Below are 43426 nucleotides of genomic sequence, written 5' to 3' on the forward strand. Positions count from 1 at the left end.
TTTCCTGCTCATTTCCTATAATCCGCACAGACATCCACTTCCTTTGCTATCATCATACCCCAAAATCCATTTTCTATCATCCATAATTTCTTTTTTTGTATTATTTTAGTAAATTACGGTTATATTACGGAATAATCACTATATTTCAAATATATCTCTATTCTATTCCGTAATTTGCTGTAAGTAAATAGTTTAAAATGTGGAAGAGAGGTGTAAATGTATGGATAAAAACTTTATTGGAGAACGCATCAGCGAACTGCGTTTAAAGAAAAATGTATCTGAATATCAGATGAGTCTGGATCTTGGCAAAAATAAAAGCTACATCCAGTCCCTCACTTCCGGACGTTCTCTGCCTACCATGCAGAGCTTTCTGGATATCTGTGACTATCTGGAAGTCACTCCTCAACAGTTCTTCGATTCAGAGCTGCACAATCTTCCTCTGATTGACAAAGCAACTGATCTGATGAAACAACTCGATGACGAGGATATGCTTGCGCTCATTTCCATGCTGAATCGTCTGGCTCTAAAACGCAAATAGATTTCCGTGGCTGCCAAATCAAGGCAGCTTTTATTTTTATCATTTTTTCTTAAAATTTTTCAATCTTAAAGGAAAAGCCCCTATTACTCAATTGAATGGGTAATATATCCATTCGCCGTACCTTGAAAACAAAAGAAATCTTTCGGGAGATTGATATAGGTGACTGCAGATAGTTTGCATCTTCGCACGCCTGCAGCTTAATAGTTACAAAGTAACACCGTTTTACGTGGCCGGAGCGGGCATAGGAACTGGCTTCTGAAAGAATAACATAGACTTTTGGGATTTTAGCTTATAGCGCTTTTATTAGAGAGCTTTTACTCAAAATTTGATATAATAATAGACAGGTATCAAGTTGATTCCCTGTCTGTGGAAAGGAGATTCATGATAACTGTAACAAAAAGGGATTTGATTGAATTAGGCTATGGTCCTTCCTTTGCTGCTGATATTATTAAAAAAGCAAAGGAACTTATGGTAGAAAAGGGGCATACCTATTATCAATCCAGGAAATTAGACAGGGTTCCAAAAGAAGCCGTTGAAGAATTATTAGGGATTACTTTGCCCGATAAGCAAGAATGATCGTGCTTTTTGCATTTTAGTAAGGAGTGAAATCATGGCAAAAGATCCAATTAAAAAAGCAGAAAACGGCACTTATTATTTTCGAGCCAACCTCGGATATCATCCTGTAACCGGAAAACAGATTCAAAAATACCGCAGCGGATTCTCAACAAAAAAAGAAGCCCGTGCCGAGTATTCCAAATTGATTCTTGCATCAACGGAAGAATTAGCTGATAAGAAGGAAGACATTACCTTCAAAAAGTTTATTGAAGAAATCTATCTTCCGTGGTACAAAACTCAGGTGAAAGAAAGTACCTACAAGAATCGTTACTCGACCATTCAAAAACACTTTGCCTATTTCTACAAGAAGAAAGTGTCCGAAATAGAAGCGATAAATGTACAGACCTGGCAGCTCAAGTTGGCAAAACAATTCAGTCCAAACTATGTACGCATTGTTCAGGGAATGTTATGTTTAGCTTTTGACCGGGCGATTATCCTCGGACTTGCAAAGAAGAATCCTGCCCGCATGATCGGCAATATCAAATCTAAAAAAGTAAAGATCGACTTCTGGACTTTGGAGGAGTTTCAGAAGGTAATATCCCTGCTGTACAAAGGTGACTACTACGAGCACTATCTCTTCATCTCGTTCTGGCTTTTATTTATGACTGGAATGCGTATTGGAGAGGCTGCCGCCTTACAGTGGGATGATATTGATTTTGAAACAGGTATGCTGATTATTAGTAAAACACTGTACTATAAAACAATGAATGACTACAAATTCGTTGAACCTAAGACGCAGGCAAGCAACCGTACCATTTATATTGATGCTGATACCATCAAGGAATTACAAGAATGGAAGGCGGTCCAGGCAAAGGTTTTACCAAATTGTGGATTCGTCCTGAGTTATAACAGTACACCCACCAGCAAAACAACGCTTCCAAGAGCATTAGAGAAATTGGCAAATTTAGCTGGTGTCCACAGAATCAAAATTCATGCCCTGAGACATTCGCATGCTTCCCTGCTTATCAGCATGGGCGAAAATCCACTGCTGATTAAAGAGCGTCTTGGACATGAAAAAATACAGACGACACTAGGAACTTATGGTCATCTGTATCCAAACACCAATATTGAGATTGCAAAGAAGCTGACCGGGGTTCTCAGCTACCAGTCAGCTTCTCAAAGTATTGCTAATTATACCAGTAATCAGCATACTGCAATGTATCACAAAGAAATATAAAAATGCAATGATAATGCAATTTCAAACACCCAAAGCCGCAAAGCCCCGTGGTTACGGGCTTTGTAGCCCAGCGTCAACTATTCAAACTCAATCGTTCCAGGTGGCTTACTGGTCAGATCATAGAATACTCTGTTCACTCCACGTACTTCATTAATAATTCTGCTCATGACCCCCTGTAATACTGCAAATGGAATCTCTGCTGCTTCTGCGGTCATGAAGTCAATGGTATTGACTGCGCGCAGTGCCACTGCATAGTCATAGGTTCTCTCGTCACCCATAACGCCTACGGAACGCATATTGGTCAGAGCTGCAAAATACTGATTCGGCAGCCATTTCGGGTTCTCGCCATGCTCTTCCTTATAAGCTGCGGCAGCCTTATCTACTTCATCACGATAAATATAGTCTGCATCCTGTACGATCCGTACTTTCTCCGCTGTTACTTCGCCGATAATACGAATACCAAGTCCCGGTCCCGGGAATGGCTGACGGAATACCAGCTTCTCCGGAATGCCAAGCTCCAGTCCGGCTCTGCGGACTTCATCCTTGAACAGATCGCGGAGTGGCTCGATGATCTCCTTAAAGTCTACGAAATCCGGAAGACCGCCTACATTATGATGAGATTTGATCACCGCGGATTCTCCGCCAAGACCACTCTCTACCACGTCCGGATAAATAGTTCCCTGTGCCAGGAAGTCAACGGCACCAATCTTCTTTGCTTCTTCCTCAAAGATACGAATGAACTCTTCGCCGATGATCTTACGTTTTGCTTCCGGCTCGGTAACACCTGCCAGCTTCTTGTAATATCTCTCCTGTGCATTGACACGGATAAAGTTCAGGTCGAACTGACCATTCGGTCCGAATACGTTCTCTACCTCATCACCTTCATCTTTACGAAGAAGACCATGATCTACAAATACACAGGTCAGCTGTTTTCCAATTGCTCTGGAAAGAAGACCTGCTGCTACGGAAGAATCCACACCACCGGATAAAGCCAACAGTACGCGGCCATCGCCGACTTTCTCACGAATCTCTTTTACCGTATGTTCTACGAATGCATCCATCTTCCAGTCTCCGGCACATCCGCAGACATTTTTCACGAAGTTATTGATCATCTTCGTGCCTTCTGCTGTATGGAGTACTTCCGGGTGAAACTGAATTGCATACAGTTTTTCAGCCTCATTTTCAGCAGCCGCTACCGGACAGTCTGCCGTATGAGCAGAAATCTCAAATCCCGGAGCAATTTTTGAAATATAATCAAAATGACTCATCCAGCAGATCGTCTTCGGGGATACTCCCTCAAACACCTTGGAGTCCTTTTTGTCAATGATTACTTCTGTCTTACCGTATTCTCTTACCTCTGCACGCTCTACTTTTCCGCCAAGTACATGAGACATAAGCTGTGCACCATAGCAGAGACCAAGTACCGGAACTCCCAGTTTAAACAGCTCCTCTGTATAAGTCGGTGAATCCGGCTCATAACAACTGTTCGGTCCTCCTGTCAGGATAATTCCCTTCGGATTCATTGCCTTGATTTTCTCAATATCAGTTCTGTAAGAATAAATCTCACAGTATACATTACACTCTCTGACACGTCTTGCCACAAGCTGGTTGTACTGTCCACCGAAATCGAGAACGATCACCATTTCTCTGTTCAATCCGCTTTTCCTCCTAATTTCTCTCAATTGTCCTTATTATAGATTATGGGATATTTTCTGACAACCCCAAAACCGAATTTTATCCAATGATTGAAGAAATAAAAATGTCGGATCCCAACGCTTCACAGTGCCATTTAAAAATGGATTTCTTTTCCTTCTTTTCTCCACTGTCTAAACTCTGCAGATGCAGATAACAGCAGGTCAGATGAGGAATTCAGTGCGGTTTCCACAGAGTCCTGAATGACTCCGATGATAAATCCGACACCAACTACCTGCATGGCAATATCATTCGGAATACCGAACAGTGAGCATGCCATCGGAATCAGAAGCAGGGAACCGCCTGCCACACCAGATGCTCCGCAGGCAGCCAGGGTTGCCAGCACACTCAAAATAACTGCACTCGGAATATCCACCGCAATTCCCAGCGTATGTGCAGTTGCCAGTGCCATAACGGTAATCGTAATAGCTGCACCATCCATATTGATGGTTGCTCCCAGCGGGATTGTTACGGAATAAGTATCTTTATCAAGTCCCATCTCTTCGCATGCTTCCATATTAATCGGAATATTTGCTGCAGAGCTTCTGGTAAAGAATGCCGTGATTGCACTCTTCTTCAGGCATCTGAAAATAAGCGGAAACGGATTCTGACGGATACACCAGAATACCAGAATCGGATTGCTGACAAAATAAATAAACAGCATGGAGCCTACCAGTACCAGCAACAGTTTTCCATATTCGGTAAAAATGGAAAGTCCGTTGGTAGATACCGTGTTAAATACCAGTCCCATAATACCAAGCGGTGCAAAGCTGACGATCCAGGTAACAACTTTTGAAAGGCCATTGGAAATGTCATCGAACATTTTCTTGGTCTCTTCTTTTGCTCCTCTTAAGCCGATTCCAAACAAAACAGCCCATGCAAGGATACCAATATAATTTGCATTGATAATAGAAGCTACTGGATTACTGACAATGTTCATCAGCAGGGATTTCATCACTTCTGCGATTCCCTGCGGTGCAGACAGGTCCGTTGCTGCATCTGCCAGAGTCAGGGTTACCGGAAATGCAAAGGATGCAATCACCGCAACCAGCGCTGCCAGAAATGTGCTGAACATATACAGAATAATAACGGTTTTAATGACACCTCCGTGGCTTTTTCCGGAGTGGCATAAGGAACTGATAATCAGGAAAAATACAAGGAGCGGCGCAACCGCTTTCAATGCTCCAACAAATACATCTCCAAACAATGCGATTCCAGTTGCGGATGGGCATGCCATCCCAAGGACAGCGCCAAGAACCAGGCCTGCCACGATTCGTTTTACCAGGCTTACACTGGTCCATGCTTCATAAATCTTCTTCATAACGACTCTTCTTTCTCTCTTGTATTCCGCTATTTGTTCACGCGGATATTTCAAGTATACACAATAGCGTTTAAAAGTACAAATGTTTTTTTCTCGCGGACACTTCTGTATGAAATGTCTTTCTGTAATACTCCTTATTCCCTCTGCATAAATTGTAAAAACAGTTAAATCCGGGGGTTTTCTTTGAAAGAATATATTGAAGAGCGAGCTGTGGCCATCGCCAATTATATTATTGCCAACAATGCCACTGTACGGCAGACTGCCCAGAATTTCGGAGTGAGCAAATCCACGGTTCACAAAGACTGCGTGGAACGTATGAACGAAATCAATGCCTCGCTGGCCGCTGAAGTCCGTAAAGTGCTGGACATCAACAAATCAGAACGCCATATTCGGGGCGGACTTGCTACAAGGAAAAAATATCTTCAAAAAAAGTATTGACATTTTTATAGAAATAGCTATATAATATACAAGCAGTCTTGATTGAGCACATTGAGATTGCTTGCATGGGGTCTTAGCTCAGCTGGGAGAGCATCTGCCTTACAAGCAGAGGGTCATAGGTTCGAGCCCTATAGGCCCCATCATTTATGCAATTTCATATGGCGAGATAGCTCAGTTGGCTAGAGCACACGGTTCATACCCGTGGTGTCGAGGGTTCGAATCCCCCTCTCGCTACTAAGAAGACCGAAAGCAGTTTGCTTCCGGTCTTTTTCGTTTCTCTAAGTATTTAAAGGTCACTGCATTCCAGCACTTCTTTTTTCCTTATAAATTCACTGTACTGAAGTCCCCTGCCATCAAGCTCCATCTCTCCCACCTGATTGTCATAAGGATCTGCCCTCCAGCCATCCTTAGATACATCAAAATCTGCCTGAAATTCCGTGTTGGCCGTCATCCGGTAAGGATCCAGATTTCCAAAATAATGAACTCTGCGTTTTTCATCTCCGCGCTGTGCTGCGTCTCCTCCATAGGAAACATCTGCATAAAGCCAGCCGTAAGGTTCCACATAAAATCTTGCCCAGTCATGGGCACCGCAAAAGCCCGGCTCGGCTGCCCAGCCGCTCTCCCATTTTGCCGGAATGCCGGCACACCGGCACAGGGTAATAAATAACAGCGTCTGTACGCCACAGTCTCCAGTCAGATTTCTGGCACAGTTTTCCGCAATGGATTCCTGGCTGAAATAGGCTGGCATAAAGGAATACCGAACTTTCATTGTCACAAAATCATAAAACCGTCTTGCTTTTTCAAGAGGCGTCTCTGTACCATCTCCAAGCGTCCGCATCAATTCACGAATATAGGGCGTAAACAGAATATGTGGTGCCTGTTCCCGAAGCCATTGTTTTTCTGACTCCGGTACGAAAACAGACGTTTTTTCCGGATTTGCGAACAATTCTTTATAAACTGCTGTTCTTATATAGGAAAATTCTACTTCAAAGGGGTGATTTTTCTCCATAGTTTCTTCCCAGAATACCACTCTTTGCGGTGCATTTTCAGGAGAAATATACATGGGAACCGGTGTCACTTTTTCAATACGAATTTCCGTCTGGGAATCGCAGGCACAGGGAATGGGAAGATAAGCCCGCACTACCGCTCCTTTTCGAAAACCCTCATCCTTTAACTGCACTGAGGATCTGCAGTAAAAACGTTTTTCTGCTTTTCCATCCCGGTGCATAGCCTCTATCGCTTCCTGAAAATACCGTCCATTTCGAGGAGCGGTCTCTTTTCCGGCCCGTCCGGCCATCTCCGGATCGGTCCTGCATAGATTTTCAAAGAACCGGTCAAAATACCGCTTTTCTCCATTCTGATAGATCCAGCGGATCCGAAACTTCCGTTCCAGCTGATCAAATTCTTCCTCCGAAAAATCAGGAACTTCTTTCCTGGCAACGGCAAGGGCTTCCTCTCTGGTATATGGAAAATCAGAAGGAAGACGCCGGAGCATCTCCGCTTCTGTCGTAAGACAATGTCTCATGGCATCCGGGAGGTCCGGCGTTAAAAGATAACTTTCCATATCCTGCAGGGCGCCCTCAAAATCACCGAATAATTTCTTCCGATTAATTCTTTCCGGCAGCCCCATCTGCAGATACTGAAATGTATGATTAATATTCATTCGTCTTCCTCACATATCTTATACAAAGAGATGTAAAATAGCTCCCATTCCAAGTCCGAAGAAGTTTCCGAGAGCAGCTCCCAGCACTCCCATCAGAACTCCGATACCTGCATAAGACTCATGATATGCACACGCAATGATCGGTGCAGATGCAGATCCACCAATGTTTGCAACAGATGCGGTGGAGCACATGCAGAGATCCCAGTGGAATACTTTAGAGAGCAGGAACATAAGCACTACATGAACGATCAGTACAAAGATACCAAATACCACCCACATCGGAGCGGATACCAGATCGGTAAGTGTTGCAACAGATGCCAGCAGGGATACGACTGCATACAGGTAAACGTTGGAAAGTTCCTCCACTGCCGGAAGTTTTCCAAGCGGTGTCATAGCACAGATCAGACCAAGTACGGTTACAAATACAGTTGTACAGGTTCCTTTATCAAACATCGCAAGTCCTGCACCGGAAAGACCGCCCTGCATGGCTGCGCCAACCCACTGTGCCAGTGCGGAGACTGCCAGGGAAATACCGATAAGGAAAATCCAGTCTGCATAGGATGCATGCTGTTTTTCTTTTGCGACTTCCGCATTGGCAGCCTCTGCCACTGCTTTCAGTTTGGAAGTATCCGCCTTAACTGCATTATCCCATTTGTTGGAGTAACGAACCATCAGAAGAAGAAGGGCAATCCACAAAGAATAGCACACCGTATCCAGTGCCAGTGCACATCCGTAAGCACCTGCATCAACCGGCAGTGCATCCTGCATAGCAGCCATGTTGGCACTTCCGCCTACCCAGGAAGCATAGAGCGCTGCGGTAGCACCCCAGGTATCTGCACCGAGGAATCCTTTGAAAATCGGATAGCCGATGATAAATCCAATACCGATGGTAAAGGAGCATCCCAGGAAGATAGCAATCATACGGCCGGACAGTTTTGCCAGCTTGCGGAAATCGCAACGAAGCAGCATAACAAAGATCATGGCATAAAGAATGTTGTTCTTTAATGCACTGTAAGCAGCGCTGCATGCATCGGAGCTGTAAAGTCCTGCAGTACAGAAAATCATGTTCAGCACATAGATCCATACCAGAGGCGGAACTACATTAAATACTTTCCATTTTGCATATTTCTGAAGAGCCAGAAGACCGCCTGCGATAAACATCAGGACTGCCAGATAGGTAAAACCATTTGTAATAACCATAACATTTCCCCCTTTTATTATGTTGGTTTACAGATACTGAATCTTGCCCGGTTCAATTCCCTTGATGCCAAGTCCCGGTTCATCGGATACGGTAATATTTTTCTCATTAAATACTGCACCGCCGATAATCGGGTCTTCGCTGCAGAGCACCGGACCGTCCAGATCGATTTTGGTAATAATTTTCTTCGCACAGGCCAGTTCCACTGCTGCGTTGACAGAAATCTTTGCTTCCAGCATGCAGCCCAGCATGCACTCTACGCCATAAACTTCAGCCGCGGACACAATCTTCAGTGCATTGTAAAGACCGCCGCATTTCACCAATTTAATATTGACCAGATCTGCCGCACGCATCTGCATGATCTTTACCGCATCCTCCGGCGAGAAGACACTCTCATCTGCCAGTACCGGAACATAACTATTCTCCGTTACATATTTCAGGCCTTCCAGATCATGAGCTTTTACCGGCTGCTCTACCAGCTCAATCTGAAGACCTTTCTCCTGCATGCCATTCAGAATGCGGACTGCCTCTTTTGGCTCCCACGCTGTGTTGGCATCAATTCGGATGCAGACATCATCACCGACTGCTTTTCTGACTGCTGCCAGACGGTCGATATCCAGCTTCGGGTTCACACCGACTTTGATTTTCAAGCAGTCATAACCGCGCTGAATCGCATTGATGGCATCGGCTGCCATGGTTTCCGGATCATTGACACTGATGGTGATATCGGTCACAATATTCTTTCTTGCGCCGCCCATAAGTTTATACACCGGAATCTTATACAGCTGTCCATACAGATCCCACAGTGCAATGTCCACAGCCGCTTTGGCGGAACTGTTTTTTACCACACATTTCTGTACTTTCTGCAGTACATCCTCAAAATCATCCACATCCATACCGATAATACTTTTTGCAATGTGATCCTGGATAGCTCCGATAATAGCCCCTGTCGTATCTCCGGTAATGGCTCCCGTAGGCGGTGCCTCGCCATATCCGGTGTGTCCCGTGTCCGTGTGGATCTCAACAACGACGTCCTCCACACTGTCGACACTTCGCAGGGCAGTTTTAAAAGGAACCCGTAACGGGACTGATATCTTACCCAGACGAACTTCTGTAATCTTCATGTCTCTTCCTCTCCATTCTCTATATTGATCTTTCGCTGCTGCAAAAGGATCTCTCTATTTTGCCAGCCGGTACATGGCCTCCGCAATGATCTGTGCATTTTTCATGAGCTTCTCCACTTCGATAAACTCATCCGGCTTATGTTCCCGGACTTCATCCCCCGGAAAGATCGGGCCGAACGCTACGATATTGGGAATTGCCTTCGCATAAGTACCGCCGCCGATGGACTTTGGTATGGGTTCAAGTCCCGTATGATCTGCATATACCCCCAGCAGTGTCTGAACCAGTTCGCTTTCTTCCGGCACATACAAACTCTTCTTATGCCGCTCCCCGGTCTTTGTAAATCCGGCATCCGCAAATGCCTGCTCCAGAATTGGGGCACAGTCCTCATAAGATTTGGTCACCGGATACCGGTAATTAATCTCCAGTGCCGCGCTGTGGTCATCCCCTTCCAGCGTCCCCAGATTCAGGGACAAATTTCCGGAAATCTCATCGGCCATCTCAATACCAAGAGAAGTTCCCTTTGTCTCCAATCCAATCTTTTCTTCCAGGAACCGCACCCACCGATCTGCTTCTTCAGAAAGCGGCAGCTCACACAGCGCTTCCAGCAATAATCCGATGGCATTCACGCCCAGCTCTGGTGTTGCGCCGTGCGCGCTAAGTCCGGCTGCGGTGATCTGAACACCCTCCTCCGTCTTCTCATACTGAATCCGGTCATCCGACTTCTTTAATAAAGAAGCAGCCAGTTCTGCCGGGCAGACAACTTTTGCCTTTGCCTCCGCAGGTACGACATTCGGTGCCGAACCTCCGTGAATCTCCAGAATTCGGACATCTCCATCCTGTGTGTAATTTCTGGAAAAGTTCACATTGATCAGACCCTTTTCCCCGTTAATCACCGGGTACTCACCGTCCGGCGTAAATCCCATGACCGGAATCTCACCGCCGTGGCTTCGGTAATATTTCATATCGTTGGAACCGGTCTCCTCATTAGTTCCGAACAGAAGACGAATTCTTCTTCGAATAGGAAGCCCGCTGTCCCGGAGCGCCGCCAGCGCATACAGTGCGGCAATGGTCGGTCCTTTATCATCCATGGCTCCCCGGCCAAAGACTTTTCCGTCACGAATCTCACCACCAAAAGGATCAAAACTCCATCCGTCCCCTTCCGGCACCACATCCAGATGTCCCAGAACGGCTACCATCTCTTCTCCTTCGCCATACTCGCACCAGCCCATCTGATGATCCAAATCTATGGTTGCAAAGCCAAGTGCTTCCGCCGTTTTCAGTGCATGATCCAGACAGTCCTGCACTCCTTTTCCATATGGATACTGCTCGGATGCTTCTCCCTGTACGCTTCGGATCCGGATGCTTTCCTGAAGGCTTTTCAGCAGCTGTTCTTCATACCCTTTCACTGCTTCCTGTAATTCCATCCTCCGTCCTCCCTTGTTTCCTTGTATTCTTGTATACAAGTTATACCAGAAATTTTATGCTTTTTTTATACTTTCGTCAACCTATACTTTCACTTTCTCATATTCTGTGATATGATTGTGAATATTTACGAAAGAAAGGACTGTTTTTATGTTAAATGCCATTGAAACCATAAATACAGCCGTCAACAACTTCATCTGGGGTGTTCCGGCCATGGTCTGCATCATCGGTGTAGGTCTGTATTTAAGTATCCGAACCGGATTTCTCCAGATTCGGAAGTTTCCATATGCCATCCGGACGACCATCGGACGAATGTTCCGCAAAAAGGATGCTTCGGACGGCGCCATTACTCCCTTTCAGGCGGTCTGCACCGCTCTGGCTGCCACCGTCGGCACCGGAAATATTGCCGGAGTTGCCGGCGCGCTTGCCATCGGTGGTCCGGGCGCAGTCTTCTGGATGTGGGTTTCTGCCCTGCTCGGTATGTGTACCAAATTTTCTGAAGTTACCCTGGCAGTCCAGTTCCGCGAAACCAATGCGGATGGAGAGCTGGTTGGCGGACCTATGTACTATATTAAGAACGGACTGCCCAAATGCTGGCACTGGCTTGCATATCTTTTTGCCGCATTCGGTGTACTGACGGTCTTCGGTACCGGAAATGCAACCCAGGTTAATACGATTACCACTGCCATCAATTCTGCCCTGACCAACTATGGTCTGCTGAAACCGGACCAGATTTCCACTTCCAATCTGATCATTGGCATCGTCATCACCATCATGATTGCCATGATTCTGTTAGGCGGCATCAAACGAATCGGTCAGGTGACCGAAAAACTGGTTCCATTCATGGCACTGCTTTATATCGTACTGGCTCTTGGTGTAATTCTTCTCAACCTTCATGTAGTTCCGAGTGTATTTGCTTCCATTATTGAAGGTGCGTTCCATCCTTCCGCAATCACCGGTGGTGTCGTGGGAAGTCTGTTCCTTAGTATGAAAAAGGGTGTTTCCAGAGGAATTTTCTCCAATGAGGCTGGTCTTGGTACCGGATCCATTGCCCATGCATGTGCCGATACCAGAAAACCTGTAAAGCAGGGAATGTTCGGTATCTTTGAGGTATTCACGGATACCATCCTGATCTGTACCCTGACCGCTCTGGTCATTCTCTGCAGCCAGGTATCCATTCCTTACGGCCAGGCGGCTGGAGCCGAACTGACCATTCAGGGCTTTACCGCCACATATGGTAACTGGGTATCCATCTTTACCGCTGTTGCCATGTGCTGTTTTGCATTCTCTACTATTCTCGGATGGGGACTTTATGGCGCACGCTGTATTGAATTTCTGTTCTCCAGCAAGGTCACCAAACCATTCATGGTTGTCTACTCCCTGGTCGCTATCCTCGGTGCTACGGCTGATCTGGGACTCATGTGGAACATTGCCGAGACCTTTAACGGTCTTATGGCCATTCCGAACCTGATTGCCCTGTTCCTGTTATCCGGAACGGTAGTTAAACTGACCAAAGCGTATTTTGCACAGGAAAATCCGTAAAACAATTATGAAATAATACAAGACCCGGAAGACTTGAACTTCGTCTTCCGGGTCATATTTTTATACTTTTAAATTCTTACGCTTCTTTTTCCGTGAATACCACGTATTCGCCGCCGTAATTGCCCCACCAGGTGCTCGGGTAATCCCCTGTCATATAGATGGTACAGAACAGCATCTCCGTTGCATTCAGCTTTGCACAGATAGAAAGTAAAATTTCATTAACAGGGAACAGTACCTGTCCTTCTTCATGCTCCATCTGATGGATGTATTCTAATTCCTGATACGTCAGCACCGTATCGATCTGCTGCCGTGCCTGCTCCGGCAATGTAAAATAGTAGAAATCCACATACATATTTTTGCAGCCGAGCATTTCCCACATTTCCATAAATTTATCCACCGCCTGAAATGCATTCATCCGGATAATCTGATTTTCATACTGCTGCATGCCATCCGTCACTTTTTCAAAATAAATGGCTCCTTCTTTTTTCAACTCTTCCACTGTCATCATGAATATTTTTCCTCCAGATTCTGCGGCACTTCTGCGCCTTATTCCGCAGATGCCGGATGCATTCGTTTTACCGGATTCCCCGGTAGGATGTCCTTATATCGATAAATGCTGAGCACCAGCCCGGTCAGGATATAAGAACTGACCATATTACTGCCGCCTGCGGAAAAGAAGGGAATGGTAATGGCTGCAGACGGAAGCAATCCCAGGTTCATGACAAGCACCAGTCCTGACTGAGCTAAAAGCACCATACTACAGCCATAGCCGACCATCATCCCCAGCTGATTTTTCTGATGAGAAGATATGTGAAACATTTTCACCCACAGGAGCAGAAGTAATGCCACTGCTGTCACCGCCGCCAGTAATCCATAGGCGGAAGTCAGACTTACGAGAATGTACTCACTGTTCCATCCCGGCAGTTTCTGCCAGACATGATTCCCTGAAGCTCCCAGTAGCCGACTTGTCCTGAGACACTCATATGCAGTCTGCGCAGCATAACTTGGCTCACCATATCCAAGCCATGCCTGTAATCTCTTTACCTGATATTCTGCAAGCATTCCCGTTCCGAGCATCATCGCCGGAGCCAGTATCATCATTCCCCATACAGCTGCCAGCATTTTCCTCGGACTGACCTGATACCAGCCCTTTCCTACTGCAATGGAGAACAATAACAGACAGATAAACAGAAGCATCACTGCCTGATTCAGTCCTGGAAGCCGAAGCACCAGAAATACCGGCAGCAATGTCCAGATCAGAAGTCCTGTAAGTCCTTTATAACTTCTTCCTCTGTAGGTGTACAGTACCGCAGCATACGCAGGAACATACAGCCAGATCATTCCAAAGGTCGGAATCATCACCGGCCCGACCCGCAGGCCATAGATTCTCCCATATACCTGTACTCCCGTAACCAGTGACAGCAGAATAAAAAGGAGAATTCCACCTGCAATCTGTCTGCTCCATTTACCAAGAACACTGTAATCAATCCGGCAGACCAGAAGCATCAGCAAAAATCCGGTCACGGTATATTTCACCTGCTGATGAAACCAGTACTCCATTCCATTTATGGAATTATCTCCTGCGAGGAATAGCATGGCTCCATAGAACACAAGACTCAACACACTGATCAGGCTGACCAGTACCAGCATCTCCACCGACATATGGGGCCGATGAATCCGGTCCAGCGCCACACCAGTTTCCACAGGATCGCCCATTTCCCGGACTGCAAGCTCCAACGCCTGTTCGTGATCCGTTCCTTCTTCTTCAAAGGCTTCGGCCTGATCAAGAATATGGTCTTTTAATTCTTCCGCAATGGAATCATGTATCTTGCTGCAGCGCACCTGTTCTGTCACTGTTCTGAGGTATTCATCCATTCTCATGTTTACACCTCCATCGCCAGAACATTGCCGACTGCTTTTGAATATTCCTTCCACTCCTCTTTTTTCTGCTCCAGATGCTTTCTGCCTTCCGGAGTAATCTGATAATATTTCCGGACTTTCCCCAGCACTTCCTGCTCATAGGAATTCAGGAACTGTTTTTCTTCCAGACCGTGAAGCAGTGGATACAGCGTTCCCGCTTTCAGCTCAAATACATTTTCTGAACGCTTCTTCAGCGTATCAATCATCTCATACCCATACATGTCTTTTTCTGAAAGCAGTCTCAATATCAGCATCCCCATACTTCCGGACACCAGACTTCTGTCAATTGCCATAATAGGATCCTCCTGTCATTATATAGTTTATCTATATATAGATTAACTATATAGTATATCGACAATCTATATATGTCAATTGTTTTTCATAAAAATTATCCTTCTGCCTGGATCTCCGGCTGAAAATCATCCGTATCCCCGCAGAAATAACCACCCAGATGGCTGCTGATATATTCCATTACCTTTTTTGCCTCTTCAAAATCATCCGGGCGAATCGTCACAGCATAGGCTGTATGAAGACTGCGATCTTTCATATAAGCTTCCATGGCTTCATCTTCTGAAGCACCGCCAAGGTTCTCCATATCCACGGAGCCTGCCTCCGGAAGTTCAATCTCCACTACTTCCGCTTCTTCCCAGTATTCTGCCTTCCAGCTCTTCTCCTCTGCGAAAAGCCCATAAATCTGAGCCGGTGTAATCTCATCTTCTGCCAGATACAGCCATTCTTTCGGCATCTGCGGACCTTTCGGTGCCTTTGGTACTTTTGCAGGACTGTGTTTCTGAACCGGCTTCTTTCCGGGTTTTCTGTTATCTTTCTTTGTCATCGGTTTCATTTCCTTTCTGTTCTTCCTTCTGTAAACGAAATGCTGTTCTTGGCTCCACACTGATTCGAATGTCACAGTCTGAACAATGCTCTCCATTGATACAAAGTTCATAAGATGCCGTCATCTCAATCTTTTCCTCTTCCACTCCAAGACGAACCCCGGTCGTACGCGTTGCCACCATAAAAGAACCAAAGGGCACGTTATAGGCAGTTTCACTGGTTGTGCCTTCCTCAAATACCATCTCTGCCGTTACCGGTCCTCTCTTTCTGATGGAAACACTCCGTTCATTCAGTTTCAGCATATTTCTGACCGGCTTATCATGTCCTTCCAGCATCTCATCAAAGAACAGATAATGTACTCCATCCTTCTCATGGTATTCTCCCAAATGTACCATTTCGATATTATCCTGCTCTCCGTCTGCCAGCTGCAGGCCAGAGATGGTTACGGTTACTTCTTTTGTCAAATACATCTTCCCCCATCTGTCATTATTTTACTTATTCTATCATCTTTCCAACGAGTAGTGAAGTCCTTTCGCCAGTCGGAAATTCACCTTCACCGGAAGACGGTTCGGATTTGGCCGTTCATAAAATATCGTCCACCAGGACACGCTCTCCGTTACCGGAAGGGATGCACCTGCACATTCCAGGCACTGCATACTTCCAATCCCTAATGCCAGCAAAAGCACCAATATCGCAAATAATTTTCTCATGGTCTGTCCGCTCCTTTCCGTTGAAGTATGGACAGGCATATTTCTTCTTATACAAAAAGATGGACCAAAAGGTCCATCCCCTAGCGTTTTACATTATAAGGTGTTGTGATGTACAACTGCTTTGCAAGCCCGCTGGCTTTCAGATCTTTCTGCGCCTGTCGTGCTTTTGCCGGACTGTCGAAAATACCGAATACGGTCGGACCGCTTCCGCTCATCATGGCACCGACTGCTTCATGTTCCATCATACGCTCCTTGATCTGACGGATCACCGGATAATTCGGAATCGTCACCGTCTCCAGCACATTTCCCATACGCTCGCACAAAAGCTTCAGATCCTTCTGCTTCATGGCCTCGATCATACTGTCCACATCCGGATGCTGCTCCGGCCTCAAATCATTCGCATGCAGATTCTCATAGACAAATTTGGTGGACACGCTGATACCAGGTTTTGCAATGAGAATCGTACATTTCGGCATGGACGGAAGGACACTTAATTTTTCTCCGATTCCTTCTGCCAATGCAGTTCCCCGCTGAATACAATAAGGAACATCCGCTCCCAGTTTCACACCCCGGTCCATCAGTTCCTGGCGGGACAGCCCCAGGCCATACATCTGGTTGATTCCCCAGAGAACAGCTGCTCCGTCGGAACTTCCACCCGCCATACCTGCTGCCACGGGGATCCGTTTTTTCAGTTGAATCGACACGCCATCCTGAATGTCAAATTCATCCATCAGAAGCTTTGCTGCCTTGTAAACCAGATTATTTTCGTTGGTCGGCAGATAATAAAGGTTGGTCTTCACCTGGATCCCCGGTATCTTTGTTCTGCGGATTTCCAGATCATCATGCAGTCCAATGGTCTGCATAATCATCTTTACCTCGTGATAACCATCCTCTCTTCTGCGCAGTACATCCAGCCCCAGATTGATTTTCGCCAGCGCCTTCAGCTGTATTCTGTCTTTCATGTGTGTCTCCTTATTTCTTTTCGCATTTGGTTTTATTTTAATCTATTTTAGAGGCAGATACAATTGTTTTTTCCGCCATTTTCTTGACCAGCAGAAGACGGACACCAGGTTTCACATTTTCTTCCTTCAGTCCGTTTAACTCCATCACCGCCTGGCAGGTGGTGGAATGCATTTTGGAAATTTCCCACAAGGTTTCTTCAGGCTGCACCACATGAACGACTATCCCCGGAAGGCTTCTGAGCCGTTCCATATCAAGCGGCGCCTCTTCCAGATCTTCCACCAGTCCCAATGTCTCCTGCTTACCGAGCAGTACCTGCACCTGCAGCATTGCTTTTACTTCCAGTTCTCTGGCTGATATCATGCTCACCGTCAGCTGGTCCATGCTCATTCGAAGCTGCCATCTGCCCTCTGACGTTTCCCGAAGTTCCGCTGTATGCTCATATGGGATACTATAGGTACTGCAGGCAAAGGGTTGTGCATCATCTTCCGTGGCATAGAGCACCCACAGTTCCACATTTCCCTGCATCTTTAATCCCTGAGCAGACACTTCCGTATAGTCGCTGTGTACCTGCCCTCCCACGCAGAGAATCTGCATCATGTCAGGATCTGCCTCTCCAATGGTCGGACGGGCCGATACCCGTGCTCTGGAATCGGACACCTGCAGTATATGATCCCACTGATATTCCTTTCGGATCGGTGTAATTTCCTTTGACAGACTATATGCATCCTGCAGCACATCACAGGTACTGTCCTCAAAATACCTCATAAGAAGTTCCAGTACCACATCAATCCGTATCGTTCTTGGTTCACCGTCATAGTCTGCCTGCAGCTCCGCTTCTCCCTTGAGCAGCGTCACTTCCGTCATGCCGGACAAGCCAGTTCTGCTCAGTTCACATTCCACATCATTTCGGAATGGAATACTCTGCTCCAGCCATTGAAGCCGACCTTCCTCCTCACTCTCATACAGGAAGAATACCATCAGTTCTCCCTTCACCTGGATTCTTCCATCTTCCAGTCTGGTTTCCGCTCCCTGCAGACGAATTTCTTTCCAGAGAATTCTTTGGACATTCGGCTTTCCGGGTGGCAGATTCATATCTTCCCGCACCCGGATGGTATCCTTTTTATGTATGATTTCCTGCTGCAGCTGCACCGGACTCCTTCGCATGAGCAGATCCTCTGACTCTGTCACTTCTGACACCAGCGGAACCGGCTGCTCACGGTATGCCTCCCCTTGCATGGACAAAATTACTTTAATATTTGCTTTTCTGGAATGAATTTCTGATATATGAAGATCCTCCTGCTTCCAATGAAAATCCAGAACATCTCCCTCTTCCAGTTCGTTCAGAAAAACAGTCTCATCTACAGGAATGCTTCCCTCCAGCACTTCCGGCATCCGGTTTTGATCTTCACCAATATATAAGATCCTGTACACAAAAACGCCTCTCACTTTTATTTTCCCGGTTTCTCCTTTGATTTCATCTGGACAGAATTCGCCCTGTCCGTGAATAATTTTAAAAATATCCGCTTTCTGATCCGGTACATTCAGATCTTCTTCCAATGTAATCTGACTGAGTGCTGTTCCCTTTTGTCTGTTTAGATTGATAAATGACCTCTCCAGCTCCATATCTTATCTCTTTCCTTTCTTATTCGAATACCACAGATTTGTCAAGATACTCTAATTTTAGTACTATATAAGGGCAGGTCACCGCTTCTGCCGTCTGTTCCTGGCTTCCGGGACCCACCAGTTCTGTATCCACATAGATCGCGTTTTTTGTCAGATACAGATCCTTGACAGAAATGCTGTAACCGCTGGTTTTCTGTTCTCCATATCCTACACAGATGTAAAGATACCCTTCATCTTCATAAGTTACTTTAAAAGACTTGCTCTTCTTCTCTTCCAGTACATTTCTTAATTCTTCCGGCACTTTTTCCAGATCCATCACCGTAAAATCCAGATCCTGCAGGCGTTCCTCGTCCTGCGTTTCCACACCGCACCCCGCGAGCAGCAGCACTGCCAGAATAATCAGGCACCATTTTCTCATAAACCCGCACTTCTTCCTGCCATTTGTTCTATCTTATGACGAAAAAAGACTTTTCAGACCAGACCAGGTAAAGTATAATGAAGGTTATGAATGAAAACATGGGGGAATTTATTATGCACTTTAAAATAGCTGAAGATGACAAAACCAATCACCGCTACAGCGGAGTCCTCGCTCATCCGACTTCCTTCCCATCTTCTTATGGGGTCGGTGATATGGGGAAGGAAGCATACAACTTCATTGACTTTCTGCACATGGCAGGTCAGCATCTCTGGCAGGTTCTGCCCCTTGGCCCTTGTGGCAATGGAAACTCTCCTTATCAGAGTTTTTCCGTCTTTGCAGGACAGCCCCTTCTCATCAGTCCGGATCTGCTGATTGAGAAAAAACTTCTTACCAGAGAGGATCTGGAACCGATTCCGGAATTCAATCCGGACAAAGTAGAATACACCAAAGTCACGGAGTATAAGACCGGACTGTTTCGGAAAGCCTATCAGAACTTCCGCCACACCTCAGATAAGAATCTGCTGGAGGAATATGATTCCTTTCAGAAAAATAATAAGTTCTGGCTGGAAGACTACTGTCTCTATATGGCAGGAAAAGATTATCATGAGAATCTGCCCTGGTATGAGTGGGAAGACAGCCTCCTGGATCCGACACCTGCAGAGCGCGCTGCCTGGCTTAAGCTTCTGGAAACAGAAGTCGACTATTACTGCTTCGTACAGTTCTGCTTCTTCAGTCAGTGGTATGCACTGAAGGATTATGCAAATGAAAAAGGAATTGCCATCATCGGTGATATTCCGATCTTCACCTCCCCGGACAGCGCTGATGTCTGGGCAAATAAAAGTATGTTCTGCCTGGATACCAAGGGCCATCCGTTGGAAGTAGCCGGAGTTCCGCCAGACTATTTTGCTGCTGAGGGACAGCTGTGGGGTAACCCCCTCTATGACTGGAAAGCACATAAAAAGGACGGCTATCGCTGGTGGATTGAACGCGTCCGCCACCAACTGGATCAGGTAGATTATGTCCGCATCGACCATTTCCGCGGATTTGAAGCTTACTGGGCAGTTCCGGCAGGCGAGAAGACTGCTATGAACGGTAAATGGAAGAAAGGTCCTGGCGAGGAACTGTTCCGTGCCATTGAAAAAGCATTAGGCGAAGAACTCCCGATTTTTGCAGAAGATCTTGGCATTATTACACCGGAAGTAGAAAAGCTGCGAGATTCTCTCGGTTATCCGGGCATGAAGGTTCTGCAGTTTGGTTTTGATGGACTTGGAGAGAGTTCTTTCCTTCCCCATCAGCTTGACACCCGGAACTGTATCTGCTATACCGGAACCCATGACAATGATACAACCCTTGGCTGGTATCAGCATACAGCCCATCAGAATCAGGACAAAGTGCGCCGTTATATGAATACGGACGCTTCCAGCATCAGCTGGGATTTCATCCGCGTCTGCCTGGGTACCATTGCAAGATATGCCATTTTCCCGGTACAGGATCTTTTGAATCAGGGAAGTGAACACCGCATGAACACCCCTGGTACCGCAGCCGGCAACTGGGAGTACCGCTTCCGCGCCGGACTTCTGAACGAAGGCATGGCAAAAGGACTTCGCCAGATGACCGAACTGTTCGGCCGTTTCGGTTGATGCGCACCGTTTTAAGGAGTTTTATATGATACGTTTAATTTTAATAGCAACAATTCTGATCCTTTACCTGATCATCGGCATTCCGGTTCTTCTGATCGAATGGGTGATTGGTAAATTCAATCCACGCGCAAGAGATATCAGCAGCCTTCGTATGGTACAGGCAGCCTTCAAACTCATGCTGTGGATCACCGGTTCCGATATTACCTATATCGGTCATGAAAATGTGCCAAAAGATCAGGCTGTTCTCTATGTCGGAAATCACTGCAGCTATTTTGATATTCTGCTCACCTATTCCATGTGTCCGGATCTGACCGGATATGTGGCAAAGGCTGAGATGCTCAAAGTACCACTCCTGCGCGACTGGATGAAACGGCTTTATTGTCTTTTCCTGGATCGTTCCAACGTCAAGGAAGGATTAAAAACCATTCTGACTGGTATTGAATATATTAAGAAGGGAATCTCTATCTGTATTTTCCCGGAAGGCACCAGAAGTAAGGACGGAAACATGATTCCGTTCAAAGAAGGCAGCATGAAGATGGCGTCCAAAACCGGATGTCCCATCATTCCTATTGCCATCACCAATTCCGCGCAGATCTGGGAAGCACATCTTCCTTATATCAGACCTGCCCATGTCATCGTAGAATACGGTGCACCCATTTACCCGAAGGAACTTTCCAAAGAAGATCAGAAGTTTCTCGGGTCCTATGCCCAGCATAAAATTCAGGAAATGCTGGATCAGCATAAACAGGAGGATTGATTATGAAAATCGTAGTTCTTGCAGGAGGCATCAGTACCGAACGTGATGTATCTCTCTGCAGTGGAAGAAATATTTATGAAGCATTAAAAGGAAACGGACACGATGTGGTTCTGGTGGACTTATTTCTGGGTCTGCCGGAAGAAAAAGAACCATTAGATCATCTGTTCACAGATGATCGCGACTGGGCCGCTTCTGTTGGTGCCATTGCGGAGGATGCCCCGGATATCGCCCATGTAAAAGCGCTCCGCCCTGATTACAGAAGTCTTCTGGGACCAAATGTCCTGAAACTCTGCGAACTGAGTGATATGGTATTTCTGGCTCTTCACGGAGAGAACGGAGAGGACGGCAAGATTCAGGCCCTCTTCGATCTGATGGGCATTCACTATACCGGGACCGGGTACACCAGCAGTGCCCTCTGCATGGATAAAAACATTACCAAGCAGATGTTCCGGGGACGGAATGTTCCGACACCTCCCGGTATCACTGTTCAGAAAGGAAAACCATTCCGTCTTCCGGAAAGCGTCGGTTATCCCTGCATGGTCAAGACCTGCTGCGGCGGTTCTTCCGTAGGTGTTTACCGTGTAAATGATGCCTCCGAACTGGAGAAAGCACTGGATGAAGCCTTTACCTTTGAAGATCAGGCCATTATCGAGCGCTGCATTATCGGCCGTGAATTTTCCATTGCCGTTATCGAAGGGGAAGCACTCCCGATCATTGAGATCGCACCGATCAGCGGCTTTTATGATTATAAAAATAAATACCAGCCCGGCAGCACCATCGAGACCTGCCCGGCGAAACTTCCGGAAGAGACCGCTGTCCGCATGCAGCGTCACGCAGAAGCAGCCTGTGCTTCCGTAGGAATCGAAGGATATGCCCGTGTGGACTTCATGCTGGATGACCGTACCGGTGAAGACTATGCCCTGGAGGTCAATACCCTTCCCGGCATGACCCCTACCAGTCTGATGCCCCAGGAAGCACAGGCGATTGGTTACTCTTTCCCGCAGCTCTGTGAGTGGATTCTGAATGTTTCCACGAAGAAATACGCGAATACGGAAAGGAACTAACCCATGAAACATTTTACTGTCAGACAGTTTAAAGATGCATGTCATGCACGTTATTTTGGACCGGAAGAAGCGCTCGACCAGGAGCTTTCCGGTGTGGAGACCGACAGCCGCAGGATCACGAAAGGCACTCTCTTTGTCGCCATTCCCGGAGAACGTGTCGATGGTCACAAATTCATTCCGGACGTCTATGCCAAAGGGGCTGCCTGTGCCTTAAGCCAGCAGGAGCTGACCGATCCAGCAGGCCCTTATCTTCTGGTGGAAGATACCCAGCAAGCCCTGAAGGCGGCCGCTGAAAGCTACCGCCAGACACTTGACATTCCGGTTATCGGTATTACCGGAAGTGTAGGAAAGACCAGCACCAAGGAGATGATAGCTTCCATTTTAAGTCAGAAATATCATGTTCTGAAAACCCAGGGGAATTTTAACAATGAACTTGGTGTGCCGCTGACCATTTTCCGTATCGGAGAAGAACATGAGGTGGCAGTCGTCGAGATGGGGATGAACCATTACGGCGAGATGCACCGCCTAAGCAAAATGGTGCGTCCGACCCACTGTCTCTTCACCAACATCGGCGTTGCCCATCTGGAATTTCTTGGTTCCAGAGACGGTATTTTAAAAGCGAAATGTGAGATGTTTGATTATGCTGCTGACGATGTAAAAGCATTCGTCAACGGGGACGATGATAAACTGATTACGTTAAAAGACATTGCCCGTACTTTCGGTATGGACCCGTCCCGCGATGTATGGGCGGATTCTGTGGAAAAGCTGGGATTCGACGGTGTCCGCTGCCGGATTCACACAGACGCAAAAAACTCCTTTGAAGCAGTCATTCCCCTGCCCGGCACCCACATGGTCTACAATGCCATGGCTGGCACCTGCATCGGATTGTCCTTAGGTCTTTCCATCGACGAAATCCGTTCCGGCATCGAGAGCCTGAAGCCACTGCCCGGCCGCAGCAATATTCTTCATACCGAACATTACACACTGCTTGATGACTGCTACAACGCAAACCCAGCTTCCATGATGGAATCCCTGAACGTGCTGGATGACACCCACTCCCGAAAAGTAGCCATTCTTGGTGACATGGGAGAACTCGGTCCCCAGTCCGACTCACTTCATGCTTCCGTGGGCGAGCATCTGAAAAATCTGCATGTGGATATTCTTGTGACTATCGGAACTTTGAGCACCGCTCTTCACGAAGCAGCAAAAAAATCTGCTCCGCAGACCAGATGCCTGCATTTTGCAGATGTGGACAGCTTCTTAAAAGAAACCGATCAGATCTTAAAATCCGGCGATGCCGTTCTTGTAAAAGCGTCCCATTCCATGGGATTTACGAAGATCGTGGAGGCGTTGAAATAAACCGAAGTGACTGCTGCACTGCCAACAAAAAGAACTGATGAAAAGCAGATCCAACATCAAATCTGTTTTTCATCAGTTCCAGTTCTCTTCCTATTCTGTTTTACTTTTCAGACAATCGCACACGGAATCTGGGATGTAAGCATCTCCTTCAACTCCTGCTTGGTCTTTCCCAGCACAAAAGCCAGTTCCCCACACAGTGACTCTTCTACCATTTTCTGATAACGCTCGTCCACTGATGCAATTCTCTTACCCGTTTTCAATCGATCCTGTTTGCGTTCATACAATGTTTTCAAAAGTGATGCCCATATTTTCTGGTTGCCGGAATAAAGAGCTTTCTTATAGGTATCTTCCCGCAATTTTTCGATTCCAATCTGTATCTTCTCAATTGTAGGAAATTCTTCCAGAAGGCATAATGCTTCCTCCTTTGTCATCAGGTATCTGGCATTCCTATTTTCGCGATCCGCCGGATAATAGATTCTGCTTCCCCTTGTTCCTACAGGTACCAACACATAGTACAGTTTCTTCTCATCTGCTTCTGACATATTAAGATGGGTAATATCCTCTACCAGACAAATTCCATGCTGTCCATAGACAATATATTCCCCTTTCTGAAACATCAGCCTTCCTCCTTTCCTTTTTTACCAATATACATTAATATTACCAATTTTTCCGCAAATTAGTAAGTATTTTTTTGAAAAAGAGAAAATTTCGGCATTTTTACCTACCGAGGAGCTGCACTTTTTATTACTTTTTCCTATAAAAATTACTGTTGATTCAGATATGCACATGCTGCAAGTGCCGCTACTGCGCCATCTGCAGCAGCCGTCGCCAGCTGACGCACTTCCTTTGTACGGCAATCCCCTGCCACAAAAATTCCTTTCACATTTGTGTGACAATTTTCTCCAGCTTTCACGTAACCATGTGCATCCAGTTCCACCATTCCGGCAAATTTTTCATTCTGAGGCATCTGGCCGATAGCCACAAAGACGCCGGATACCGGGATCGTCTGCTCCTCTTTTGTCTCTACATTTTGTACGATAAGAGACTCCAGAGAATCGGTTCCATTTAATGCCGTCACTTTACTGTTCAGAACGAACTCCACATTTTTCTTTTGTTTCAGGGACTGCACCAGCTTCTCTTCCCCGCGAAATTCCGATCTCCGGTGAATCACATACACTTTGCTGCAGTAATTGGCAAGAAATGCCGCATCTTCCAGTGCGGTGTTGCCGCCACCGACCACTGCTACCCCTCTTCCCCGGAAAAACATGCCATCGCAGGTAGCGCAGTAAGACACTCCCGCTCCGATGAGTTCCTGCTCCCGCGGCAGGGAAAGGGGGCGATTCTTTGCTCCCGTCGCCAGAATCACACTGCGGCATTCATAGGAATCTTTCGTTGTCTTTACCAGCTTCCCGGATTCTGCCGTTTCAATAGCGGTGACCTGTTCAAAGCGGATCTCCGCTCCCAGATCCTTTGCCTGCTCATACAGATTTTTTGCATATTCAAAACCGGAAATTTCCTTGATTCCTGGGTAATTCTCTATTTTCGGTGTATTGATAATCTGACCGCCATAAGTCTTTGCTTCCAGCACCAGCACGCTTTTTCCGGCGCGCACTCCATAAATAGCTGCCGTCAGCCCGGCCGTTCCCGCACCGACAATGATAATATCATACATGATGTATCTTCCTTTCATTTCTTTTCTATCAGTATACCCCAGGCAAAGGAATACTTATGTGACTTTGTCACAGATAAAACATATTTTTCCAGTATAATAGGGATTATAAGACAAAAGAATTTAAGAGAAAGGGGTACAACCATGAGTACAATACAGATAACAAAAGATAATTTTGAGCAGGAAGTTCTTTTATCCGACAAACCGGTGCTTCTGGACTTCTGGGCATCCTGGTGCGGACCCTGTGCCGCAGTCAGCCCGATTGTGGAAGAGATTGCAGAAGAAAACGCCGACACCTTGAAAGTCGGAAAGGTCAACGTCGATGAGCAGGTGGAACTGATGCAGCGTTTCCACATTGCCAGCATCCCTATGTTTATCGTTATCAAAGATGGTGAAGTTGCAAAAAAGTCTATTGGACTGCTTAGCAAGGAAGAACTGCTGGATTTATTAAAATAAAAAACACTCATAAAAAACTCCGCAAACCTTCCGGTCTGCGGAGTTTTTTATGAAAGAGGAATTTTAGCTTTGTCTTCGAATTACAAATTCTCCAAACAATAAGCATACAACAGTTACAATAGCACCAAGGCCAACGATAATCCATTGCGACTGCATGGCAACCGCCGGGAGGACTGCTGCAAAGAGTGAGGTAAACGGAGTAGCCACACCAATTGCCATTCCAAATGCTTCCCATGCATAGGATTTGGAGTTAGGATCTACGCAGCGTGCAAGAGCAAGTCCACTGGGTGTAGATCCGTGTCCCTGACCAAATGCCATCAGAGCCAACTCAAACCAGTCTTTTTTCAGCCAGCGTCTGAGCAGGAACATGCAGATAAAGCACATGAGCAGAATGATGCATACCATATGGAGCAGGATCGGAGCCAGATAAGAAGCGAACAGTTCCAGATCCAGGGTTGCAGTTGCAGAACAAACACAGATTTCCAGCGCAACACCGCCAATGTTTTTAATCGTTTTTACATCTGCATAACCATCTGTATGAGTTTTTCTGAGAATAAACCATACAATAAAAGCACCTACAATACCGTAAAGCAGCGCCGGGATTTTAGACATTACCAATGCAAACGGTGCGATCGGTACCTTTGCAAGAGTGGTAAATAAAACTTTACCTACAAACATGCACAGGAGAACCAACGCCAGCTGAAAAGCAAGGCTGTTTACTACATCGGAAGAGATGGTGGTAAATCCAATAGGTTTTCTCTGATCACCAGTGAGAAGAATCGGTGCATCCTCTTTGTTATCCGTACTTTTATCAATAAATCCGGCCCATCCACGACGTACGCCAATATTTACCCAAACCATACCGGCTACCATGGCAATGATGAGTCCCAAAGTTGCCATGATAATACCAAGACTTAACATTCCGGAGTTGCCCATCTCTTCAAACAGTGTTCCTGCTGTGGTAGCTGCCCCGTGACCACCCCAATAAGTATAGATAGCCATCATACCCCAGGCATAAGGCATATTTTTCCAGATCTGGCTAAGCCCGATGCCAACCGCTGTTCCTACCAGCATCTGTGCAAAATATGTTAAAAATACAAGATCTATGGCACCTGCATATTTTTTCAGTTTATCCCGGTTAATGGCTGTGCCAAAAATGGTGGTCGTCAACACGATATTGATCATAGGAGTTGCCATACCGCTCCAGGTAGAAGGAATCTCAATAATTCCAAGAACCTGAGGTCCCATGATCAGAGCAACAGCGCCTCCGATCAGACCAGCCGGCAAATATAACTTCTTCAGTGGTTTACAGACTCTGAGCGCTAACACACCGACCAGAAGGAAAATCATAAGTAAGCCAAGATCATCCACAGCAGTTGCAAAAACTTTTCCAAAAGCCACACCTGTATCCATAATTACCCTCCATATGTAAAAATCTAATTCTGAGAAAGCAGCTGGTCAGCAACCTGATTCATCAGCGCTTTGTCCGGATTTTTCTGGTTTATTTTTGAAACTTCAAGAATTAGTTGATACAAATTAACCCCTTTTTCCTGTGCAGTTTCCGTAAAAGCGGCTGTAAAACTGGAGTGTGCGCCTGCAAGACCGAGAATTAAATCAAAAGGCTTTACCGCAACATGATAGTGATGTTTGTCCATAGCCGGAATTAACTGCATATCTTCAAATTCTAATAGTTTCAGAAGATCAACATCCTCAAGAAGACCTTTTCGCTGGAACGCAGCTGCGGCCAGTTCCGTTGCGCAGTTTCCGGCACTTCTTGCCATGCCAAGAAGTCCACAGTCAAAGACAGATGCACCGGCTTCCTGAGCAGCTAATGCATTGGCAACGGAAAGTCCCAGATTGTTGTGTCCATGGAAAGCAACCGGAATATGTACTTTTGCAGTCATGGCCTTTACATAAGCTTCTACTTCATGAGGCATCATAGTTCCAGCCGAATCCATAATCGTAATTTCATCAAGTCCACAGGCTTCCAGCATGGCTGCTTCTTCCGCAAGCTCCTCTGCTGATAATACATAAGCCTTCATAAGAGAATAGCGACAGGTAAGACCAGCTGCTTTCACCTTTTTAACTGCATCCATGGCTGATTTTCCATCACCTGCATTGGCACCAACCCGAAGAAAATGAAGACCATATTCTTTGGCAAGTCCAACGTTTTTATCGGTTCCATTTTTCCAACCCATGAACATGCCGATTTCGGCTTTGTTAAGATAGGGCTGTACCAATTTTAAATATTCTTCATCCGTACAGGGTGCAATGGAGTTTGCTGCTTCATAAGCCCCAATTCCCAGACAATTTCCCATTTCAATTAAAGTGATATTACTGGCAATCAGACCTTCCATCATCATTTTTGTAAGTTCTGCATCAAATCCTTTTCCAACAACATTACCTCCGTCGCGGAGTGTACAATCCATTAATTTCATTTATTTTACTCCTTTTTTGATCGGTTACACAACTCGATGAGCAGGTTCCTCACCATTTAATACACGGATTACTTCATGGACTACTTCGTCTCCCATGCGGCAAAGTGCTTCTTCTGCACAGGCGCCAATGTGAGGAGTTCCAATGAAATTTTCCAGCTCATACAGATTGGTATTTGCTGCAGATGGTGGTTCTGTTACAAATGCATCACAGGCAGCTGCCCTTAATTTTTCCTCTTTTAATGCATGGTAGAGGTCTGTTTCATTGACAATTCCGCCTCTGGCTGCATTGACAAGTACTGCATTTTTCCGGAAATAGTCAAAAGTATCCCCGGAAATGAGATCTTTTGTTGCCGGAGTCAAAGGAACGCTGACATTAACAATATCAGAAGCTGCGATCAGTTCTTTTACGGTATCGTATTTTTGAAAACCCATTGCTTCCATTGATTCTTTTGTTACAAAAGGATCGTAACCAACTACGTTCACACCAAATCCATTTTTCAGAATTTCAGCGGCCCGCCGGGCAATATTTCCAGTTCCGACCAAGCCAAGTGTTTTACCGCTGACTTCCATTCCCGTCATTTCTGCAGGTGCAACTTTGAGAATTTTTCCATCTCGGCTCTTTTCATGAGCAAGTGTAATGTTTCTGGAAATATCCAGAATCAACCCCACAATCAATTCGGCAACAGAATTGGTATTGGCCCTCGGAGTGTTCAAAACCATAATACCGCGCGCTTTTGCCGCCTCCAGATCAATGGTATTACATCCGACTCCATGTTTTCCAATGACCTTCAGGTTTTTGCATCGATCCATGATAGCAGCATCCACGGGGAAGGTTCGCAGAATAATCGCATCAATTTCATCCGGGTGATCGAAATTGTCAACTACTGTACAGACTGCTTCCAACGCTTTTCTTGCATCAGGATGAATGTGTTCAGAAAGAAAGACTGTCATTTTTTCCCTCCTTGTTGTTCTTTGTTTTATGATTCTATTATAAATGCAGTGAATACTACTTGTAAATATAAATGTAGTAGTTATTACTACAAAATATAAAAAGCGAATTTTATGCATGTTATACAAAAATGGATTTTATTTAAGAAAATATTGATAAATTGATACAAAGTTAACAAAAAACAAGATCTAAATTGAAGTGTATACAACATTTAGATCTTGTTAAAAATTGCTATTCTATGTTAAGAAGTTTAAAGACGCTGCTCTCTGGTGATATAATCTTTCTGTTCCAGGCGCTCTTTATAATCAACACGATGCCCAATCAACGTGAGAGTATATTCGGCAATCATCTGCATACTCATTGTAGAATTGAAAAATCCCATACCAATCGTAGAGGCCACAAAGAGTAAATCAGCATACTTATTCAGAGGACCAGTCAGCTCATTTTGGATGATACAGATGGTAGCACCTTTCTTTTTTGCCAGTTCTAGGCACTCGATATCAATTTTATAATATCGAGTCAATACAAACATAACGAGAACATCACCCTCTCCAATATCCTGCAGCAGATTAATGGAGGCACATTCTCCGTCAATCAGGCAATGAACATTGGGAAGCATGAAAGTTAATAACCGTCCGAAATTCAGTGCAGTTCCCCGGCAGCCGCGCAGGCCAATTACATAACGATTTCTTGCATGCACAATTGTCTGGGCCAGCTTTTCAAAACTTTCCGGACTGTTATTTCGGAAGACAGAGACAAGATTCTGATGCATAATATTTTGGAATTGTTCAGGAACATTTCCGTTTTTGTAAGTTTCACTGTTCTTTTTCACACGCTCGGACAATGACAATCCTGAAACAGCATTTTGCACCAGCATATCATAAATATTGTCTTTCAGGTCTGCAAATCCATCAAAACCAATTGCCCTTGAAAAACGAATAATGGACGCGTCACTGACACCAATCTCCTGTGCTGCTTCAATGGACGATAAACTGCCGATTCGTTCTTGGTTACTGATAAAGTAATCTGCAATTTTTTTCTGCGTCTTTGTCAGATTGGCATTTTTGATTCGTTCTGCAAGAATGTTTGTCATGGGCTTTGCCTCCAGGATATTATATACAAAATCTTAGCATGTACAAAGAGGAAAGTCCAGAACAGAGTTTGCGAACTGGCTGCGGCTTCACTATATCTTCCCGCGGAGTTTTTTCATATCCAGTACACGAAGAATTCCGCGGGATTGTTCTATAATTCCATCCTTCTGGAATTCTTTCAGAACTCTGGAAACTGCCTCTCTGGCGCTTCCGATGTAACGGGCAATCTGTTCCTGAGTAACCTTCAATTCCCGTGATTCTCTTCGCTCGGTCTCATCCATCAGGAAAATAGCAATCCGTTCTTCCAGACTCATAAACAATATCTGCTCCATGACCCACATGACATCCCGGAATTTCTCCACGGTTTTCTCATAGGTAAAGTTCTCTACATAGATATTCTGTTCTTTCAGGCGGCGATAGGCACTGGACGGAATCAGCCATGCTTCCATGTCCGTCTCCGCATCAATATGTGCTTCAAAAGTCATACCGCCCAGACAGCAGGCTGCAGAAATCACGCAGACTTCTCCAGGGCCCATGCGGTACAGGGTAATTTCCCGCCCATCACGGGACAACATATAGACACGCACCCAGCCACTTTTGATGAGCAGCACTCCCGGGCAGTCGCAGTCCATACTGTAAATATTGAACCCCTTCCGGTAGGATACCTCTGCCACATTATCTTCCAGAAACTGATTTTCTTCTTCTGTCAGTTTGTTTACAAATGCAAGTTCCTGCTTTGCTGCTTTCCATCCCTGCTGGTCTTTCATGCCTGTCATCTCCTCTTCTGCCTCATTTCTTTTATTATACACGCGCCTTTGCAAAACTGTCCAGCATCTGCAATCATGAGCCGTCTGCACAAAAGATCCGACATACAGCTTGAAATTTTCTCCTATTCTGCACTATTACGAAGGCCATTATTTTCTGGTACAATAAGCAACTGTATTGAAACTATATCGTAATCGAAAAAACGCAGTGAGATTGCACACGGCAGTGGAGATCGCAACGAGTTTGCCCTCTTCCGCTGCTTTTTTGTTGCCAGTTTTGCTGTTCAAATGAAGAAAAGGAGAATTTATATTATGCCACAGAACAAACGAGAAAGTCTTATTTTTACGATTATCATGTGCTTCACCATGGTTTTATGGATGAGCATGTACAATGTCACCCTGCACATGGGCGGTTTTTCCATGACTGTCCTGAAAGAAGGATGGCTCGGATTCCCCTTCGCCTACATTTACGCCATGTGCTTTGACTGGTTTGTCGTATCACATCTGGCTAAAAGTGTCGCATTCCGTTTTTTTGTTAAACCGGACAGTGATCCGCTTAAGAAAGCCATTGCTGTTTCCTGCTGTATGGTGATTCCTATGGTCATCGTCATGTCCTTTTACGGAAGTCTGGAAACCTGTGTAAAATCCGGTATGTGGTCCCTGCTGCTTCCGGTATGGATCACCAACATTCCGAAAAACCTGATTATGGCACTGCCGTTCCAGCTCATTGTTGCCGGACCTTTTGTACGCAAAGTATTCCGCAGCGCATTTCCGGAAGGAAAAGTGCTGGCATAAATTTGTGCAGAAAAAAGCTCCGCAAACCTTTCGGTCTGCGGAGCTTTCCTACATTCTATTCCATTATTTTTCAGCAGCTTCTTCATCTGCATCTTCAGCTTCCGGAATCGGAGCATTATGCGGAACGGCTACCGTTACAACAACTGCGTCCGGATCGGTAGCAAGAACAACATCTTTATCTGCCGCGATAGCAAGATCTTTTACTTTTACCACATCACCCGGTTTTAATCCGCTTAAGTCAACTTCAACGGTCTCAACCAGTGCTTCCGGCAATGCCTTATATGCGATCTCTTCCAGTTTCTGTTCTACAACACCGCCAGCAACTTTCTCATGATTTACAAGAACGACTTCTGCAACGGAGTGAACTTTTTCACCTTTGACCAGTGCCTGAAAATCCATCTCGATCGGCTGTCTCTTCAATGTATCAAAATCAACTTCCTTGATCAGCACATCATACTGAGTACCCTCTACATCCAGCATGATCTGGCTGCCTTTTTTCTTTTTCTTCAGTATGTTTTCTGCATCATTTTTTGCAATCTTAACGGGGATAGAACCTTCAATGTCATGTCCGAATACATTACCGGTGACATATCCTTCTCTTCTCAGTCTTTTTGCTTTTGTCTCCATGCTTCTTTTTTCAGCTTTTAAAGTATCCATTTATCTATTCCTCCAAAAAACTGATCTGTTAGCAAGGCATTTTTTAATTTGTGTCTGTTGAGCAGGTCTTTTATTTGTTACAAGTGCATTATAACACTTATGGCAGAAAATACTGCACAAACATGGAAAAAATCGGGCATGGTTTCTTTTAAAAATACTTGTAAAAGGGCAGGAAATGTAACTCAGTCACTTATTTAATATACGACTCTCCCAGTCCTCTTACTTCCCCTTCCATCTCTCCGAGCAAGGAAAGTCCGGCTGCTCTTGCCGTCATGACTGCAGTCTTTACCGCGCTGGTCTCGCCGCTTAATGCCACGATCACTTCATTGGTATGACTGGTCCCCTCATCCGGCGTCATATATTTTACGATGTCCACATCGGCTGCTTTCACCGCCAGATCCGCCATGACAAAACCGATCGCTGCCGGAGATCCGCAAACAAATCCAAAGGCTTTTCCTCTGGGAATGTCGAAGGCAAAACCAAGTGCCTGATCCGCCCGTGGGGAATAGGCAAATTCCAGATGTCCGGCATCGCTGACATAGATCTCCCCGGCATTACGCTTCGTCTTTTCCAGTGCAATCTCCACCGCTCTTCTGGCATCTGCCACGGTCTCTGCGCCGATCACAATGTAGTTTCCATGTCCGCCCCAGCCTTTGGTATCTCTGGGCAACATAATGGAAAGCACTTCTGTGTTCGTCTCTTTTACCGCATCGTCTACCGCCGTGATCTGACCGGCTGCACCGGTTCTGGAACTGATGATTCCCACACTGCGGTAATTCTCTTTTATTTTCATTTTCTTCCGGAGCTCCGGGTCTACACTGGCAATGACAAGTCCAATGGTGTCAAGCACGGTAGTTCCCACAAACTCCGGCATGGTATTCTGTTTCATTTGTTCACAATTCTCCGTTTTACTGACTGCAATGATTCTTTTATCATCTTATCATAAGTACTTCTTTTGTGAAAGCTTATTTTCTGTCGCAAGCCCGAACACAAACTTTCCAAACACGCAGGTGCACTTGTGGGTCTATATAAAAACAAATGCTCACCAGTTCCTGTTTTTATTCTTCACAACAAGCTTTTTCAAGTGAAATGGGCCAGGAATTTTTCAATACCAACTTCATATTTTGCCTGCTCACGAACAGCCTCTACATTGTCGGTCTTCATGGTGTATTGTACTGTCGATATTTCTCACCTTTATTCAGCACCTTTATATATTATCACTGATTTTCAAAATCCTATCTCTCATAAAAACGCTTTGTTTTCGTTAATTTTACTATTTGTCATACTTTTGTCAAGCCCACAAACAGTACAACTTTCAACCTATACTATATTCTCTATTTTTTTCTTCTGTCATCTATTGACATCCCAGCACAAAAAGATAAAATTTATCAATAAGAAAAGTACATCAGAAAGGACAAAAGACATGACTTTACGAGACTTACCAATTGGAAAGACAGCCACCATCCGGTCTGTGGGCGGTGAAGGTGCACTTCGCCAGCATTTTCTGGACATGGGACTGATTCCCAAAGGTGATGTAACTATGGTAAAATACGCCCCCATGGGTGATCCTATGGAGCTTCGTATTCACAGTTATGAACTGACTCTGCGTCTTGCAGATGCTGAAAAAATAGAAATTGAAAATATTCGGGATACCAGTGAGGAAACAGTCACACGTAACCGTGAAAATATTCCTCATCCCGGTCTTGGTGAAGGTGGAAAATATCATCAAAAGGAAACAGAACATCCTCTTCCGGATGATGCGCCCCTCACCTTTGCACTGGCCGGTAATCAGAACTGCGGAAAAACTACATTATTCAATCAGCTGACCGGTTCCAATCAGCACGTAGGAAATTTTCCTGGTGTGACCGTAGACCGAAAAGACGGTGCTATTCGCGGCAAAGCAAATACACTGGTCACTGATCTTCCGGGCATTTATTCCATGTCACCTTATACCAGTGAAGAGATCGTCACCAGAAACTTTGTGCTGAACGAGCATCCAAAAGGAATTATCAACATCGTAGATGCCACCAATATTGAGCGGAACCTGTATCTGACCATGCAGCTCATGGAACTGGATATTCCTATGGTTCTTGCACTGAACATGATGGATGAAGTCCGGGAAAACGGAGGCTCCATCCATGTCAATCAAATGGAAGAGATGCTTGGTATTCCGGTCGTCCCTATCTCCGCTGCCAAAAACGAAGGGATTGATGAACTGATCTCTCATGCTCTTCACGTGGCAAAATATCAGGAGAAACCAACCGAAATTGATTACTGTGACGCCAATGACGATGGGGGTGCTGTTCACCGTTGTCTCCATGCCATTATGCATCTGATCGAAGATCATGCTGCAGAAGCAGGTATCCCGGTTCGTTTTGCCGCTTCCAAACTGGCAGAAGGTGATTCCCTGATTCTCGACAGTCTTCATCTGGACCAGAACGAAAAAGAAATGCTGGAACATATTATTGTACAAATGGAAAATGAACGGGGACTGGATCGTGCTGCTGCCATTGCTCATATGCGCTTTGATTTTATTCAGAAAATCTGTGATGAGACCGTCATCAAGCCAAAAGAGAGTAAAGAACATCTTCGAAGCGTTGCGATTGATAAAATACTTACCGGTAAATATACTGCTATTCCCTGCTTCATCGGCATCATGGGACTGGTATTTTTCCTGACTTTCGGCGTGATCGGTGCCTTCCTGTCTGATCTGCTGGATCTGGGAATTACATCTCTCGGAAATCTGGTCGATGGTCTTATGACATCCTGGAATGTGAACCAGGCACTGCATTCTCTGGTCATTGACGGAATTTTCAATGGTGTAGGAAGTGTTTTGAGTTTTCTTCCCATCATTGTCACTCTGTTTTTCTTCCTGTCACTTCTGGAAGACAGTGGCTACATGGCGCGGGTTGCCTTTGTCATGGACAAGCTGCTCAGAAAGATCGGTCTGTCAGGACGAAGCATTGTTCCTATGCTCATCGGTTTTGGCTGCACGGTTCCCGGTGTTATGGCAAGCAGGACCCTCCCCTCCGAACGCGACCGTAAAATGACCATCCTGCTCACGCCGTTTATGAGCTGCTCAGCAAAGCTTCCTATTTATGCATTCTTTGCCGCTGCCTTTTTCCCTAAACATGGAGCTCTTGTCATGATCGCCCTGTATTTTGGCGGAATTCTTATGGGAATTCTCATGGCACTGCTCATGGGACACACTATGTTCAGTGGCGAAGCCGTTCCCTTTGTGATGGAGCTTCCCAATTATCGACTTCCTGGAGCAAAAAATGTCGGACATCTCCTGTGGGACAAAGCAAAGGATTTTCTGCAGCGTGCATTTACCGTTATCTTCCTGGCAACTATGGTGATCTGGTTCCTTCAGAGTTTCAACCTTCACTTGAATATGGTTTCTGATTCCAGAGACAGTATCCTTGCCATGGTGGCAGGTGTGATTGCTCCTTTGTTTGCACCCATGGGACTGGCTGACTGGCGGATCTCTACAGCACTGATCACCGGATTTCTCGCAAAAGAAAGTGTGGTTTCCACCCTGTCCATTCTGTTTGGCAGCACGGCGACCCTGACTTCCGGCATTACACCGCTGTCGGCTGCAAGTCTTCTGGTCTTCTGCCTGCTCTATACGCCCTGCGTGGCAGCCATCGCTTCTATTAAAAGAGAACTTGGCGGAAAATGGGCAGTTGGTGTTGTCATCATCCAATGCGCAATCGCATGGATTGCTGCATTTCTTGTTTATCTGATAGGGAGCTGGATTTAATCCGGCTCCTTTTTACAACTTCCGAAATTCTGTCACAATTTCAAACTTTCCCATTGGTTTTCCAAAAAACTTCCTTGCTTTCATTTACCTTTTGTTTATAATGTTAATTTACGATAAGCCATTGACATACATAATATAGAAAGAAAAGGAAATGAAAGAATGAAGAAATATATTTCCATACGAAATTTTATAAGTTGCGTAATACCGGCTTTTTTCTTTGCTGCTTTTATGGTTTTGGGAGAATCCTTTTATAAAGACAACAGCTGGGATCTGGTATTTGGCAGTCCTGAACTGTTCAAAGCATCAATTCTCCAGGGAATCGGATATTTTCTCCTGTTTTCTGTAGGAATTGCCATTTTGTTTCATCTTCTGGACTGGCTCAGTGAGCGGAAACATGGCGGACATCACTGGCCGCAGCCGGTTCGCTTTTACTTAAGATTACTGCACCGGCACCCGATTGCCACTACCTTTTTTACATTGCTGATCCTGTACCTTCCTTATATGATTTATTCCTTTCCCGGAATTCTCACTTCTGATACAGTTGCTCAGTTAGAGAACAGTTATGCAGCACTTTTAGCCGGAACCTGCCGCCTCAAAAATCATCATCCGGTGGTCCACACATTGCTGCTCTATGGATTTACCCGTTTCGGCGAATTTGCCTTCCATTCTGCCAATATTGGACTAGGTCTCTTTGCTTTGGTACAGATCTGTTTTCTATTCTTCAGCATCAGCTGGCTGATGCAGTTTTTACTGGAGCATCATGTTTCTGCCAGATGCCTGAGTTTGGTTCTGCTCTTTTATGTTTTGGCTCCGCGCATGAGGAACTATATGTTCCTTCTTGTAAAGGATACCTGGTTTGCCGGATTTCTGCTGCTGTTCCTGGTAGAACTGTACCGGATTCTCACCGTACAGAACTGGTCTTCTGTGGAGAAATGGCAGCATCGGGGAATGTTTCTCCTTTCCCTTGTTGGTATCTTTTACTTTCGTCAGGAAGGTGTATACCTGATTATCCTCACCTCTCTTGTGGTTCTGATTTTCACCAGACGCCGGTTTTTCCTGCGGCTGGCCGCATTTGCTTTTGCAGGATTTTTACTTTATACACAGGTTATTTTACCTGCCTGCGATGTGAAACCGTCAAACCCCAGAGAAATGCTTTCCATCCCCTTCCAGCAGACCGCCCGTTATCTCCGTGATGCCGGAGATGATGTGACACCGGAAGAAAAAGCTGCCATTTCTGCCGTTCTGGACTATGAAGGCTTGCCGGAACTATATAACCCCAATCTGTCTGACCCGGTCAAAGCAACCTATGATAATGAGACCGGCCTGGACGAACTGATTACGTATTTCCAGGCCTGGTACCAGATGCTGCTGCGCCATCCGGATATTTATGTGCAGGCAACCATGAACAATCTGTACGGCTACTTTTATCCGGGAGGATTTACCACCAAGCTGTACAGCTATGACAACAGTGCAGAACATCTGAACGAATTAAATGAAAACCTTGCCGATTATGGGGCTTCTTTCCATTATCCGGCCGCCTTTGATTCTGTTCGCCAGAAACTTGAGACGATCCGTGAATCCATATTCCAGCTTCCCGGACTGGTCTACTTGAATTATACGGCAACCTATATCTGGATGCTGATTCTGTGGTTCTTCTACTGTATCCGCAGGAAAAACCACAAAGGACTGCTGCTCCTTACTCCATTGATGATTGTATTACTTGTCTGCATTGCAGGTCCTACTTATGGATGGTATTTCCGCTATGCCTATTCCATTGCCTTCTGCCTGCCGGCAGTAATCCTAACTTCATGGAGCGAATACAGACAATGAAACTGAAAAAACACAAAAGACGACTTCTTCTGATAAATGCCATTCTTATTTTCATCTGCGCAGGTCTTATTACCCGGGACAGCAGCGAAGATCCGGAAATGGATCTTCCTGCTATCCATATTTCCCTCAATGACTGTACCCTGGAAGAAATCCATGATGGTGCTACCGGTATTCCTTATGAGGGAAATACCCTTGATCTGGACGGAAAAGAATATACCAACGTCAGAGTCAAAGGCAGAGGAAATTCTTCCTGGAAAATGCCCCGGCGAAGTTATCAGATCAAGCTTCCCAGTCGCAACTCTGTGCTTGGCATGCCCCCGGCAAAGAAATGGCTTCTCATCGCCAATTATGCCGACGCCTCCATGATGCGCAACAAGCTCATGTATGATCTGGCCGGGCAGATGATGGATTTTGCCCCGCAGGCTAAATTTGCAGATGTCTGGATCGATGGAGACTACCGAGGGGTCTACCTGGTCTGCCAGCGAATTGCTACTGCAAAAACATCTCTGAATCTGAAAAGTGAACAAGGGATTCTGGCAGAGGTCGATACCTTCTACTGGCATGATGCTGACAGCTATTTCAAGAGCAATTACAGTCCCGCTGTATTCACCTTGAAGGATTCCCCCGCAGATGATATGGAAAAAGAGGATTCTTTAGCCCGGAAATCTTTTTCAGATTTTGAAGATTATGTCCGCCGGTTTGAAGATCTGCTCTATGCCGAAGAAAAAGACTGGGAACAGATCTCTTCCATGATGGATGTGGAAAGCTTTCTCTCCTTCTACCTACTGGAAGAATTCTCTGAAAATCCGGATAGCTGCAGGACCAGTCTTTATCTCTATCAGGACGGACCAGATGATGTATTACATATGGGTCCTGTCTGGGACTTTGACAAAGCCCTTGGATATGCCCAGAAAGGAAAATACGGAGGAGACCCGGAACGGGATTACGTCAGCAATATTCAGGAGTATATGGGAACCGAAAATGACTGCACCTGGTACACAGAACTCATGAAAATTCCGGAATTCCAGGATGCGGTACAGGAATATTATCAGACCACTGCCCGGGATGTTTTCCTGTCATCCGGACAGCTTATTGAAGATTACCGGCACAGAATTGCCAAGTCCGCAGAATATACAGAAAGCATCTGGCCTGTAGCAGAGATTGCTGAGAACTGCGGACATGATCCCGTACAGTTTTCCTGTTGGAATGACGCAGTCGATTATCTGAAAAACTGGACACAAAAGAGAATTCAATATTTTGATCAGAAATGGATGTCCTCCAACTGAGAAAATGGAATCGGAGACGGCTGCTCGTCGGTATGTTCTCCGATTATTTTTTCCATCCAGATCATATTGTACCAGCGATGAAATTTGTAACCGCATTTTTGAAATTCACCTACCATGCGATAACCCAGATGGGCGTGAAATTCTCCACTGTTCTTCGTCAGTGTTTCATCCTCTTCTCCGTCTGGCCAGGCAATACAGGCATTCATATTTAAAATACCCTGGGTTTTCAACGCCTGTTCCAGTGCATCGTGAAGTTTTCCACCAACACCTTTGTGTATCTTCCGCTCATCCACATAAATCGACGTTTCCACCGCCCAGTCATAGGCCGGCCGGTCATGAAAGGGTCCCACATAGGCATAGCCCAACAACTCTCCGTCTTCTTCTGCCACCAGATAAGGATATTTTTCCAGCGTATGCCGGATTCTGGAACGAAATTCTTCTACCGAAGGAACCTCATATTCAAAAGTAATGGCCGTATGCTCCACATAGGGTGCATATATTTTCAAAAGCGCTTCTGCATCATTTTCCGTTGCTCTGCGTATCTGCATATTTTTTTCCTTCTACCAGAATTTCTTCTTTTTAAAATATAGAATGTTTAATATCGTAATCACAATACTCAATAGAATGATGAATCCATACCCATAATGCCAGGTAAGCTCCGGCATATTGGTAAAATTCATACCATACCAGCCTGCCACCAGTGAAAGCGGCAGCACAATGGTCGTAACAATCGTGAGCAGCTTCATGATCTCGTTCTGGCGCTCATCAATCAGGGACTGGTATACTTCGCGGATCTGCACACAGTAATCTCTGAGCATCAGTGTCTCATCATGAAGTCGGTTAACTCGTTCCGTAAGCAACGAAAAACTGCGCTTTTCCTTTTCTTTGAAAACGTGATTGTCATCCTCACACAAAATACTGCTCAGATCTGCCAGCTGCAGATAGTAATGTGAAAACAGGCTGACTTTTCTTCTGTATCCACTAATCTCATGATTGAACGGAATGTCACTGCCCTTTTCCAGCACCATGTCCTCCAGTTCCTCCAGACTATGTTCCAGTTTCGTGATAAATATCACATCATCCTTGATCAGATATTCCAGAAAATCCGCAAAGAAAATTCCAAGCTCCGGCTGTTTTTCATCGCCTGCCTTCAGCATTTCTTTCAGCCACTCCAGAACTTTGCCGCTGTCATCCACAAATATAATTTTATCTTTTTCTATCCGAAAATAAAATCCGGTATGGGAACGATTCTTTGCTCTGGACGGAATATAAAGGCTTCCCACGTAGGAGCCCTGTATCTTCTCCACTTTACAGAACCGAATCCCTCCAGATATTTCCATGCCTTCTTTTACCGCTTCTTTTTCTGTCATCACCTGAATAAATGTGCCCAGCTGATTCAATCCATATCCCTCCTGTCTGCTTCTACCTATGTTATATCTCAATCTTCCCCTTTTCGCAATTTTAATTCGAAGCATTTTCATTGACAGTTGTACCTTTGCGCCCTAAAATACCAGTAAACATATTACAGCAAGGAGCGCTTACTCATGTCATTCACAAAAGCAAAAGCTTATCTTGAATCTGTCGGCTTTGCCGATCATATTATGGAACCGGAGGCATCCACCGCAACTGTTGTGGAAGCTGCCAGTAATGACCATAGCGCCGTCCGCTTGACCATTCCAGAATTAGAGCAGACGGCCAATGCCCGCGGATGGGTGGACGTCTGCAAGGAAGCAGTCTAAAAAAGAAAGGATAAGCTCCTATGAAAATGAACACCTATACCGGAAAGCGGTTTGAACCCCTGAAGATGACACCAGAGGATGTCTCCCTCCGGGATATTGCCCATGCCTTAAGTCTTCTCTGCCGTGGCGGCGGACATATGAAATATTTCTATACCGTAGGACTTCACTCTCTGAACTGCGCCCGGGAAGCAGATTCCCGCGGATGGTCCGACCGGCTGGTACTGACCTGTCTGCTTCACGATGCCAGCGAAGCTTACCTATCCGACATTATCCGCCCGGTAAAAGTACACCTCTCCAATTATCTGGAGATTGAAGAGCAGATCATGCAGACCATTCTGACCCACTTTCATCTGGGTGATCTGACACCGGAAGAACATGCTTTGTGGCATCAGATTGATGACGAAATGCTCAGTCAGGAACTGAAAAGTCTCATGAATGGAGAACATGAAATGATCCCTGTTCCCCTGACGTCTGAACCCGATTTTCGGGAACGGCCCCATGAAGAGGTGGAGGAAGAATTTTATCAGCTGGCGGAATCACTGGTACAAAAAATGCAGGCATAAAGGGCAGTACTCATAAAACAGTAAAATTGCGTTTTGCAAAATTTCAGCCTTGCTGACCTTTTGCAAAACCTTGTTAGGAAACATACCAAACCCTTTAACAATTTCAAAGAAATTAGCTACGCACCACGGGGGCTGAATCTGATATTTTACCGAATTCTTCTTTTGTAGTTGCATCCGTTTGTTCGATAATTGGAACAGCCAAAGAACTCACCATATGGACCTGAGCGTTTTACCAAACGCCCACCGCAAAGAGGACATTCAAATTGTTCTTTCTTCAACTCATCTCCATATCGCTCTTTTAGTTCCATTGCAAATTCAGATTCTTGTCCATTAACAGTAACAATAAATGCTTTTTTCTTTGCTCTGGTTAAAGCAACATAGAACAGGCGACGCTCCTCTGCATGAGGGTACTGGTCGCAATTATCAAGCAGCAAATTCAAAATCGGAGCGTCTTGGATTTTGCTTGGGAAACCCATTCTTGACTTTTTGTTGTTAATGATAAACACATAGTCTGCTTGTAATCCCTTTGACTTGTGCGCTGTCAAAAACACCATGTTCAAATCAGGACGGGATTTAACTCTAACATCGATAAAACCGCTTGTGTTGTTATACTGACAAGAAAACAGTCCGCTATCATTCAATAATTTAGCATCAAAGGAATATCTGCCGATGAAAAACACACTGCTGCCTTTGGGAATATCGTTCAGTTTCTTTGACATGAATTCTATCGCAAATTTATCTGTATAGCCGGAGATTTCTCCAAGCGGAAATCCAAAGTCTTCGGATTTACCTCTAATGGATTTTTTGATTTGGACGGGATTTTGCATAATAAATCCACCGCTTATTTCAATCAACTTCTGAGAAAAACGGTAGGTAGTTTCAATCTTGCTGACCTCTGTTGCACCCCAATGCTTTGAAAAATTGAGGATGAATCCAATATCGCTTCCTGCAAATCTATAAATGCTTTGCCAGTCATCACCGACACAGAAAAGCTCATAATCTCTGGATTTTCGCAGACAGTCTAAGAGCGTAAAACGAGCCTTAGAAATATCTTGATATTCATCGACAATCACATACTTGTACGGATTGATATATTTCCCCTGCCGAACATATTCAGAAGCAAGGTTAATCATATCGTTAAAATCAATTTCTTTGTGGTCTGCAAGATATTGGCAGTACGCATTGAAGATAGGCTCAAGCAGTGAAAGCAAAGTATTGTTTGTCTGCGTATTGCTTCCTGCGTGATTCAACTTGCGAACAGTTGCTATATCATATCCGTTGCTCTTAATTAAGTTGATTAATGTTTTGATATTGTCAATATTGGTTGACACATTTATCTCAAAGATATCATTTCCTATGCAGCCAGGCCCAGAGATTGGTAGTATCTCTGACGCTTAATCATAGGAG

At 45.3% G+C, this 43426-nt stretch carries 43 protein-coding genes and 2 tRNA genes; 18 read left to right on the forward strand and 27 right to left on the reverse strand.

Going from position 1 to position 43426, the window contains the following annotated elements; genetic code table 11:
• Positions 1-220 precede the first annotated feature (220 nt).
• The 3 genes from ACZMB2_RS10965 (at position 221) to ACZMB2_RS10975 (ending at position 2330) form a co-directional block, all read left to right on the forward strand.
• A complete protein-coding gene (locus ACZMB2_RS10965) occupies positions 221-538 on the forward strand; it encodes a helix-turn-helix domain-containing protein (RefSeq protein WP_005333350.1) in 318 nt (105 codons plus the stop codon).
• A gap of 381 nt (positions 539-919) precedes the next feature.
• Entirely contained in the window at positions 920-1114 is a 195-nt protein-coding gene (locus ACZMB2_RS10970) for a DUF3173 domain-containing protein (RefSeq protein ID WP_005333349.1), read from the forward strand.
• Positions 1115-1148: 34 nt separating this feature from the next.
• Entirely contained in the window at positions 1149-2330 is a 1182-nt protein-coding gene (locus ACZMB2_RS10975) for a site-specific integrase (RefSeq protein ID WP_005333347.1), read from the forward strand.
• A gap of 77 nt (positions 2331-2407) precedes the next feature.
• Here ACZMB2_RS10975 and guaA read toward each other — a convergent pair whose 3' ends face one another.
• A complete protein-coding gene (gene guaA, locus ACZMB2_RS10980; protein WP_487596785.1) occupies positions 2408-3985 on the reverse strand; it encodes a glutamine-hydrolyzing GMP synthase in 1578 nt (525 codons plus the stop codon).
• Between the two features lie 134 nt (positions 3986-4119).
• Positions 4120-5343, reverse strand: coding sequence for a serine/threonine transporter SstT (sstT, locus tag ACZMB2_RS10985; RefSeq protein WP_487596786.1), 1224 nt, complete (start codon positions 5341-5343; stop codon positions 4120-4122).
• Between the two features lie 183 nt (positions 5344-5526).
• Between sstT and spoIIID the strand changes: the two genes are divergently transcribed.
• From spoIIID to ACZMB2_RS11000, 3 genes are all read left to right on the forward strand, one after another.
• Positions 5527-5781: a sporulation transcriptional regulator SpoIIID gene (gene spoIIID / locus ACZMB2_RS10990; RefSeq protein WP_118770863.1), complete on the forward strand. Its 255-nt coding sequence runs from the start codon at positions 5527-5529 to the stop codon at positions 5779-5781.
• Between the two features lie 67 nt (positions 5782-5848).
• A tRNA-Val gene (locus ACZMB2_RS10995) sits at positions 5849-5921 on the forward strand.
• A 20-nt stretch (positions 5922-5941) separates the two neighbouring features.
• Positions 5942-6015 (forward strand) — tRNA-Met (locus ACZMB2_RS11000).
• A gap of 52 nt (positions 6016-6067) precedes the next feature.
• On the opposite strand, the gene ACZMB2_RS11005 is transcribed toward ACZMB2_RS11000, so the two are convergent.
• The 4 genes from ACZMB2_RS11005 to pepV are packed head-to-tail and all read right to left on the reverse strand — an operon-like array spanning position 6068 to position 11191.
• Complete coding sequence (locus ACZMB2_RS11005; protein ID WP_487596787.1) at positions 6068-7444, reverse strand: transglutaminase-like domain-containing protein; 1377 nt, start codon at positions 7442-7444, stop codon at positions 6068-6070.
• 18 nt (positions 7445-7462) lie between these two features.
• Positions 7463-8644: a DUF819 family protein gene (locus ACZMB2_RS11010; protein WP_118770865.1), complete on the reverse strand. Its 1182-nt coding sequence runs from the start codon at positions 8642-8644 to the stop codon at positions 7463-7465.
• A gap of 27 nt (positions 8645-8671) precedes the next feature.
• Positions 8672-9766: a dipeptide epimerase gene (locus tag ACZMB2_RS11015; RefSeq protein WP_487596788.1), complete on the reverse strand. Its 1095-nt coding sequence runs from the start codon at positions 9764-9766 to the stop codon at positions 8672-8674.
• A gap of 54 nt (positions 9767-9820) precedes the next feature.
• Entirely contained in the window at positions 9821-11191 is a 1371-nt protein-coding gene (gene pepV / locus ACZMB2_RS11020; RefSeq protein WP_118770867.1) for a dipeptidase PepV, read from the reverse strand.
• A 148-nt stretch (positions 11192-11339) separates the two neighbouring features.
• Between pepV and ACZMB2_RS11025 the strand changes: the two genes are divergently transcribed.
• Entirely contained in the window at positions 11340-12731 is a 1392-nt protein-coding gene (locus tag ACZMB2_RS11025; RefSeq protein ID WP_308459776.1) for an alanine/glycine:cation symporter family protein, read from the forward strand.
• A 76-nt stretch (positions 12732-12807) separates the two neighbouring features.
• On the opposite strand, the gene ACZMB2_RS11030 is transcribed toward ACZMB2_RS11025, so the two are convergent.
• The 9 genes from ACZMB2_RS11030 to ACZMB2_RS11070 all read right to left on the reverse strand — a co-directional run bounded on the left by ACZMB2_RS11030 (position 12808) and on the right by ACZMB2_RS11070 (position 19199).
• Complete coding sequence (locus ACZMB2_RS11030; protein WP_118770869.1) at positions 12808-13239, reverse strand: hypothetical protein; 432 nt, start codon at positions 13237-13239, stop codon at positions 12808-12810.
• A gap of 38 nt (positions 13240-13277) precedes the next feature.
• On the reverse strand, positions 13278-14612 hold the full coding sequence (locus ACZMB2_RS11035) for an FtsW/RodA/SpoVE family cell cycle protein (RefSeq protein ID WP_487596789.1): 1335 nt from the start codon (positions 14610-14612) through the stop codon (positions 13278-13280).
• 2 nt (positions 14613-14614) lie between these two features.
• Entirely contained in the window at positions 14615-14944 is a 330-nt protein-coding gene (locus ACZMB2_RS11040; protein WP_118770871.1) for a PadR family transcriptional regulator, read from the reverse strand.
• A gap of 95 nt (positions 14945-15039) precedes the next feature.
• Positions 15040-15486 carry a hypothetical protein gene (locus ACZMB2_RS11045; RefSeq protein WP_487596790.1) on the reverse strand — a complete coding sequence of 149 codons (447 nt, stop codon included), beginning with the start codon at positions 15484-15486 and terminating at the stop codon, positions 15040-15042.
• Positions 15470-15949, reverse strand: a complete 480-nt coding sequence (locus ACZMB2_RS11050) for a YwiB family protein (RefSeq protein WP_487596791.1) — start codon at positions 15947-15949, stop codon at positions 15470-15472. The genes ACZMB2_RS11045 and ACZMB2_RS11050 overlap by 17 nt, the downstream gene beginning before the upstream one ends.
• A 39-nt stretch (positions 15950-15988) precedes the next feature.
• Positions 15989-16195 carry a hypothetical protein gene (locus ACZMB2_RS11055; protein WP_487596792.1) on the reverse strand — a complete coding sequence of 69 codons (207 nt, stop codon included), beginning with the start codon at positions 16193-16195 and terminating at the stop codon, positions 15989-15991.
• Between the two features lie 80 nt (positions 16196-16275).
• On the reverse strand, positions 16276-17157 hold the full coding sequence (gene ispE, locus ACZMB2_RS11060) for a 4-(cytidine 5'-diphospho)-2-C-methyl-D-erythritol kinase (protein ID WP_487596793.1): 882 nt from the start codon (positions 17155-17157) through the stop codon (positions 16276-16278).
• Positions 17158-17194: 37 nt separating this feature from the next.
• Positions 17195-18781, reverse strand: coding sequence for a DUF3794 and LysM peptidoglycan-binding domain-containing protein (locus tag ACZMB2_RS11065; protein WP_487596794.1), 1587 nt, complete (start codon positions 18779-18781; stop codon positions 17195-17197).
• Positions 18782-18800: 19 nt separating this feature from the next.
• Positions 18801-19199 carry a protease complex subunit PrcB family protein gene (locus tag ACZMB2_RS11070; protein WP_487596795.1) on the reverse strand — a complete coding sequence of 133 codons (399 nt, stop codon included), beginning with the start codon at positions 19197-19199 and terminating at the stop codon, positions 18801-18803.
• Between the two features lie 113 nt (positions 19200-19312).
• Here ACZMB2_RS11070 and malQ point away from each other — a divergent pair, with 113 nt between their 5' ends.
• Genes malQ through ACZMB2_RS11090 form a run of 4 tightly spaced genes read left to right on the forward strand, consistent with a single transcriptional unit; the run spans position 19313 to position 24019 of the window.
• Complete coding sequence (gene malQ / locus ACZMB2_RS11075) at positions 19313-20839, forward strand: 4-alpha-glucanotransferase (protein WP_487596796.1); 1527 nt, start codon at positions 19313-19315, stop codon at positions 20837-20839.
• A 25-nt stretch (positions 20840-20864) separates the two neighbouring features.
• Positions 20865-21596, forward strand: a complete 732-nt coding sequence (locus tag ACZMB2_RS11080) for a lysophospholipid acyltransferase family protein (RefSeq protein WP_487596797.1) — start codon at positions 20865-20867, stop codon at positions 21594-21596.
• 2 nt (positions 21597-21598) lie between these two features.
• A complete protein-coding gene (locus tag ACZMB2_RS11085) occupies positions 21599-22660 on the forward strand; it encodes a D-alanine--D-alanine ligase family protein (RefSeq protein ID WP_487596798.1) in 1062 nt (353 codons plus the stop codon).
• Positions 22661-22663: 3 nt separating this feature from the next.
• Positions 22664-24019 carry a UDP-N-acetylmuramoyl-tripeptide--D-alanyl-D-alanine ligase gene (locus ACZMB2_RS11090; RefSeq protein WP_487596799.1) on the forward strand — a complete coding sequence of 452 codons (1356 nt, stop codon included), beginning with the start codon at positions 22664-22666 and terminating at the stop codon, positions 24017-24019.
• 107 nt (positions 24020-24126) lie between these two features.
• Here ACZMB2_RS11090 and ACZMB2_RS11095 read toward each other — a convergent pair whose 3' ends face one another.
• Together ACZMB2_RS11095 and trxB are read right to left on the reverse strand one after the other, a co-directional pair.
• A complete protein-coding gene (locus ACZMB2_RS11095) occupies positions 24127-24636 on the reverse strand; it encodes a CarD family transcriptional regulator (protein WP_487596800.1) in 510 nt (169 codons plus the stop codon).
• A gap of 146 nt (positions 24637-24782) precedes the next feature.
• Positions 24783-25691 carry a thioredoxin-disulfide reductase gene (gene trxB / locus ACZMB2_RS11100; RefSeq protein ID WP_487596801.1) on the reverse strand — a complete coding sequence of 303 codons (909 nt, stop codon included), beginning with the start codon at positions 25689-25691 and terminating at the stop codon, positions 24783-24785.
• A gap of 105 nt (positions 25692-25796) precedes the next feature.
• Between trxB and trxA the strand changes: the two genes are divergently transcribed.
• On the forward strand, positions 25797-26144 hold the full coding sequence (gene trxA / locus ACZMB2_RS11105; RefSeq protein ID WP_487596817.1) for a thioredoxin: 348 nt from the start codon (positions 25797-25799) through the stop codon (positions 26142-26144).
• A 63-nt stretch (positions 26145-26207) separates the two neighbouring features.
• On the opposite strand, the gene ACZMB2_RS11110 is transcribed toward trxA, so the two are convergent.
• The 5 genes from ACZMB2_RS11110 to ACZMB2_RS11130 form a co-directional block, all read right to left on the reverse strand.
• Positions 26208-27557, reverse strand: coding sequence for a sodium/glutamate symporter family protein (locus ACZMB2_RS11110; RefSeq protein ID WP_487596802.1), 1350 nt, complete (start codon positions 27555-27557; stop codon positions 26208-26210).
• Between the two features lie 23 nt (positions 27558-27580).
• Positions 27581-28582 (reverse strand): hydroxymethylglutaryl-CoA lyase-like TIM-barrel protein, encoded by a 1002-nt coding sequence (locus tag ACZMB2_RS11115; RefSeq protein ID WP_487596803.1) that lies wholly within the window; start codon positions 28580-28582, stop codon positions 27581-27583.
• Between the two features lie 24 nt (positions 28583-28606).
• Positions 28607-29533, reverse strand: a complete 927-nt coding sequence (locus tag ACZMB2_RS11120) for an NAD(P)-dependent oxidoreductase (RefSeq protein WP_487596804.1) — start codon at positions 29531-29533, stop codon at positions 28607-28609.
• Between the two features lie 248 nt (positions 29534-29781).
• Positions 29782-30624 carry a MurR/RpiR family transcriptional regulator gene (locus ACZMB2_RS11125; RefSeq protein WP_487596805.1) on the reverse strand — a complete coding sequence of 281 codons (843 nt, stop codon included), beginning with the start codon at positions 30622-30624 and terminating at the stop codon, positions 29782-29784.
• A 90-nt stretch (positions 30625-30714) separates the two neighbouring features.
• Complete coding sequence (locus ACZMB2_RS11130) at positions 30715-31389, reverse strand: Crp/Fnr family transcriptional regulator (RefSeq protein WP_487596806.1); 675 nt, start codon at positions 31387-31389, stop codon at positions 30715-30717.
• A 309-nt stretch (positions 31390-31698) separates the two neighbouring features.
• On the opposite strand from ACZMB2_RS11130, the gene ACZMB2_RS11135 reads away from it, so the two are divergent.
• On the forward strand, positions 31699-32181 hold the full coding sequence (locus ACZMB2_RS11135) for a DUF2798 domain-containing protein (RefSeq protein WP_487596807.1): 483 nt from the start codon (positions 31699-31701) through the stop codon (positions 32179-32181).
• A 63-nt stretch (positions 32182-32244) separates the two neighbouring features.
• Here ACZMB2_RS11135 and ACZMB2_RS11140 read toward each other — a convergent pair whose 3' ends face one another.
• Together ACZMB2_RS11140 and pduB are read right to left on the reverse strand one after the other, a co-directional pair.
• On the reverse strand, positions 32245-32838 hold the full coding sequence (locus tag ACZMB2_RS11140; RefSeq protein WP_487596808.1) for a 50S ribosomal protein L25: 594 nt from the start codon (positions 32836-32838) through the stop codon (positions 32245-32247).
• 190 nt (positions 32839-33028) lie between these two features.
• On the reverse strand, positions 33029-33760 hold the full coding sequence (pduB, locus tag ACZMB2_RS11145) for a microcompartment protein PduB (protein WP_308459714.1): 732 nt from the start codon (positions 33758-33760) through the stop codon (positions 33029-33031).
• Positions 33761-34261: 501 nt separating this feature from the next.
• Between pduB and feoB the strand changes: the two genes are divergently transcribed.
• From feoB to ACZMB2_RS11160, 3 genes are all read left to right on the forward strand, one after another.
• Complete coding sequence (gene feoB, locus ACZMB2_RS11150; protein ID WP_487596809.1) at positions 34262-36601, forward strand: ferrous iron transport protein B; 2340 nt, start codon at positions 34262-34264, stop codon at positions 36599-36601.
• Positions 36602-36829: 228 nt separating this feature from the next.
• Entirely contained in the window at positions 36830-38431 is a 1602-nt protein-coding gene (locus tag ACZMB2_RS11155; RefSeq protein WP_487596810.1) for a DUF6020 family protein, read from the forward strand.
• Positions 38428-39717 (forward strand): CotH kinase family protein, encoded by a 1290-nt coding sequence (locus tag ACZMB2_RS11160; protein ID WP_487596811.1) that lies wholly within the window; start codon positions 38428-38430, stop codon positions 39715-39717. Before ACZMB2_RS11155 ends, ACZMB2_RS11160 begins: the two co-directional genes overlap by 4 nt.
• Here the strand turns inward: ACZMB2_RS11160 and ACZMB2_RS11165 are convergent.
• Entirely contained in the window at positions 39693-40265 is a 573-nt protein-coding gene (locus ACZMB2_RS11165; RefSeq protein WP_487596812.1) for a GNAT family N-acetyltransferase, read from the reverse strand. The two genes, ACZMB2_RS11160 and ACZMB2_RS11165, sit on opposite strands and share 25 nt — an antisense overlap.
• Positions 40266-40277: 12 nt before the next feature.
• Entirely contained in the window at positions 40278-41117 is an 840-nt protein-coding gene (locus ACZMB2_RS11170) for a magnesium transporter CorA family protein (RefSeq protein WP_487596813.1), read from the reverse strand.
• 144 nt (positions 41118-41261) lie between these two features.
• On the opposite strand from ACZMB2_RS11170, the gene ACZMB2_RS11175 reads away from it, so the two are divergent.
• Together ACZMB2_RS11175 and ACZMB2_RS11180 are read left to right on the forward strand one after the other, a co-directional pair.
• Complete coding sequence (locus ACZMB2_RS11175) at positions 41262-41456, forward strand: hypothetical protein (RefSeq protein WP_487596814.1); 195 nt, start codon at positions 41262-41264, stop codon at positions 41454-41456.
• Positions 41457-41476: 20 nt separating this feature from the next.
• A complete protein-coding gene (locus tag ACZMB2_RS11180) occupies positions 41477-42019 on the forward strand; it encodes an HD domain-containing protein (RefSeq protein ID WP_487596815.1) in 543 nt (180 codons plus the stop codon).
• A gap of 146 nt (positions 42020-42165) precedes the next feature.
• Here ACZMB2_RS11180 and ACZMB2_RS11185 read toward each other — a convergent pair whose 3' ends face one another.
• A complete protein-coding gene (locus tag ACZMB2_RS11185; RefSeq protein ID WP_487596816.1) occupies positions 42166-43350 on the reverse strand; it encodes a UvrD-helicase domain-containing protein in 1185 nt (394 codons plus the stop codon).
• Between the last annotated feature and the right edge of the window lie 76 nt (positions 43351-43426).

It is taken from the genome of Hominiventricola sp., from assembly GCF_057604405.1.

What these genes read in the sequence shown, in the direction of transcription:
- ACZMB2_RS10965 (WP_005333350.1), top strand. Translation starts at nt 221, where the DNA reads ATGGATAAAAACTTTATTGGAGAACGCATCAGCGAACTGCGTTTAAAG.
- ACZMB2_RS10970 (WP_005333349.1), top strand. Translation starts at nt 920, where the DNA reads ATGATAACTGTAACAAAAAGGGATTTGATTGAATTAGGCTATGGTCCT.
- ACZMB2_RS10975 (WP_005333347.1), top strand. Translation starts at nt 1,149, where the DNA reads ATGGCAAAAGATCCAATTAAAAAAGCAGAAAACGGCACTTATTATTTT.
- sstT (WP_487596786.1), bottom strand. Translation starts at nt 5,343, where the DNA reads ATGAAGAAGATTTATGAAGCATGGACCAGTGTAAGCCTGGTAAAACGA.
- ACZMB2_RS11005 (WP_487596787.1), bottom strand. Translation starts at nt 7,444, where the DNA reads ATGAATATTAATCATACATTTCAGTATCTGCAGATGGGGCTGCCGGAA.
- ACZMB2_RS11010 (WP_118770865.1), bottom strand. Translation starts at nt 8,644, where the DNA reads ATGGTTATTACAAATGGTTTTACCTATCTGGCAGTCCTGATGTTTATC.
- ACZMB2_RS11015 (WP_487596788.1), bottom strand. Translation starts at nt 9,766, where the DNA reads ATGAAGATTACAGAAGTTCGTCTGGGTAAGATATCAGTCCCGTTACGG.
- pepV (WP_118770867.1), bottom strand. Translation starts at nt 11,191, where the DNA reads ATGGAATTACAGGAAGCAGTGAAAGGGTATGAAGAACAGCTGCTGAAA.
- ACZMB2_RS11025 (WP_308459776.1), top strand. Translation starts at nt 11,340, where the DNA reads ATGTTAAATGCCATTGAAACCATAAATACAGCCGTCAACAACTTCATC.
- ACZMB2_RS11030 (WP_118770869.1), bottom strand. Translation starts at nt 13,239, where the DNA reads ATGATGACAGTGGAAGAGTTGAAAAAAGAAGGAGCCATTTATTTTGAA.
- ACZMB2_RS11035 (WP_487596789.1), bottom strand. Translation starts at nt 14,612, where the DNA reads ATGAGAATGGATGAATACCTCAGAACAGTGACAGAACAGGTGCGCTGC.
- ACZMB2_RS11040 (WP_118770871.1), bottom strand. Translation starts at nt 14,944, where the DNA reads ATGGCAATTGACAGAAGTCTGGTGTCCGGAAGTATGGGGATGCTGATA.
- ACZMB2_RS11045 (WP_487596790.1), bottom strand. Translation starts at nt 15,486, where the DNA reads ATGACAAAGAAAGATAACAGAAAACCCGGAAAGAAGCCGGTTCAGAAA.
- ACZMB2_RS11055 (WP_487596792.1), bottom strand. Translation starts at nt 16,195, where the DNA reads ATGAGAAAATTATTTGCGATATTGGTGCTTTTGCTGGCATTAGGGATT.
- ispE (WP_487596793.1), bottom strand. Translation starts at nt 17,157, where the DNA reads ATGAAAGACAGAATACAGCTGAAGGCGCTGGCGAAAATCAATCTGGGG.
- ACZMB2_RS11065 (WP_487596794.1), bottom strand. Translation starts at nt 18,781, where the DNA reads ATGGAGCTGGAGAGGTCATTTATCAATCTAAACAGACAAAAGGGAACA.
- ACZMB2_RS11070 (WP_487596795.1), bottom strand. Translation starts at nt 19,199, where the DNA reads ATGAGAAAATGGTGCCTGATTATTCTGGCAGTGCTGCTGCTCGCGGGG.
- malQ (WP_487596796.1), top strand. Translation starts at nt 19,313, where the DNA reads ATGCACTTTAAAATAGCTGAAGATGACAAAACCAATCACCGCTACAGC.
- ACZMB2_RS11080 (WP_487596797.1), top strand. Translation starts at nt 20,865, where the DNA reads ATGATACGTTTAATTTTAATAGCAACAATTCTGATCCTTTACCTGATC.
- ACZMB2_RS11085 (WP_487596798.1), top strand. Translation starts at nt 21,599, where the DNA reads ATGAAAATCGTAGTTCTTGCAGGAGGCATCAGTACCGAACGTGATGTA.
- ACZMB2_RS11090 (WP_487596799.1), top strand. Translation starts at nt 22,664, where the DNA reads ATGAAACATTTTACTGTCAGACAGTTTAAAGATGCATGTCATGCACGT.
- ACZMB2_RS11095 (WP_487596800.1), bottom strand. Translation starts at nt 24,636, where the DNA reads ATGTTTCAGAAAGGGGAATATATTGTCTATGGACAGCATGGAATTTGT.
- trxB (WP_487596801.1), bottom strand. Translation starts at nt 25,691, where the DNA reads ATGTATGATATTATCATTGTCGGTGCGGGAACGGCCGGGCTGACGGCA.
- ACZMB2_RS11110 (WP_487596802.1), bottom strand. Translation starts at nt 27,557, where the DNA reads ATGGATACAGGTGTGGCTTTTGGAAAAGTTTTTGCAACTGCTGTGGAT.
- ACZMB2_RS11115 (WP_487596803.1), bottom strand. Translation starts at nt 28,582, where the DNA reads ATGAAATTAATGGATTGTACACTCCGCGACGGAGGTAATGTTGTTGGA.
- ACZMB2_RS11120 (WP_487596804.1), bottom strand. Translation starts at nt 29,533, where the DNA reads ATGACAGTCTTTCTTTCTGAACACATTCATCCTGATGCAAGAAAAGCG.
- ACZMB2_RS11125 (WP_487596805.1), bottom strand. Translation starts at nt 30,624, where the DNA reads ATGACAAACATTCTTGCAGAACGAATCAAAAATGCCAATCTGACAAAG.
- ACZMB2_RS11130 (WP_487596806.1), bottom strand. Translation starts at nt 31,389, where the DNA reads ATGAAAGACCAGCAGGGATGGAAAGCAGCAAAGCAGGAACTTGCATTT.
- ACZMB2_RS11135 (WP_487596807.1), top strand. Translation starts at nt 31,699, where the DNA reads ATGCCACAGAACAAACGAGAAAGTCTTATTTTTACGATTATCATGTGC.
- ACZMB2_RS11140 (WP_487596808.1), bottom strand. Translation starts at nt 32,838, where the DNA reads ATGGATACTTTAAAAGCTGAAAAAAGAAGCATGGAGACAAAAGCAAAA.
- feoB (WP_487596809.1), top strand. Translation starts at nt 34,262, where the DNA reads ATGACTTTACGAGACTTACCAATTGGAAAGACAGCCACCATCCGGTCT.
- ACZMB2_RS11155 (WP_487596810.1), top strand. Translation starts at nt 36,830, where the DNA reads ATGGTTTTGGGAGAATCCTTTTATAAAGACAACAGCTGGGATCTGGTA.
- ACZMB2_RS11160 (WP_487596811.1), top strand. Translation starts at nt 38,428, where the DNA reads ATGAAACTGAAAAAACACAAAAGACGACTTCTTCTGATAAATGCCATT.
- ACZMB2_RS11165 (WP_487596812.1), bottom strand. Translation starts at nt 40,265, where the DNA reads ATGCAGATACGCAGAGCAACGGAAAATGATGCAGAAGCGCTTTTGAAA.
- ACZMB2_RS11175 (WP_487596814.1), top strand. Translation starts at nt 41,262, where the DNA reads ATGTCATTCACAAAAGCAAAAGCTTATCTTGAATCTGTCGGCTTTGCC.
- ACZMB2_RS11180 (WP_487596815.1), top strand. Translation starts at nt 41,477, where the DNA reads ATGAAAATGAACACCTATACCGGAAAGCGGTTTGAACCCCTGAAGATG.